Origin of the sequence: Anaerovorax odorimutans DSM 5092 (assembly GCF_000426305.1) — a bacterium.
Classification (GTDB): domain Bacteria; phylum Bacillota; class Clostridia; order Peptostreptococcales; family Anaerovoracaceae; genus Anaerovorax; species Anaerovorax odorimutans.
Window position 1 is genome coordinate 1 of record NZ_AUFC01000022.1, and the last position, 52,934, is coordinate 52,934.

Here is a 52,934-nt window from a genome sequence, read left to right on the forward strand (position 1 = left end):
CGATGATTTTCTTAACGTGCGATGCCCTTTCGGGTTCGATTCCCAAATTAAAAAAACCTCTTTAAAAAGAGGTTCTCTGGAGCGGGTGAAGGGAATCGAACCCTCGTATCCAGCTTGGGAAGCTGGTGTTCTGCCATTGAACTACACCCGCATGTGATTTTTAATAGTGTACATTATTAATATTAAACTAATTTTTTTAATTAATCAAGGGATTTATTTATGTTCTTATTATTTTAAATGGAAATTTACATAAAAGTATCACCAACTACGGTATTAATGTAATTGGTGATATATTTTTAAATTATAGTTATAAAAATTATTCAGTCTCATTTTCATTAAAAGGTTGTTTGTAACACCAGTACCAATCTATACAGTCAAGTCCTATTTCCTCAGCATTATCTTCTCTTGTCAATAAATTGTTATATGTCATAGATGGTGGCACTAATACAGGTTGACCTGGTTCCCAGTCAGCTGGTGTAAGAACTTTATATTCATCTGTAGTTTGAATTGCTATTAATAATCTTAATATTTCTTGAATGTTTCGCCCATTTGTAGCAGGATAAATTAATATTGCTCTTATTGTTTGACGAGGATCAATTATATAAACATTTCTTATTGTTTCTTGAGTTGTAATATCCGGTGCAAACATACCGTATGCTCTGGCAATATCTCCGCTCCTGTCAGAGATAATGGGGAAAGGTACAGTTATACCGGTTTTTAAGTAAATATCATAAACCCATGCAAGATGTGATGGATTACTATCGATGCTATGTCCCAGTAATTGTGCATTTCTTTCTTCAAATTGCGGATAAGCATTGGAAAAAGCAATGAATTCAGTTGTACATACTGGAGTAAAATCTCCGGGATGTGAAAAAAATACTAGCCATTTACCCTTATAATCCGACATTCTGATTGGTCCCATGGTAGAACTTGCAACAAATTCAGGAACTTGCATACCAATATTCAATTGATTTATTTCCATTATAAAACCTCCATTTGTTTTTAATATTAATATATTCAAGTAGTATTAAAATGTTTAACACTAAGCTTAAAGATTAGTTATTTTAATTAACATGCTTTGTGGATAACATTGTTGTTAAAATGTCGAATAGAGAAAAGATATGTTGAATTTACAGGATTCTAGGCGGAATAAATATACACAGATACCAGTGGATAATTACGATTTAAATAGTATATAGAATAAAAAATATTGTAATAATCTTAGGGCAAATTTTATGTATACATAAGCATATTATTTAATAGTAATAGTAAAAAGAGCGGAGTAATAGCTTCATAAATATAAAAAAATTATATAAAAATGGGGTGCTGAATAATGAAAAAAAAATCACCGTGTTTAGGCTGTGAACAGAGAACGCCGGGCTGTCAGTGTAATTGCAAAAAGGGCATAGAATATTTTAATAAGTGCAAAGAAGAGAAAGAGAAAATAAAAGAAGAAAAAAGAAGAGAATACATAATAACTACTAATTATAAATATAAGAGGATATAGCCTTTATTTTAATATATTATAAAATTTTAGGACATTTTGAATTTATTTATCATATTATAGGAGAAGGGAAAGAAGGTGAAATATGCAGTTTCAATATAGACCTTGTGAAACAACAAGGATAACAAGCAGATACGCATATAGAATCGATCCTATAACTAAAAAAAAAGCAACATTCCATCCGGGTTTAGATATTTCTCCTATAGATAAGGTTAAGTTTTTTCAAGAACCTATTTTTGCTTGTCTTGGGGGAAAAGTTCTTCTTTCATCCTTTAATTCTGCAAGGGGAAATCAGGTTTTAATCGATCATGGCTCTAATATTATGACAAGAAGCCAGCATTTAGCTGATTGTAAAGTTAGTAAAGGTGACAATGTAGCGGCAGGTCAGATTATTGGTCATATGGGAAATACAGGCTACAGTACTGCTCAACATTTGCATTTTGAAGTTATTGCAGATGGAAAAACAGTAAATCCTGAACCTTATATTAAAGACTTACCAATTCCCAGTAAACATTCAAATAATTTTAAAAAAGTAAAAGAAAAGTATGGTTTTGAGGCTAATACAATGTCATATTTAGAAAACTATAAATATGCGGAATTTTTATTTGAGAGAATGTTGTTACCGGTAAAAGAACAGCATTTTCAACTTGGAACTATAAATTATATTTTAGGATATAAATATGGTAAAGAAATTTTCGAAAAATTGAATGTGTAAAAAAGTGTATTAAGGAAATATTTACTATTTATAAAAACTTCTTTCATTATTAGCGTACAGTTGTGATCTAAGAAAGGAGATTGACGATAAGTGAATAATATTAATTGGAAACTTAGGTTCAAAAATAAAGCAGTATTATTAGCATTAATAACTTGCAGCGTTTCATTTGTCTATCAGATATTAGGTATTTTAGGATTAACTTCACCTGTTTCTGAAGATATAATAATGCAGTTTGTAGCAGTAGGATTAAACATTTTAGTCGCTTTAGGCATTTTAATTGATCCTACTACTAAGGGAATTTGTGACAGTAACCAAGCAAAGGAATATACTGAACCTAAATAATTTTGATAAAGCAGGTCAACTTAGCATATTATAATGTTAAGTTGACCTTATTTTATATATATAAAGATGATTAGCAGTTATGGGCATAAGTCTTAGTTGCTCATTTATGTTAAAATGAAACTAGTAACGTAAAATAATTATAATATTTTACTTGAAAAATCAACTTTATGATGACATAATTAAAAATAAAATGTAAAATATTCTGAATAATTAGGAAAGGACATATAATGTTAAATTAAAAAGAGCTATAAAACAATTAAAATAGTGAGTTTTTCGCTATTATAATATCATTAGACTAAAATAATATAGAGATATGGGTACGAAAAATGAATATAAAAGAAATTGCAAGAAAAGCCGGAGTTTCAGTTGCTACGGTATCAAGGGTTTTAAATCATCCCGAGAATGTGGCCCCTAAGACAAAAGAGCACATTTTAAAAGTAATGGAAGAATCAGAATATATCCCCAACTGGTTTGCAAGGGGGCTAAATTTTAATAAGACGAATACAATTGGATTATTAATTCCAAATATTTTAAACCCGGGGTATATGGAAATTGCAAAAGGAGTAGAAGATGTAGCTCATCAAAAGGATTATACTACTTTATTATGCAACGGTGAAAATGAATTAGATAAAGAAAGAAAATATATAGATACATTAATAAAAAGGCGTATTGATGGTATTGTGCTGATTTCATCACTTTTAGAGCATGAAGATATTATGAATATAAAAAAGCAAGAGATACCAATAGTTTTAATAGGAGAAAATAAATACATGTCCGCAGATGTACCTCTGGTTAGAATTGACTGCCAAAATGGAGCTTATAAAGCAGTAAAACATTTAATAGAAAATAAATATAAAGATATTGCTATTATATATGGGGATACACCGGAACAAGAAAATAAAAGAAAGCTTATAGGATATAAGCAAGCTTTAGAAGAAGAAAAAATAATAGAAAATCCGGAATATATCATAGAAGTAGGAAACAATATAGAAGAAGGATATATTGCAGCAAAAAAATTAATTGATTTGAAAAAACCACCAAGGGCCATCTTTGCTTCATCAGATCTTTTGGCAATAGGTGCAATTGATGCTATGAAGGATTATGAAGTTAAAGTGCCTGAGCAAATTGCAGTAATTGGTTTTGATAATATTCAGATGGCAAATTTGATAGAGCCAAAGCTTACAACCATAGCAAAACCTATGCATAAAATGGGTGTAGTAGGAGCAAGATTATTATTTGATATAATGGATAGTAAGGATAATGGAGATCAAATTAAGCCCAGAGAAATTCTTTTACAGTCAAAGCTAAAAATAAGAAAATCTTGTGGGCATAAAGAGAGAATTGGAGAGATATTTTAATGAAAACAAATTTTTTAGGATTAAAGTTAAAAAACCCAATTATCGTAGCAGCAGGACCTTGGAACAGAGATGGAATAAATATAAGAAAAGGGATAGCAGCAGGTGCAGGTGCTGTAATTACTGAAACTATTGTAAGTGATGCACTTTTAGATGTTAGACCAAGAATTGCATATAATGGAACAGGAGCACAAAATATAAGATTATATAGTGATATACAAGTTGAAAGCTGGCAAAGAGAAATGGATATAGCAAAAAGTAAAGATAGTATTGTAATTGCAAGTGTATCTGCACATACACCTTCTGAGCTTGCCTATTTAGCTATGAAAATGGAAAAATTCGGTGCCGATGCCATAGAGCTTAGTATATCATCACCAATGGGTGAGTCTTTAGAAGTAGTAGCATCAAATGCTGACAGAGTTTATCAAATGACAAAAGAAGTAGTTGAAAACATTAAAATACCTGTTATGGTAAAACTCTCACAAAATGCAACAAATATATCCAAAGTGGCAAAGACAGTAAAAAAGGCAGGAGGTTCAGGTGTTTCGGCAATTAATACTATTAGATGTATACTGGGTGTTGATATTGAAACGATGAAACCAATGCTACCAACTTACGGAGGCTATTCAGGAGTACCCATACGTCCACTGGGGCTTGCCAGTGTTGCAACAATTGCTCAGACCGTTGATATTCCGTTATGTGGAATAGGTGGAATTGAAAATTATAAAAATGCTCTTGAATATATTTCACTTGGTGCATCCGCAGTACAAATAGGAACTTCCGTTATGTTAAATGGATTTGATGTAATTACGAAGATTGTAAATGATTTGGAAAAATGGTTTGATGAAAACGATATTAAAGATATAAAAGAGATTAGAGGACAAGCTTTAAAGCATTTGAAATCTTTTGAAGAAATAAAAATTGAACCTATTACTTGTCATAGTGACGATAAAGAATGTGCTGAAAATTGTCATCTTTGTATGAATTCATGTATATATGGGGCTATTACAAGGGAAGAAGGCATAATTAAAATTGACAAAGAAAAATGTACAGGCTGTGGTCTGTGTAATTTTATCTGCCCTGTTAAAAAATTAAGATTAGACTGGTAATTTTAATTATTCTGAAAATAAAGTGTTGCATTATTCAGAAAGTATAGTATAATGAAAAGTATGAAACTGGTTTCATGCTTTTTATAATTTCAGGGCTAAATAAATAATTGAAAAATACATGAAAAATTATTTATTTAAAGAGAAAATTAATGAATTAGCTTCATAGTAAACAACTTTTAAATCATTATCCACAAATATTTTACTTAGCTGAATTTTTAATTAAGAAAATGAACAAGCTAGAATATAATTACTAATTTTTTTGAAACTGTTCAAAAGATCTGAATTATAAAAGGAAAATGGTGATTCAATAGTATGAACAACTCTCATATGGATCACATTGAGCGCTATATTCCTGTGTATTTAACTTATTTAATCTGAAGTAGCATAGGATTTAAAAATTCTATACATTAAGCAGGAAAACATGCGTTTTAAAAGTTTGTATTAATTTAATTAAGTAGGTGTTTAGAAAGCCGAAAGGAGTTGAAAAATTTGAGTAAAGTAAGAAAAGATAATTACACTTCTGAAGCTGCATCTGGTTTTACTCCTAGAACAGCTATGGAAGAAGCAGCGAGATGTTTACTATGTCATGATGCTCCATGTAGCCAAGGATGTCCTGCTGGAACTGATCCTGGTAAATTTATAAGATCTATTAGATTTAGAAATGTGAAAGGTGCAGCAGAAACAATCAGAGAAAATAATATTCTTGGAGGTACATGTGCCAGAGTCTGTCCATATGATAGACTTTGTGAAGAAGCTTGTAGCAGATGCGGTATTGATAAACCAATAGAAATCGGAAGGCTTCAAAGATTTGCCATAGAGCAAGAAGAAGCTTTCAAAATGCAGATATTAAATACTCCTGAAAATAAAAAGAATGAAAAAGTTGCATGTATTGGATCCGGTCCTGCATCACTTGCTTGTGCAGCTAAACTTGCTACATCAGGTTATCTAGTAACAATTTTTGAATCAGAAGAAAAAGCAGGAGGTGTTTTAACATATGGAATTACACCAGCAAGACTTCCTCAAAATGTTGTTGATCAGGATATTCAAAAAGTAAAAGACTTAGGCGTTGAATTTGTATTTAATACAAAAGTTGGTGAAGATCTTACTATAGATGATATAAAGGATAAGGGTTTTGAAGCTATTTTTGTAGGTACTGGTTTATGGGCTGCAAAGATTCCTGATATTCCTGGTAAAAATTTAGATGGTGTAACTACTGCAGTTGATTTCTTAAAGAATGCAAGAGAGTCAAAGGGTACTTTAGATGTTGGAAGCAGTGTAGTTGTAATCGGCGGCGGAGATGTTGCTATGGATTGTGCAGTTTCTGCAAAATTGTTGGGAGCTGAAAAAGTTGCTATTTACTATAGAAGAACATTAGAGGAAGCTCCTGCAAATATGGAAGAAATTCAATATGCAATTTCCTTAGGAGTTACTATTACTACAAATTTTGCCCCTGCTGAAATCACTGGAGACGGCAAAGTTGAGTTTATAACCTTTGATGGAAGAGATAAAAAGTCTAGTGCAAAAGTTGCCGCTGATACAGTAGTTTTTGCTATTGGTCAGGCACCAGAAGATATGAAAAAGCTGGCACCAATTGAAGTTACTGAAAAGGGAACTATTGAAGCGGATGAAGATGGTAAAACAAATATCGACTATATATTTGCAGCAGGTGATATTGTAAATGGTGGAAACACCGTTGTTGAGGCAGTTGCACAAGGTAAGAAGGCGGCTGAAGAAATTATGAACTATTTCGAAAAGAAAGGAGTGAAATAAAATGGCAATAAAGAAAGATTTATCAATTGATTTTTTAGGTGTTAAATGTGAAAATCCTTTTTTCCTTTCGTCATCACCTGTTGGAAGCAATTATGAAATGGTTGCAAAATCATTTGAAGAAGGCTGGGGAGGAGTTTTTTATAAAACTGTAGGAATTTTTGTTGCTGATGAATGCTCTCCAAGATTTGATAATGTGAATAAAGAGGGACTTCCATGGGTTGGTTTTAAAAATATGGAACAAATTTCTGACAAACCTACGGAAGTAAACTTTGAAAATATGTATAAGCTGAAAAGAGATTATCCCGATAAAATTATGGTAGCCTCAATTATGGGAAGCAATGACGAGGAATGGAGAAAGCTTGCGAAGATGTGTGATGAAGCAGGAGTGGATCTTATTGAAGGGAACTTCTCTTGTCCTCAAATGACAAGCCATGCCATGGGTTCAGATGTTGGTTCTTCCCCTGATTTAGTAAGAGCATACTCAAAAGCTGTTTCAGAGACAACAAAAATTCCTTTTATTGCAAAAATGACTCCAAATATTACCTCTATGGAAGTACCTGCTATTGCTGCTATTGAGGGTGGAGCTAAGGGTATTGCTGCTATTAATACAATTAAATCCATTACCAATATAGACCTTGAAAATATGACGGCTATGCCGGTTGTAAATGGGAAATCCTCAATTTCAGGATATTCTGGTGCTGCTTGTAAGCCTATAGCTTTAAGATTTATTGCTCAGATGCTTCAAAATGAAAAATTAAAAGATATTCCTATTTCCGGTATTGGTGGAATTGAAACATGGAGAGATGGATTGGAATTTTTGCTATTAGGATGTAGAAATTTACAAGTTACCACAGCTATCATGCAATATGGTTACAGAATAGTAGAAGATATGAAAAACGGCTTGATGCATTGGATGGATGAAAGAGGCTATAATAAGTTAGATGACTTTATTGGAAAGGCTCTTGGAAATATTGTTCCAGCAGAAGATTTAAACAGAGATTTTAAAATTTATCCTCAATTTGATGATGAAAAATGTATAGGTTGCGGAAGATGTTATGTATCTTGCTATGATGGAGCTCATCAGGCAATTGATTGGGATGCTGAAAGAAGAAGACCTGTTCTTAATGATAATTGTGTAGGATGTCATCTTTGCCTAAATGTTTGTCCGGTTGCTAATTGTATAACACCTGGAGAAATTAAATGGAAAGATGGCAGAGAACAAATTGATATTGCTATGAAGCATAATTATGAATAAATTATAATTAATATAAAAAATGATAAAAGTTAAAGAGATAAATAAAATTTTTTAATTTTATTTGTCTCTTTTTTTAATCAAATATTTAAATGGTTGTTTTTTTTATAACTTTCAATATATAATAATGATTATTAGGAGGGACTGCTATGAAAAAAATATTAGTTATAGAAGATGAACCGAATATTAGAGAATTAGTTTTATATAATTTAACACAGAATTCATATGAAGGTATTTTTGCGGAAGATGGAGAAACAGGACTTGCTTTAGCTCGTATGGAAAAACCTGATTTGATTTTACTTGATATTATGCTGCCTGAAAAAAATGGATATGATATTTGCAAAGAACTCAGAGCAGAAGGAAACAAAACTCCTATTATTATGTTAACTGCAAAGAATGAAGAAATAGATAAAGTATTAGGGCTTGAATTTGGTGCTGATGATTATATTTCGAAACCATTTGGTGTTCGTGAGCTTATGGCAAGAATAAAAGCGGTACTTAGAAGATATGAATCTCAAAATATGACTAAAGCTGATGAAAAGGCTAAAAATAAAGAAAATAGGGTATTACAAATAGACGATTTGACGATTGATGTAGAAAGACATGAGGTTAGCCTAGGAGGCAAAAAAGTAGATTTGACTTTAAAAGAATTTGACCTCTTAAAAACCTTAGCGGAAAATCGTGGAATAGTAATGAGCAGAAATCAGCTTTTAGATAAAGTGTGGGGATTTGAGTATATCGGTGAAACAAGAACTGTAGATGTACATGTAAGATATATTAGAAAGAAGCTTGGTGATGAAGATAACGATGGTAAATATATTCAAACTGTAAGAGGAGTAGGATATAAAATACCGTAGGTTATTATAAAATGAAATGGGAGAAAAAGTAATTAAATGAAAAGGAAAGTTGTACAATTTTCAGTAGCATTAATTATTATTAGTGTAGTTATTACAACAGTGCTATCGATAAAAAGTAATATAAAAAGTTTTGTTGAAGAAAAAGACAGTGAATTGTTGAATTACTGCAAATTAATAAATAACACTATAGAGGAAGATTATGATCAAAATATAACTCCTGATTTAAGTTATTATGCAAAGATTTTCTCTGAGTCTACCGGACAAAGAATTACTTTTATTGATCCAAAAGGAGTTGTTCTTGGTGATTCAATGGCTGGTGACGATTATAAAAATCTTTCAAATCATTTAGAGCGAAAAGAAGTTCAGGAGTCTCTTAAAACAGGTGAAGGAATGAGTAACCGTCAAAGTAAAAGTTTTAAGGAGAGTTTTTTATATGTTGCAGCAGCATTAAATCAAAATGATGAAACAGTATTAATTACAAGAGTAGCTATGGAGATTAATAGTTTACAGATTATAAGGAATTTTATTATAAAAAGTACATTACTGTATGCGGCGGTTGGTACTATAGTGGCTGTGCTGATTGGTATGTTCTATGCGGGAAAATTGATGAAGCCTGTATATGAAATGGAAAAACAGCTGGAAATTACTATGGAGGAGAATCGAAAAGCAGAAAATATTAGAAAAGAATTTGTTGCAAATGTGACCCATGAGCTGAAAACTCCGTTAACATCAATATCAGGTTTTGTCGAAACTCTTCAAGATGGAGCGGCAGAAGACCCTGAAGTGAGAACAAAGTTTTTAGATATCATTGCAATTGAAGCGGCCAGATTAAAAAGATTAATAGAAGATATTTTAATTATTTCAGACATTGAAAATAAAAGAGAGGTAAATACAAATAGTGACATAAATGTAAGAGAAGCCATAGAAGAGACTATAACAACAATAATGCCTATTGTAGATGCAAAGGGTGTAACTGTTAAAACTGATTTTGCATATGAAATATATATTGGCGGTAATTATGACAGATTTAAACAACTTATGATGAACCTAATAGAAAACGCTGTAAAATACTCTTATGATGGAGGAGTAGTTACAGTTACAGCATGTAAAATAGATGGAAAAGTTCGTGTAAGTGTAAAAGATGAAGGTATAGGAATAGCAGAGGAAAATATACCAAGATTATTTGAAAGGTTTTACAGAGTTGATAAATCCAGATCTCACAAGGTTGGAGGGACTGGCTTGGGACTAGCTATTGTAAAACATATTGCAGCACTGTTTGAAGCAGAAATCAAGGTAGAAAGCAAACTAGGTCAAGGATCAACATTCACAGTTATATTTAAAAATTAATTAAAGAACAAATAGCAATACTTCCCCTTAGGGCAGACAGCAGAAAAAACTGTTTGTCATAAGGAGAAGTATTTTTTTGTGTGCAGTATCTTTCGATATTACAATAATTTAAAAATTAAATAAACACTTGCAGAAACCGAGTCTGTTTAATTGACAATATTGCTAATTATGTAAATTGCTTATTTTGTTGATGTATATAAAAATATTGAGATTTATGAAACATACTTAACATGAATTTAACAATTGCTTTATACATGTTTAACATTTTTTAATTATTATTTAAAAAGTAAAAGAAAATTAATAAAGAAAGAAGGATTAAATTTGAAGAAAATATTGGTAATCTGTTTAATTTGTATATTTACTTTTACTATCATGTCAGGATGTGATAATTCGAAAAATACTCAAAATGATATTGAAAAAAATGTTGTAATTGTAGGTTCTACATCAGTACAGCCGTTGTCAGAATCTTTAGCTGAAGCCTTTATGAAAAAAAACAGGAATATATCTATAGTAATAAAGGGAGGCGGATCGGCTCAGGGCGTTAAAGCAATCCAGCAAAAAAATGCAGATTTAGGAGCTTTATCAAGAGAAGTAAAAGATGAGGAAAGTTCTTATATTACAGAAGAGTTTATTATTGCAAGTGATGGTGTTGCAGTTATAACTCATTCTTCAAATAATGTAGATAATATGTCAATTGATCAAATTAAAAAAATTTATACAGGAGAAATTAAAAATTGGAAAGAAGTAGGAGGAAATGATGCTCCTATTATAGTTGTAACAAGAGAAATGGGCTCGGGAACAAGAGCTTCTTTTTCAGAAATAACAGGCATACTTACAAAAAACAATTCAGGAGAAGAAGTTGACGAAACTACTAAAAGTGCACTTATTCAAAATTCAACTGAAGCTGTAAAAAAGGCGGTTGCAGAAACACCTAATTCCATTGGATATATATCTTTAGGGTCTTTGGGTGATAGCGTAAAGGCACTTCGCATTGAAGGAAAAGAGCCAAGTAGAGAAAATGTAATAGATGGAGAATATAAAATTTCAAGACCGTTTATTTATATAGCAGGTAATGAAATAAGTTCCGAATCACAAAAATTTATACAATATATTTTAAGTGAAGATGGACAACATTTAGTTGAAGAGATGGGATTTATTCCGGTAATATAAAAATCTTAAGTATATAAATTTGCAGCTTAGTATTTAATTTGTAAATTAGAAAATAGGGGAATTCATGAAAAAATATGAAAAAGTAATAGAAAAATTAATATTAATCTCAGCAATGATAGCGACAATTTCTGTTGCTTTAATTACTGTTTTTATATTTCAATCTGGTATTTCAGTAATAGCTGATTATGGTGTAATTAATTTTATATTTGGAACAGAATGGTCACCTGGAAGCGGTATATATGGTATATTTCCGCTAATTGCAGGTACTTTATCCGTAACTCTTGGATCTTTAATAATAGGAATCCCGACGGGAATTGCATGTGCAATTTTCTTGTCAGAAATTTTACCTAAGAAGTTCTCAAAATATTTTAAATCAGCAATAGAATTGCTTGCAGGAATTCCATCTGTGGTGTATGGATTCTTTGGATTGGTCGTGCTTGTTCCAGCTATCAGAACTTATATAGTACCGATTTTTCAAAAATTTAATCCTAATGTAGCTCCTACAGGTTTCAGTATTTTAGCAGGTGCAATAATTTTAGCAATTATGATTCTTCCTACTATTGTAAGTATATCAGAAAATGCTATTGCTGCCGTTCCCATAGAATATAAAGAAGCTTCACTAGCCCTTGGAGCTAATAAGAGGGAAACTATATTAAAGATCATAATACCCGCTGCCAAATCAGGGATCATATCTTCGATTATATTAGGGATGGGAAGGGCCATAGGTGAAACCATGGCGGTACTTCTTATTACTGGCAACATGGCGAAAGTACCATCAAGCATATTAGATCCTGTAGCAACTCTTACAGGAACAATAGCAATGGAGATGAGCTATGCACCTCCGTCTCATCAAAAGGCATTATTTGCAGTAGGTATAGTATTATTTGTTATAATTATGCTACTTAATGTTATTGCCCAATTAAGTGTAAAAGGTTTAGGAGGAAAAAGAAATTAAATGAAAATAAAGAATATAATTTTTTATGCAATATTGGGTATTTTGGCATTACTCACACTTGCAACACTGATTTTAATTGTTGGATATTTATTAATAAATGGATTGCCTCATATTAATATGGAATTTTTGACACAAGATCCTAAAATGATGGGAAAAGAAGGCGGAATTTTTACTATTATAGTCGGAACTATATATGTTACCTTGGTAGCAATTATAATTTCTACGCCAATAGGAATTGCAGCAGCTGTATACTATACCGAATATGCAAAAGAAGGAATAATTGTCCAAATTATTCGGTTTTTCACAGAAATACTTGCAGGTATTCCTTCGGTTATATTCGGTTTATTCGGATTTGCATTTTTCGTAGTATTTCTTGGTATGGGTTGGTCGGTTATTTCGGGAGGTCTTACATTAGCAATTATGATTTTACCTACTCTTATAAGAGCTACAGAGGAGTCTTTAAAGACTGTTCCCATGTCATATAGAGAAGGAAGTTTATCCCTTGGAGCAACTAAATGGCAGACTATTGTAAAAGTAATTATACCATGCTGTAAGAATGGCATTTTAACCGGCATGATTTTGGGAATTGGAAGAGCTATAGGGGAAACAGCAGCTGTTATGCTTACTGTAGGCGGTGCATTAAAATTACCTACCTCATTATTTGATTCAACGAGAACCATGTCAGTACATTTATATATGTTGTCTTCAGAAGGATTATCTCAAGAGAAGACTTTTGCTACAGGTGCATTGCTAATTATAATTGTATTAATTATTAACACTACGGCAAACTTTATTAGTAGCAGGCTAGGAGGAAACAATGGAAACTAAATTTAAAATTAAAAATTTAAATCTATATTATGGAAACTTTCAGGCATTGATGAATATAGATATGGAGATTTATGAAAATAAAATAACTGCATTGATCGGTCCTTCGGGCTGCGGAAAATCTACGTTCCTAAGAACATTAAATAGAATGAATGATTTAATACCTAATGTAAGTATTGAAGGGACAATAAAGCTTGATAATAAGGATATATACAATAAGGACTATGATTTAATTGAACTTAGAAAACGTGTAGGTATGGTATTTCAAAAACCTAATCCATTCCCTAAAACTATTTATGATAATATTGTGTATGGACCTAAAATACATGGAGTTAAAGATAAAGAAAAACTTGACTATATAGTAGAAAGAACATTAAAGGAAGTAGCCCTCTGGGATGAAACTAAAGATAGACTTCATAAATCTGCACTTGGGCTTTCAGGAGGACAGCAGCAAAGGCTGTGTATAGCAAGATGTCTTGCAGTGGAACCTGAAGTTATACTTATGGATGAACCCACATCAGCCCTTGATCCTGTGTCAACTTCAAAAATAGAAGGTCTTTTAGAAGAACTTACAGAAAAATATACAATTGTAATTGTTACCCATAATATGCAGCAAGCAGGAAGAGTTTCAGATTATACTTCATTTTTCTTAAATGGTAAAGTTATTGAAAACGATAAAACAGAAGTAATTTTTTCAAACCCAAAAGATAAGAAAACAGAGGATTATATAACAGGAAGGTTTGGTTAAGGAGGTTAATATGACGGCGAGACCACAAATGGATTACGAAATATCTGTAATTACAGATGAACTTTTAGATATGACACAATTGGTTAAAGAATCAATTATTAATGCTTCTAAATCCTTAGAAGAGAAAGATTCTCAGTTAGCTAGAAGCATAATTGACAATGATGAACAAATTGATGACATTGAAGATGCTATTAATGATAAATGTCTTAAATTTTTAGCTACACAACAACCTTTGGCAGGTGATTTAAGGTACTGCATTTCAATTATGAAAATGGTAAGGGATTTAGAAAGAATAGGGGATCATTGTGAAGATATTGCAAAATATACCCTTAGATTTGAGAATGAAGAATATATGAAAGAATTGATTGATATACCAAGGATGGCAGATATGGCGGCCAAAATGGTAAAAAATGCAATTGATGCTTTTGTAAATAAAGATCTGAGACTTGCCAGAAAAGTTTGGAAAGCAGATGAAGAGGTTGATGAAATGTTCAGAAATATTTATGATGAACTTTTAGATATAGCAGATAATGATTCTACAAAGACAAAACAAAGTATTATGTTCTTATTTATTGCAGCTCATTTGGAAAGAATTGCGGATTATGGTACAAACATTTGCGAAGAAACAGTATTTGTTATGGAAGGCAATTATGAAATGGAAAAACAAATATAAATAAATGATAGGATATAAAAAATATACACCAAGAAATTAAAACTCTTGGTGTATATTTATATTATTTTGTTATATATAATTATAATTTACTAAGGAAACATGAATAAAAGCATTAAGATTTAAGATTAATAAAATTATCAGTGACATAAATAGCGATTTTTAATTAAAAATTTGATAAAAATAAATATATATTATTTGTTATTAAAAGAGATAATTTAACAAAAAATATGAAGTGAAAAACTATTCTTTTATTTAGGTTTAAAATATATAAAAAATATTTAAAATATGAAATAAAAATTTAAAAAAGCCTTGAATATAAACCTAATGTAATGTATATTCATACAATGAATGGTTTTAAATTATAAACTTGAAATACCAAAAAATGTAAAGAAGAAATTCTTAAAGAAAGAAGGAAAGAGAAATGAAAAATAAAAAAATATTGGTATTATTATTAGTACTTGCAATGGTATTTTCCTTTGCGGCATGTGGTGAGTCAGCTGATAATGGTGATGCAGATAAAGATAATGGAGCTGCAGATAAAAATACAGAAATCCCTACGTATATTGCGGCAACTGAACCTACATTCCCGCCATTTGATACAACAGATGAAGACGGAAATATTGTTGGGTTTGATATGGATTTAATGAATGCTATTGGAGAAGATCAAGGATTTAAAGTTAAATATAAAGCGTTTGAATTTGATGCTTTAATTCCTACTGTACAAGCAGGTAATGCCGAAATAATCACAGCAGGTATGAATGCAGAAGATCCGGAACGTCAGGCAAAAGTTGATTTTTCAAATACTTACTATGATTCAGGTCTTGTGGTTATTGTAAAAGAAGATAATAATACTATTAAAGGTATTGATGATTTGACAAAAGATATGAAAGTGGCAAGTCAAATTGGTACAACAGGTGCTGATAAGGTAAATGAATTACATGATGATGGTAAAATAAAAGAGGCTGTTATTTTAAACGGATTTGATACTTGTATGCTTCAGCTTATAAACGGAGATGTTTCAGCAGTTATAATTGACCAGCCTGTAGGTAAAACATATCTGAAAAAACAACCTGGTAAATGTAAGATTGTAGGAGATGTTTTAAATGCAGAATCTTATGGATTTGCTGTTAAGAAAGGTAATAAAGAACTACTTGATAAAATCAACACAGGATTGCAGAATATGATAGATAACGGTACGTACGATGAACTGTTTACTAAATGGTTTGAAGGCGAAGAATAATTAATGGATTACAATAGTTAGATTGGAGTAGCTAATTTGGAAATTTTGGAACTTTACTTAAAAGGAATAACGGTTGCATTAAAAGGTATACCTATTACTATTGGTGTCAGTTTGGTGGCAGTGTTTATAGGAGTATTGTTAGGCTTGATTATAGCTTTGCAAAAGATGTCCAAGTTTAAGATTGTAAGATGGCCGGCTAATGTATATGTTGAAGTTTTCAGAGGAACGCCTCTTATTGTACAGGCATTAATTTTAGCTTATGGAGTGCCACAGCTCTTACAGTCTAACGATATTCCTTTTAAATGGCCATATCTAATTATTCCGGCTATTATAGTATGTGGTCTCAATAGCGCGGCATATGTGGCTGAAGTTATTAGAAGCGGACTTCAAGCAGTAGATAAAGGGCAAATGGAGGCAGCCAGATCATTAGGAATGAGTAAAGGCATGGCTATGAAATTGATTATCATTCCTCAGGCATTTAGAATTATTTTACCTGCTTTGGGAAATGAGTTGATTACTTTAATAAAAGAAACAGCAGTATTATCTTATGTTGGAGTTGTGGAAATTTTAAGAAGAGGAACTTTATGGAATGCATCTTCGTTTGAAACGTTTCCTGCATATGTAGGTGTTGCTATTGTCTATTTATTGTTGACTATTCCTCTATCTAGAATAGTTGCTTACGCAGAAGGGAGGATGGCACAAAGTGATAGAAGTTAAAGGATTAAAAAAAAGCTTTGGAAATCTTCATGTTCTAAAAGGAATTGACGAAGTTATTTCAGATAAAGAAGTGGTTTGCGTCATTGGTCCTTCTGGTTCAGGGAAAAGTACCTTTTTAAGGTGTATAAATCTTTTAGAAGTACCTACTGAAGGAAGTATTAAGATAGACGGAAAATTAGTTGAATTAAATGGAATTAATGAAACTAGAAAGAAAATGGGAATGGTTTTTCAAAACTTTAACCTGTTTCCCCATATGAATACATTAGATAATGTGGCAATTGGACCGATAAAGGTTAACAATGTTCCAAAAGCAAAAGCATATGAGGAAGCTATGGAACTTTTAAAAATGGTTGGTCTTTCAGATAAAGCAAAAGTATATCCATCATCTCTTTCGGGAGGACAAAAACAGAGAGTTGCAATAGCAAGAGCCCTTGCTATGAAACCGGAAATTATGCTATTTGATGAACCCACCTCAGCACTTGATCCTGAAATGGTAGGAGAAGTATTAGAGGTTATGCGTAATTTAGCGCATAATGGTATGACAATGATAATTGTAACTCACGAAATGGGGTTTGCAAGAGAAGTTTCAAACAGAGTTTTGTTTATGGATGAAGGCATAATTGTTGAGAAGGGTAGTCCAGACCAAATTTTTGGAGATCCACAAAATGAAAGAACGAAAAGTTTTTTAAGCAAGGTTTTATAACCTTGCTTTTTTATGGTATAATGATTTCTATGATTGAAACAGCGTTGCTGCAAGGTGAAAATCATTGAAACATGCTTGATAATTTGTGTCATGTTATAATGATTCCAAAGATTGAGCCAGCGTTGCTGAGAGGAAGGAATCATTGAAACATGCTTGATAATTTGTGTCATGTTATAATGGTTCCAAAGATTGAGCCAGCGTTGCTGTAAGGAAGGAACCATTGAAACATGCTTGATAACTTGTGTCATGTTATAATGATTTCTATGATTGAGACAGCGTTGCTGCAATGAGTGAATTGTTGAATCATAAAATATTTATACTAAATGATATAGTAATTTTGCAAATTAATTAAGAAAATAAAAGGAGGTACTATGAATATTAAGTTTTGTGGTGCAGCGTCTTCAGTTACAGGTTCATGTCATTTAATTACCACCGATAAATATAAAATTTTACTAGATTGCGGACAATTTCAAGGTGGAAAAGCTATGGATGCAATGAATTGGGAAGACTTTGGTTTTGATCCTGCTGATATAGATTTAGTTCTTTTAAGCCATGCACATATTGATCATTGTGGAAGAATACCTTTGCTGGTAAAAAAGGGGTTCAAGGGTAAGATATATTGTACAGATGCTACAGCAGATTTAGTGGAAGTCATGTTAAAAGACAGTGGATATATTCACGAAAAGGAAGCAGAATGGAAAAACAGGAAAGCAGAGCGTGCCGGTAGGAAATTGACAGAACCTCTTTATACATTCAATGATTCGGTAAATTCATTACAATATATTGTGCCTGTTTTATATGATCAATTAATAGAGTTAAATGATGAAATGAAAGTAGTTTTTAATGATGCAGGACATATATTAGGTTCCGCTATGATAGAACTATGGGTTACAGAAAATGAGAATACATCTAAGATTGTTTTTTCGGGAGATATAGGAGTTAGGAATCGACCAATTTTACGCGACCCTACTATAATTAAAAAAGCTGATTATGTTATTATGGAGACAACTTACGGTAATAGACTTCATGCACCAAATACAAGTAGCATAGAAGACCTCATTAATATAGTTTTGAAAACTGTAAGAAGAGGGGGAACTGTTGTTATTCCGTCTTTCGCTGTAGGAAGAACACAGGAATTAATTTATGAATTTAATAGATTTTATGAAGATAACTCTAAATATAAAGATGAGTTGGACAAATTATTTGTTTATATAGACAGTCCTATGGCAACTACGGCTACAGAAGTGTTTAGAAAAAATGCGCAGGTATTTGATGAAGAAACGAGAGAATATATTTTAAACGGAGATAATCCGTTAGATTTTAAGAATTTAAAATTTACAAGAACAAGTGATGAATCGAGAGCTTTGAATTTTGATACTTCTCCAAAAATTATTATTTCTGCTAGTGGTATGTGCGAAGCCGGAAGAATAAGGCATCATTTAAAACATAACTTATGGAATCCTAAATCCAGTATAGTATTTGTTGGATATCAAGCAGAAGGTACTTTGGGAAGACTTATTGTTGAAGGAGCAAAGGATGTTACCCTTTTCGGAGAAAGTGTCCATATAAATGCTGAAATTCATAATTTAGAAGGGTTTTCAGGACATGCCGACAGAGATGGGCTTTTGTATTGGCTTGGCGGATTTGAAAAAAAACCTCATGATATATTTTTAGTACATGGAGAAAATGAATCTAAACATGACTTTGCATCATTTGTTAAAGAAAAACTTGGCTGGGATTGTGTAGTAGTAGAAGGCGTTTCTGAATTTTCATTAGAAAAAGAAACTGTTTTAACAAAGCAAGAAGCTATGTCAAGCATTATGGATCAAGAGCAAATGCTGAAAGTAAAGACAAAAATTGCTGATATACATGATGAATTAGAAAAAATTCTATACAATACACAGTTAGCTGTAGATAGCGAGGTAACACCTGAGCGTATTGCGGAAATTAATAATATTGTTTTAGCTTTAGAGAAAAATACTATGAATTTGGGATCTGTAGTAACATCGGAGGACAATTCATAAAGTGAAAATAAAAATTGCGATTTTTATTTGATATTTTATAAAAAAGATATTATAATAAGATTCGTTGGAAAAAGTTTAATAAATGAGACAGCGTAAATCAACTTATGCTGTCTGTTTAACTATTACAGTAAAATCAGAATTTTTAGTTTTATTAAAAATAAGATTTTTTTGTCTCAAAAATGTTTTTATACTATGTTAATTTTGCTATAATAATATATACAAGATACAAATGAAAATATTTAATTGAAATTTTTTTATTAAGTTACATAGTTACAGGAGGATAAAATGTCTTTATTGCAGGATATTGCATCAAGTGTACAGCAAGTAGCTGAAGCAATAGCAATAGCTATTGGCGTAGAGGTTGAAATTGTCGATAATAAGCTTACTGTTATCGGAGGTACAGCTGTTTATTTTGATCAAATCGGACAAAAGGAAGAATTTGGTCAAGTAGATGGAAATTTACTCTATGCTAGAGTTCTCAGAAGTGGTATGACAGAATATATTGCAGATGCAAGAAATTATAAATTTTATGGCACGTCTTTTGCAGAACATGATTATAGTGAATTAGCAGAAATTTGTACTCCGATTAAAATAAAAAATGAGACAATAGGAATTATAGGTTTAGTTGCATTAGATGAAGAACAAAGAGCTATATTACTTGATAAAAAGCGCAGTATGGTAACTTTTGTAGAGAAAATGGCCGATTTGCTTGCAGCTAAAGCAATAGAAAAAAAAGCATTAGATAACATCTCTAATAGTATGAATGAATTGGCAACCGTATTGGAGACTACGCATGAAGGTATTTTTGCCTTGGATGGAACAGGGCATATAAAACATTGTAATAATATGGCAGAGAAATTATTTAATACTACCAGAAAAGATATTTTATCAAGCCATATAAGCAAATATATGATAGGCACCCCGGCTCTTGACGTATTACGTTCAGGTATTGGTTATACAGAGAATGAAGAATTATATTCTAATGACAGAGGATCATTTCATTTTATTGTTACAGCAAAACCATATTTTTCAGATAATAAAGTTGCCGGTGTTGTAATATCTTTTAGAGATATAGAAGAAGCACAAAAATTAGTGTATAATATAAATACAAGAGCTTTGAAATGTACTGTTGATGATATAATGGGTCAAAGTGAATCAATAAAAAAAGCTAAAAATTTATCTTTACTTACAGCTCGCGGAAATTCTACAGTGTTAATTACAGGAGAAAGCGGCACAGGTAAAGAAATGTTTTCAAAAGCAATTCATTACTCAAGCTCAAGATCAAAAGGACCTTTTGTTACAGTGAATTGTGGAGCTATACCGGAAAATCTTTTGGAAAGTGAACTCTTTGGATATGAAAAAGGTGCTTTTACCGGAGCTAATGATAAAGGAAAGATTGGCAAATTCGAAATGGCTAATGGCGGTACTATCTTTCTTGATGAAATTGGTGATATGCCGTTACATTTACAGGTTAAAATACTTCACGTTCTTCAGAATATGAGATTTGAAAGAGTGGGAGGTAATAAGACAATAATTGTAGACGTAAGAGTAATAGCAGCTACAAACAAAGACTTAGAAGATATGATAAAAGAAGGAACCTTCCGAGAAGACCTATACTATAGATTAAGTGTTATACCGTTAATGGTACCTCCACTAAGGGAAAGAAAAGGTGATATTAAACTTTTAATATATCATTTTTTAAAAAAATATAATACCTTTATGGGGAAAAAAATCAAGGGATTTACAAAAGAAGTGGAAGAACTTTATGAATCTTATGATTGGCCAGGGAATGTAAGAGAGCTTGAGAATGCAATTGAATATGGTACTAATATGGCTTTTGGGGAGTTAATAGGCTTAGATGCAGTACCATCTAGATTGTTTAAAAATCAAACCAATACCATTCAGATAGGATGTAGTGATTTACCCCTTGGGGAACAAGTAAAACTATATGAAAAGGAAATTATTACGAGAAAACTGATGGAGTATGGAGAAGGCAGCAATGCAAAGGACAAGGTAGCGCAGGAACTTGGATTAAGCCGAGCAACCCTTTATCGCAAATTGTCCGAGCTGGATATATAATTAATAAAAAACAGGAGGGAAAAAAATGTTAAGAGAAGCATTACCTAAAATCGTTACACCATTACCAGGACCTAAGGCTAAGGCTATTATCGACAGAAGAGAAGCGGCTATGCCTGGAGCAATTAAGTGTGGATACCCATGTGTTATTGCTCGTGGTGAAGGCGCTATGTTTGAAGACGTAGATGGAAACATCTTCCTTGATTGGATTGGTGGAGTAGGTGTATTAAATATTGGATACAGCCACCCAGAATTAATTGATGCTGTTAAAAAACAGTCAGAAAAATATTTCCATGCTATGATGAATATTACAACTCATGAAGGATATATTTCACTTGCAGAAAAAATGAATGAAATCGTACCAGTAAAAGGCGATAAGAAAAAGACAATGTTCGTAAACAGTGGTGCTGAAGCTGATGAAAATGCTGTAAAAATTGCTAAGAGCTATACAGGCAGACCTAATATCATCGTATTTTCAGGAGCTTTCCACGGAAGAACAATGCTTACTATGACTATGACAGCTAAGAAAGCTTATGCAATCGGTATGGGACCTTTCCCTGATGGTGTTTATAGAGCTGAATTCCCTAACTTTTACAGAAAGCCAGAAGGAATGTCAGAAGCAGATGCAGTTAAATACTATATTGAAAAATTAGAACAAGTATTTGTTGAAGCAACTCCAGCTAATGATGTAGCAGCTATTATCTTCGAACCTGTACAAGGTGAAGGTGGTTTTATTCCTGCTCCAATCGAATGGGTTAAAGCTGTTAGAAAAATTTGTGATGATAACGGAATCTTAATGGTTACTGATGAAGTTCAGAGTGGTTGGGCACGTTCAGGAAGAATGTTTGCATCACAATACTTTGCAGAAGCAGGTTGTGCTCCTGATATCATGACAACTGCTAAATCAATTGCAGGTGGTCTTCCACTATCTGCTGTAACTGCTAGTGCGGAAATTATGGATAAAGTAACTGGAGGAACAATTGGTGGTACATACTGCGGTAATCCTCTAGCTTGTGCATCAGCATTAAAAGTTGTTGAAGTAATGCAAAGAGACGATTATCCAGGAAAAGCTCTTAAGATTGCTGATAAATGCATGGCTAAGTTCAATGAATGGAAAGATAAGTATGAAGTTGTCGGCGATGTAAGAGGAACTGGTTCTATGATGGGTATCGAGTTTGTAAAAACTAAGGCTGGAAAAGAACCAAATGCTGATCTTGTAAATGCTATCGTTCAAGAAGCAGTACAGAATGGTCTATTACTTGAAAGTGCTGGAACATATGGAAATGTTATCAGATTCCTTTGCCCACTTTGCGTAACTGACGCTCAGATTGAAGCTGGTTTAGAAATCTTTGAAAAAGCTATCGTAAAATGCATGAAATAGTTTAAGATCTAAATTAATTAATTTTTATATGGGGATAATAAAGGTTGCTTCTTAAGAAGCAGCCTTTATTCGTAATTTTAAAATTCTGTGAGTTACCATTTATTCAATTGCAATACCCTTTTGGGTCAAAGCATTAATTATATGCTGGAATATGGATTCATCTTTACACCCAATTCTATGAAAATGTGTTCCATCGGTTAAATCGCACAGTTGTTTTGCGTTACAATCTTTTATTTTTTCAGAAAAAATACCTGCCTCATATCTAGAACATATATTTAATTTACCAGATATTTGTCCATAAATTGGATGCTCTATAGTAACATCAAGAAGGCATCCGCCGAAATCAACAATTGTATATAATTCATCTATAAGTTGTTCTTCTGAATGTTTGCAAGCAATCATTCCAATAAAACCATATCCCTCTGAATCACTATCATCGGGTATATAAACATATCCCTTGGATGTTGCTGAAATATTTAACCCAGATGCTCTAAGAAGTGCAATATCACCTACTATAATTTGTCTACTGACACCAAACATTGAAGCCATTATCGTAGCACTTAATGGCTTATCAGCCTCAGCTAATAAATCTAAAATTTTTTCTCTACGCTGGTTTGAAGTTAATTTTTGAAGATTTTCAATTTCATTTATTTTATCATTTATCATAATATTTTTTCCTTTATTGTGTATAGTAAACATTATAATTATTATAGTATCATAACATATGTGTTTTTAATAGGTCAACCAAAATGAGCAATTACATGTCTTGACACATGTAAACATACATGCTAAAATATTCAGGGAATATATGGCCTATATAAATAAATTATATAGGCGCTTTCTAAAAGGAGAAGTTAAATGAACAATTTAAAGGAATTCTTGAAGCGAAAAGATATAGAATTTTCTGCTAAGAGATATTTGAATGATGCACTGTCAGCAATGGCTTTAGGTTTGTTCGCATCATTACTTATTGGTCTAATAATAAAGACCTTAGGAGAACAAACTGCAATATTGTTTGGTGAAAACACAATTTCTGCGTTTTTCGTACAAACAGGAGGCTTTGCTATGAAGATGATGGGGCCAGCTATAGGGGCGGCTGTAGCTAATGGTTTAAAATCACCACCTCTTGTCTTATTTGCAAGTATTATATCAGGTTATGTAGGTGCTGAAATGGGAGGTCCTGCAGGAGCTTTTATTGCTGTTGCTATTGGTGCTGAATTTGGTAAAGCGGTTTCTAAAGAAACAAAAGTAGATATAATAGTAACTCCTGCTGTTAGTATAATCATGGGAGTTTTAGCAGCAAAATTGTTCGGACCTGCAGTGGCTGCTTTAATGACAGGATTGGGAAAAATAATTATGAATGCCACAGAATTACAGCCATTCTTAATGGGTATTATAGTTTCCGTAATTGTAGGACTTGTTCTAACTGCGCCTATCTCTAGTGCGGCGTTATGTATAATGCTTGATTTAGGAGGTATTGCAGCAGGGGCAGCAACTGTTGGTTGTTGTGCGCAGATGGTTGGATTTGCGGTAATAAGTTTTAAAGAAAACGGAGTTGGAGGGTTAATTGCACAAGGAATCGGAACCTCTATGTTGCAGGTTTCAAATATAATAAAAAATCCATGGATTTTAGTTCCGCCAACTTTGGCAGCTGCAATTATTGGTCCTATTTCAACAGTTATATTCAAAATGACAAATATAGCTGCAGGTGCAGGAATGGGAACTTGTGGATTTGTGGGACAAATTGGAACATTTACTTCTATGGGATTTAGTATAAAAGTGCTATTATTTATATTATTATTACATTTTATTTTACCTGCTATAGCAGCATTGATTATAGATTATGGTATGAAAAAAATAGGAATGATCAAAGTAGGAGACTATAAGTTGGATTTATAGTTCTTATAATTTACTGTTCATTAATTTAGTAAATAAAAAATGCTTGGCTTTATAACCAAGCATTTAATATTTTTAATAAGTATTTATTAAGTTATTAGAATTTTTCTTTTCCAACATGAATTGCAATCTCAGCTTTACATGATTGCTTAATATCCCATGCCCTTCTGTTTGCACCTGTAAATGAAGCGATACATCCAGGATCAAGTCCAATTTCTAAACCTTCTTCGCTTAGCTTTGCAATTTTAGCTGCATAATATTCTACTTCCATTAGTAGGTCATTTGTCCTGTCAGCAGCATAAATTTTGTCAGCTTCCTCTTTTGAAAGAGATGTAAATTTACTTGCTGGTGCACCACATTTTGGACATTTTTCTGGTGCAGAATCTCCTTCATAAATAAGACCGCATACTGTACATTTCCATAACATAATAGTAGTCCTCCTTAAGTATTTTTAAATTTTCATATAAAATAAATAATCTTATTTTAATATACCCTGTTTATTTATTGCTTAAACACTTAAAGGATAACAAAAAATCTATGGTTGTTTTGCAAAGTAAATTATGATATTATAAGTAAGCACGATTATCAGCAAAGTTTTATGAATGTAAATTTTTTACTATATGTTAAAACTAAAGCGAATAGGGAATAATAATATGGAAATAGAAATGAAATACGGCATTGGGGATAAAGATATTGCCGAAAACATTTGGGAAGACCCTGAACTTACAGCTATTGTAGATGAAGAGTCTAGAGAAAAGATCTATATGAAAGCAGCTTATTTCGATACTGACGATAATATACTTTCGAAACATGATATTGCTTTTCGTGTAAGAATGGAAGGAAACCGAGTTGTAGCTTCATTAAAATGGAATGGTGAAGCAGATGACGGACTTCATGCTAGGGAAGAGATAAATGTTCCTGTAAACGATGAAGCATGTTTTATAAATCCTAATCCTGAAATTTTTAAAGAAAGTGAATCAGGTCAAGCCATGTTAGAATTAATTGCTGATAAGAAGCTCCATAGCTTACTTGAAACACGATTTATAAGAAGCAGATTTAGAATTGATACAGGAAGCAGTCTTTGTGAAGTAGCAATAGATGTTGGAGATATTGTGACAGACTTCGGCAGCTTGCCAATTTGCGAGCTTGAAATTGAGTTGTTTTCTGGAGAACAAGAAGATATGATAAAAATAGGAAACAAACTAAAAGAAAAGTATGGTTTGGTTTGTGAAAACAGAAGTAAATATGCAAGAGGTTTAGAACTTTTAGAAAAAAATCAATATATAGATTAACAACAATTTTTATTAAAAACTTTAAAATTTATAATATTTTATTTTGGTTGTTAATTTATTTATAATTTAGGAGGAAATATATTAATGAAATCAACATTTTTATCAAGAGAAAAAAACGAGGTAAAATTTACAATTGAATTTACGGCAGAGGAATTTGAACAGGCGGTAATAAAAGCTTATCAAAATACAAAGCATAAATATGCAATAGATGGATTCAGAAAGGGAAAAGCCCCAAGAAAATTAATTGAAACACATTATGGAGAGGATATTTTCTTTGAAGATGCTATCAATGATATGTTTTCACAAGGATATCCTGAAGCATTGCAGACACTTGAGCTTGATACTGTAGATCAGCCAAGAGCAGATTTTGACAAAATTAAAAAAGGTGAAGGTGTTAACGTTACCCTTACTGTTACTGTTAAACCTGAAGTAGAAGTAAAAGATTATAAAGGTGTTAAAGTAAATAAAATTGTTCATGAAGTAATAGATAAAGATATTGATAAAGAATTAGAAAATTTACAGAACAGAAATGCAAGAATGGTACTTGTAGAAAGACCTGCGGAAAACGGTGATACTGTACTAATTGACTATGCTGGATTTGTAGGTGACCACCAATTTGAAGGAGGTACTGCTGAAAGACAGCCTTTGGAATTAGGTTCAGGTTCATTTATTCCTGGATTTGAAGAACAATTAGTAGGTGCTGTGGCAGGAGAGGAAAGAGATGTTAAAGTAACTTTCCCTACTGAATATCATTCAGATGATTTAGCAGGTAAAGATGCGGTCTTTAAATGTGTTGTTCATGAAATAAAAGCAAAAGAATTACCTGAATTAAATGATGAATTTGCAAAGGATATAAGTGAATTTGATACACTTGAAGAGTTAAAGAAAGAAACAAGAGAGAAACTTGAAAAAGCAGCTGTTTCAAGAGCTGAGTTAGAGACTAAAAATGCAATACTTGAAAAAGTCTATGATGCAAATGATGTAGATATTCCTGATGCAATGGTTGAATCTCAGATTGATGAAATGATGCAGGAATTTGCTCAGCAGCTTCAATATCAGGGATTAGATCTTGAAAAATACTTTGAATATCTGCAAAAGGATCCTAAAGAATTCAGAGAAGAACTTAGAGAAGATGCATATAAGAAAACTAAAACCAGACTTCTGGTTGAAGCCGTAGCAGATGCAGAAAAATTTGAAGTGACGGAAGAAGAAATGGACAAAGAGCTGATGGCAATGGCTGATCAATATAAAATGGAATTGAATAAATTAAAGGAAGCTATGGGAAGTGAAAACTTCGGTTTCTTGGAAAAAGACATTAAAATGAGAAAAGCTGTTGAATTTATGTTTGAAAATGCAGTAATTGAGTAATATATATAAGGAGGCATTAAATTTAATGCCTCCTAAATAAATCTAAGGGGGTGACGTTCATGGCGTTAATACCAATGGTAATAGAACAAACAAGTAGGGGCGAACGTTCTTACGATATTTATTCAAGATTATTAAAAGATAGAATTATTTTTTTAGGTGAACAAGTAGATGAGCATACATCTAGTTTGATTGTTGCACAACTATTGTTCTTAGAATCAGAAGATCCGGATAAAGACATTAGTTTTTATATAAATAGTCCTGGAGGATCCATTACGGCAGGTATGGCAATTTATGATACTATGAGATACATTAAACCTGATGTATCCACAATTTGTATTGGTATGGCTGCAAGTATGGGAGCATTTTTACTTTCTTGCGGGGCAAAGGGCAAAAGATTTGCTCTTCCTAATTCTGAAATCATGATACATCAGCCATTAGGTGGCGTTAATGGTCAGGCAGAAGATATTAGAATACATGCTGACAGAATTATTAAAACGAGAGAAAAATTAAATAAGATTTTAAGTGAAAATACAGGTCAAGATTTGGCACGTATAGAAAAAGATACAGATCGTGATAATTTTTTAGATGCAGAAGATGCAGTTAAATATGGGATTATTGATAAAGTAATTTATTCTAGATAATAAGGGGGTGTTTATATGAGTGGAAAATATACAGATACAAAGCAATTAAAATGTTCGTTTTGCGGAAAACCACAGGATCAAGTAAGAAGATTAGTTGCAGGGCCAAATGTATATATTTGTGATGAATGTATTGAACTTTGTCAGGATATTATAAATGAAGAATTGGCAGCTATGTCAGAATCAACTGACAATAACGAAAACACTAATTTTGAATTACCTAAGCCAAAAGAAATAAACAAGATATTATCAGAATATGTAATTGATCAAGACGATGCAAAGAAAGCACTTGCAGTAGCAGTTTACAATCATTATAAAAGAGTAAATGCTAGTGAAAAGCTTGCGGATGATGATGTGGAAATACAAAAAAGTAATATCATTATGATTGGACCTACAGGTTCAGGTAAAACTCTTTTTGCTCAAACCTTAGCTAAAATTTTAAATGTACCTTTTGCAATAGCAGATGCAACAGCATTAACAGAAGCAGGTTATGTGGGTGAAGATGTAGAAAATATTTTATTAAAATTAATTCAAGCTGCAGATTATGATATAGAAAAAGCACAAAAAGGCATTATATATGTTGATGAAATAGATAAAATAACAAGAAAGTCAGAAAACCCTTCTATTACTCGAGATGTGAGCGGAGAGGGAGTGCAGCAGGCGCTGTTGAAAATTTTAGAAGGTACTGTTGCAAGTGTTCCGCCTCAAGGAGGAAGAAAACACCCTCATCAAGATTTTATACAGTTTGATACAACAAATGTTTTGTTTATATGTGGTGGGGCATTTGATGGATTGGATAGTATTATTCAAAAAAGAATAGGTGAAAAGACAATTGGTTTTAACTCTGACATGAAAAAATCAACTATGGCAGCTTCAGAAACTTTAAAGCTATTACAAGTAGAAGATTTATTAAAATACGGATTGATACCGGAATTTGTGGGAAGACTACCTGTAATGGTGACGTTAGAAGAACTAAATAAAGAAGCTTTAGTAAGAATTATAAAAGAACCTAAGAATGCCATATTAAAACAATATAAAAAATTATTTTTAATTGATGGTGTTGAGCTTGAAATTGAAGATGAAGCCATTGCAAGAGTTGCTGAAAAAGCAATAGAGAGAAAAACTGGAGCGAGAGGATTAAGAAGTATATTAGAAAATGTTATGACAGACATTATGTATGAGATTCCTTCCAGAGAGGATATTACAAAATGCATTATAACAAAAGGAACAATTGATTATAATACGGGACCGGCTTTGGTGCTTGTAGAGGCTAAGCAAAACAAGAAAAACGAAGAAGAGACTGCATCATAAAACAGACGGCCTAAGGCCGCCTGTTTTTGATTAAAAATACACTGCAGAAAGGCGGATGAGGATAAGTGACAGAGGAAAAGGATAAAAAAGCAAAAGAAGAACAAGAAAACGAAAAATATGAAAATATAGATAGTGAATTAGAAGAGGAAATAAAGGCAGAAATAGAGGCTGCTCTTACAAAGGAAGAAAAGGAAATGGATAATACTATGCCAATGATTCCTCTTAGAGGGCTTTCTATTTTTCCTTATATGGTACTTCATTTTGATATAGGAAGAGAAAAATCAATAAGTGCTTTAGAAAAGGCAATGATGTTGAATCAGAAGATTTTTTTAGTATCACAAATTGATGCTGAAACAGACCTTCCTACAAGCGATGATTTTTATAAGGTAGGTACTATTGCAAAAATTAAGCAAATGCTGAAACTTCCAGGGGATTCTATTAGGGTTTTAGTAGAAGGAATTGGAAGAGGAGAAATAGAAGATATAATTTTTGAAGTACCTTATTTTAAATGTGCCATTAAAGAAATAGAAGAAATACAATATGAAGAAATTCCAACTAAAATTCTAGCGCTTATGCGTTCTGTTTTAGATAGCTTTGAACAATACTTATCATTAAGTCAAAAAATTTCAATAGAAATATTTCCCGCAGTTGCAGGTATTGAGCAGCCAAGTAGATTAGCTGATATTATTACTTCTCATTTAGATGTTAAAACAGACATAAAGCAGAAAATATTGGAAGCTATAGATCCAGAAGAGAGACTTGAAATATTAATTGAAATATTAAACAGTGAAGTAGAAATCCTTAAAATAGAAAACGACATTAACTCAAAGGTAAAAACACAAATTAATAAATCACAAAAAGAATATTACCTTAGAGAACAAATGAAGATAATACAAGAAGAATTAGGTCAGGATGCAGATATTGAAGATGAAGTTGATGATTGGTTAACACAGTTGAAAAAGCTCAAGCTTCCGGCTAAGACTTCAGAAAAAATAGAAAAAGAAATTAAGAGATTGAAAAAAATACAACCCGGCTCAGCAGAAGGCGGAGTAATTAGAACCTATATTGAATGGATCTTTGCATTACCATGGAATAAAATGTCAAAAAGCAATGTAGATTTAAAAAAAGCAGAGAAAATTTTAAATGAAGATCATTACGGATTAGATAAGGTAAAAGAGAGAATTATAGAATACCTTGCAGTAATGCATCTTTCCAAAACCCTTAAAGGCCCTATCCTTTGTCTTGTAGGACCTCCGGGAGTTGGTAAAACCTCTGTGGCTAAATCTATTGCAAGAGCAGTAAACAGAGAGTTTGTAAGAATGTCTCTTGGCGGTGTCAGAGATGAAGCGGAAATTAGAGGACACAGAAGAACTTATATTGGTGCAATTCCCGGTAGAGTAATATCTGCTATGAAGGATGCAGGTACGAAAAATCCTGTATTTCTACTTGATGAAATTGATAAGATAGGTTCTGATTTTAAGGGAGACCCTGCTTCAGCATTGTTGGAAGTATTAGACCCTGAGCAAAATAAGGATTTTAATGATCATTATCTTGAAATTTCATTTGACTTATCAAAAGTTATGTTTATAACAACTGCAAATACTATAGACACAATTCCTCGTCCTTTGTTAGACAGAATGGAAGTTATAAGCGTAACAGGATATACTGAAGAAGAAAAAGTTGAAATTGCAAAGCAATATTTAATTCCAAAGAAAGTAAAAGAGCATGGACTTAAAGATGAGAATTTAACTATCTCAGAACCTGTAATCAGAAATATTATAAATTATTATACGAGAGAATCAGGAGTAAGAAATCTTGAAAGAGAAATTGCAAATATTTGCAGAAAAGCTGCTCGTAAGATAGTTGAATATAACGCAAAAAGAATTCGTTTAACAACGGGAAATCTAGAAAATTATTTAGGTAAAAAACGATTTAGATATGATATCATAGAAGGAGTAAATGAAGTAGGTGTTACAACTGGACTTGCTTGGACAATTGTTGGAGGAGATACTTTATTTATTGAAACTACCATGGTTCCTGGTACCGGTAAACTTGTTTTGACAGGTCAACTTGGAGAAGTTATGCAAGAGTCAGCAAAAGCGGGTATAAGCTATATTCGTTCTAAGACAAAGGAACTTGGAATTGATGAAAAGTTCTATAAAGAAAATGATTTGCATATTCATATTCCAGAAGGTGCAACACCAAAGGATGGCCCTTCTGCTGGAGTGACTATGTGTACTGCAATCATATCTACTCTGACTAATACTCCTGTAAGAAAAGAAGTAGCTATGACAGGAGAAATAACTTTAAGAGGAAAAGTTCTTCCGGTAGGTGGCATAAGAGAAAAAGTTTTGGCAGCACATAGAGCCGGAATTAAGAAGATTTTACTGCCTGTTGATAATGAAGTAGATATTGAAGAAATTCCTGCAAATGTACGTAAGAAATTAGAGTTTGTTCTTATTAACAGTGTGGATGAAGCATTAGAACATGCTCTTGTTAGGTAAATTTTGCATTAGATTGAAAAGAGGAACAGATGATAATAAAAAAAGCAGATTTAGAAGCGGTGGCCGTAAAAAAAATGCAGTATCCAGACGAAGGTTTAAAGGAAATTGCCTTTGCAGGGCGATCTAATGTTGGAAAATCATCCCTTTTAAACTTAATTGTAAACAGAAAAAAGCTTGCGAGAGTCAGCGGAAGTCCTGGTAAGACAAGAACTATTAACTTTTATATAATTAATGATGAATTTAGAATAGTTGATTTGCCTGGATATGGATATGCTAAAATATCTAAATCAATTTCTGAAAATTGGGGAGATATGATAGAAACATATTTATCCACAAGGCAAAACCTTATAAAAGTTGTTCAGCTTGTGGATATCAGGCATGCACCGTCTAATCAGGATATTCAAATGTATGAATGGTTAAAGCATTATGGGTTAGACGGCATTGTGGTTGCTACAAAAGCAGATAAAATATCCAGAAATGAAATGTTTAAAAATATTAGTATTATTAAAAAAACTCTTGGTCTTAAATCAACTGATAAGGTTATTCCTGTTTCATCTTTGAAGAGAACCGGGTATGATGATCTTATGAATGAATTAGAAAGGCTTTTGGAGGGCTGATTTATGCAGTTTATTTTTTTTCAAGTATTATTTAAAAGAATAAAAGCTATTAAATTTTTTTTAAAGGATAAAGAAGTTCCAAAACGAAAAAAAATAATTATAGTGCTTGGCATTATATATCTGGTTTTACCTGTAGATTTAATTCCTCCTGTCTTGTTTCCTATTGCATGGATGGATGATGCGGTATTATGGATATTTATTATCTGGTACTTGAAAGATGAACTTGATAAATATTGGCTGGGCGAAGAGCCTGTTGATCCTAAGAAAAAATATCATGGTAAAAAAATTATAGATGATGTTAACTTCGATATAGAAAAAGAAAAGGAGCATTCGTGATATGGAAGAAAATTATACATTTGGTGAAGTGATGATTACAGAAGAGCAGATAAAAAAAAGAGCTAAAGAAATCGGCGCTGAAATTTCAAATGACTTTAAAGGTGAAAAAATCTTAGCAGTTGGTATTTTAAAAGGTGCTGTTCTATGGATGAGTGACCTCATTAGAGAGATAACAGTTGATACTCAAATAGATTTTATGGCTGTAAGTAGTTATGGGGCCTCTACTAAAAGTTCAGGTGTAGTTCAGATTATAAAAGACCTTGATACAGGTATTGAGGATTTAAATGTTATTATTGTTGAGGACATTATAGATTCAGGTATTACACTTCATTATTTGAGAGATTATTTATTAGGAAGGAAACCAAAATCATTAAAAATTTGTACATTATTAGACAAGCCTGATCGCAGAGAAGCAGATATTAAAGTAGATTATACTGGCTTTGTGATAGAAAATAAGTTTATTGTAGGGTATGGATTAGATTACAATCAGCTTTATAGAAACATACCTTATATTACTTGTTTAGAAGAGGTTAAAACTGTGTAATCATATTTTTTTGATCCTATAGTAATAACTAATCGATAGTTTTGATTATATTTGATGGAACATAAATAATAAAATGGAAGACACCGATGTTAATGGGTGTCTTCCATTTTGGCAAAAATACTGTATATTTTATGTACACAGCCATGACTTGTTTATTTAAGTAAAAAGGCATTTTAAATTTGGCAAGTTTAGTTTTTGATTATTATAGTTTATTTTACTACGCTTCAAAAGCTCTTTTAAAAATTTGTAAAAATTCTGCTTCCCCAACAGATCGAGGATTACTTCCAACAGATACGTTTACGGAAGCTCTCTTAGCAAGTTCCTCTATATCTTCTATCTTTGCATCAATTTCATTAATCGTCGGAATCATTAAGTCTTTATTTAATTTTTTTAATGCTGCAACTGATTGATAAGCAGCATCTCTAACAGACATTCCATCAATGTTTTCACCAAGAGCTTTTGCAATTTCTGCAAATTTATCAATATCAGATACAAAGTTATATTCTACTACAAACGGTAGTAATATGGCATTAGCAATACCGTGAGGTGTATCATAAAGACCTCCTAATGCTTCCGCCATACAATGGACTCCTGCAATATCAGAATTTCCAAAACAAATGCCAGCAATTAAACTTCCAAGTAACATTTTTGCTTTAGCATCTACGGAATCTGTATAAACAGCATCTCTGATATTTTCTGCCAGCATTTTTATGGCAAAAATTCCACAAGCATCGGTTATAGGTTCTGATAGTGTACATGTATATCCTTCAATTGCATGAGTTAAAGCATCCATTCCCGTTGAAGCTACTATTTTTGAAGGAAGACTTTCAACAAGCAAAGGATCTACAAGAGCAGTCTTAGGTGCTATCAAAGGACTTCCAATACTCATTTTATAATGTCTATTTGTATCTGTAATTACAGACCAGAATGTAACTTCACTTCCTGTCCCTACTGTTGTAGGAATGGCGATTAAATTATCAATCGATTTTGTAATTTTATTTAAACCTTCATAGTCATTAATTATTCCACCATGTGTCATAAGCACTCCTACAGCTTTAGCTGTATCCATAGAGCTACCTCCTCCAATTGCAATCAAACAATCAACTGAATATCTTTTAGCTTCCTCATAAGCCTTTTGGACAGTTATATCTTTAGGATTAGGTTCTATAGAATCGAAAATTACATATTCTTTTATTCCTTCTTCTTCTAATTTTTTTGTTATTTTATCCACAACTCCGGCTGAAATCAAACCTTTATCGGTAATAATTATTGGTTTCGATCTGCCTAATTCTTTTACTTCCTTTCCAATTTCCTTATAAATTTCATAGCCAAATCGGATTTTCGTTGGAAGTATAAAATCAAAATTCTTCATATTTGTTTTCATAACTTTACCTCTCTGTTTCATTTTTGTTGGCATTTTGTTTTTCTTTATAAAATCGTAAGCTTTTGTGTAACACAAAAGTCAATAGGTTTTTACTAAAAATTTTATTTGAATAATTTACCATATTATAATTATTTGATTTTTTAAAAAATTCCCTTGACCTTTGTGCCACACAAAGGTTTATCGTAAGATTGAAATTAATATTTTACCGCTCAAGAGCGAAAAGGAGGAACTTATGTCAAAATATGAAACAAATTTTCCGTCAGACAGAAAGTATGAAGATGTAGATGTACATCTTCATTATGCAGGAATTTCTACTTTTGGAGGATATCCAAATACGAGAGAACTAAAGGATGTTGATATTGCCATTATGGGAATTCCATTTGACTGCGGAGTAACAAATAGACCTGGTGCCAGATTAGGTCCGCGTGGAATTAGAAATATGTCTAAACTCGCATGTATTTTTAACTATATGTGGGAAATGGACTTGGATGAAGTTTGTCCTAATATTATAGATTATGGTGATGTAGGGCATTATATGGGTCCGAGAACCACACAATATATGTTAGAAAAAAGTTACGAACATGCGAAGAAGATTCTTGATTCAGGGGCTAAGCTTTTAACTTTAGGAGGAGATCATACTATTCCTTATGGTCCTGTACGTGCAGCCAGTGAAAAGTATGGTAAAATTTCTCTTATTCATTTTGACAGTCATCAGGATTCTATCCCAAGTGAAGGTGAGTATTCACATGCAAATTTTGCATATGATTTACAGGCAGAAGGATATGTTGATTCTGAGAAATCAGTACAGGCATGTATTAGAACCGATATGCCTTTATGTGGTTATAATATTATTTATGCAAATGAAGTAATAGAAATGGGACCAAAGGCTTTGGCTCAAAAAATAAAGAGTATAGTTGGGAATAACCCAGTATACATAACTTTTGATATTGATGCTTTAGATCCTGCTTATGCACCTGGTACAGGTACTCCAGTATGCGGAGGTCCTACAACAAATGATGTACGTACAACTTTAAGAAATTTAGAAGGAATTAATTTAGTTGCGGCAGATATTGTTGAAGTATTACCTGCCTATGACTTTGGAGAAATAACTGCTTTAGCAGCGGCGTCTATAGCAAAAGATTTAATGTGTTTAATGGCATCTAATAAATAAGAGCTTTTGTATTATTAGCCATATATGCAAATTTTAATATTGCATATATGGCTGAAAAAAGGAGATATGAAAATGGGTAGTGTAGAAGAAATAAGGAACGAACTTAAGGGAAAAACCGGAATGGAAGAATCCGTTGAAAATGATTTGTTTGATAGTATTGCGGAGATTGAGAAGAAAGATGGAGTTATTGCACCTTTACCAAAAAAAGATTATTTATTAGCAATAGCTTGCGGGATTTTATTCGGAGTTACTATTGTAGTATTTCAAGCGTTTTTATATTTATAAAAGCCTATAAATTAATATTTAAGAATAATTTATTATAGGTTGCCTTTGAAATAAGAAGAATTATATATGAGGTGTGAAATGACAATACAGAAAGAATTTGATGCTAATAGAGAAGCTCAGTTTGATGTTTTACCTGTACTTGGTAAGGACAGAATTTACGGATTTCTTAATTATACTTATGTAATAACTGGGTTTGCTCTTGCAACATGGTGTTTTATGATTGGAGGGTCCCTATCTCTGTTTGTAGGATTTAAAACAGCAATTTTGGCTTCAATTTCCGGGAATATGATTGCTGTTTTATTAATGATTACAACTACTATGATCCCTTCTTCAAAATATGGAATTGATAATTATACAGTAGGAGGAAGTTTTCTGGGTCATAACGGAACGAAAGCATTAATGATTTTATTGGCAATTATACAAGCTTGCTGGATTATAGTATTTTCTTCTATGGTGGGGCGTGCTGTGATTCAAATTTTTATAAATCTTACGGGTGTTGAAGTAAAAGGCAAGGTTCCTTTATTAATACTTTCATTGCTTGCTGCCTTTGCAGTATGGGGTATTACATTGAAAGGTCCTAAGCTTATGGGTAAATTAAATACTATTTTTGCTCCTGTTGTTGTACTTATAATTATAGGTTCTATCTTAATTATGGGTAAAAAATTTGGATTTGATATGATATTTAATGCACAGCCTTTAGCACCATTTGAAAGCAAGTGGTTAAATTTTTTAATAGCTTTTGAATTAAGCTTAGGTGCAGGATTTTCATGGTGGCCTAATATGGGTGGCCTGGGCAGATTATGTAAAAACAGCAGGGCAGCTTATTGGCCTAATATTTTAGGTTTGGTTTTTGCAGCAACTTTAGGAACTGCTGCAGGAGTTGCGGCAGCACTACTTATAGGGACAACAGATCCATCTACTTGGATGATTCCAATAGGAGGAATTTTATTAGGAATTATAGCGCTTATTTCATTGAGTATGGCTAATTTAACTGCTTGTTCTATTATTACTTATAATATTTGTTTAGGTTTTAAGCAGATTAAATTTTTCTATAAAAAAGAATGGATCACTGTGACCGGCATATTTATGATACCTGTTTTAATTGGGATGTTTTTTTCTACTGCATTATATGATAAGTTTTATATTATTTTAGGATTAGCCTGTACCATTTATAGCCCTATCATAGCTATTCAATTTGTGGATTATTTTATATTCAGAAAACAGGATTTAGATTTAAGAGCATTGTATAATAAGACGGAGGATTCTAAATATAGATTTTGGAAGGGATTCAATCTTGTAGCAATATTTGTGTTTATTACAGCTATACCTGTATATTATTTGTTTTTAGATCCTGTTACTTTAGAATACACTAATGCATTCCAATATATTACGGCTACAGGAGGTGCAACTTTATATTCTTTAATAGTTTATTATTTTTTGGGGAAATTAATATTGTTTAAGAAAAAGATTGGTGGATATCAATAATTCTTTAAGTTATAATTTAGAAAATATATATTTATTTTCATATTTTAATTTTTGGAGTGATATGTTATGAAAGATATTATTTCAATTACCGAAATGGCTAAATTGCGTAATGTAACTACTGAAACTTTAAGGTACTATGACAGAATAGATTTATTTAAACCTATTTATGTTGATCCAGAAACAAATTATAGATATTATTCTATTCTTCAATATGAAAAACTGGGTACGATCAGAGAGTTGTGCAATTTAGGTATGCCTCTTAAGGATATTAAGACTTATTTAGAAAATAGAACGGTTAGAGGTTCTTGCGAATTGCTAATGGAACAAAAAAATTTACTAGATTCTAAAATTGATTCTTTAGTTAAGTTAAAATCTGAAATAGAAGAAAAGTTAAATTTTATCCGAGAACTTGAAGATACCGGAATTACAAATGAAATAAAAATAAAGCAATTTTCAAAAAGAAAGTATGTAACATTTAATCGTGTTGTTTCTGACGAAGTTGAACTAAGCTACGATTCAGTTCAATTAGAGAGCATGCTTCCTGATAAAGACAAAGCAATGCCTATTTTTGCTACAAATAGATACGGAGGTATTATATCAAAATCAGATATAGATAAAGGTAAAACCCCTTTGCTTGCTAAGATGATTATTCTATGCGATGAGGAAAATAAAGAGGTTAGCGATGATAAAGTTATAGAAATCGAAGAAGGAAATTTTGCTTGTTTGTATTTTATAGGAAAGTTCTGGGACAGAAGAAAAAGTATTGAAAATTTAATGGATTTTATAAAAAGAGGAGGATATATGCTGGCAGGAGATATTTTGCAGATGCAATGGGTAGATTATTCTATTACTAATAATTTAGATGAGATATCTTATGAATTTCAGGCCCCAATTAAAAAACTTGTGTAAATTTTAAATGATTACAGTTATATAATTTAAATATAGCAATTGGTTCTTTTATGATATTTTTATATCAAAAAAGATAAAAAGGATAAGTGCAAAAACACATGTGATTAATATACCTTCAATAAGTGATTTAAACATTCCTTTTTTCCATTCTTTAGATATTTTTTTTACAGATTCAGCTTCATTTAAATTCTTTTCTATAGGGTTAAAAGGTAATTCTTGATGCATAAGTTTAAGTTCTTCTTTGCATAAGGGACACTCATTAATATGTTTTTCTATCATTTCTTTACTCTTTTGGCTGCAAACGCCATCCACATATAAAGGTAATAAATCTTTTATAATATCACAATCTATTTTCATTTCAATTCCTCCTGTAGTTGTTTTTTTGCACGATAAAAAATAAGTCTTGCCCAATTATCTGTTTTCTCAAATAATTCTCCAATTTGAGTGAATGGTAATTCTCCAAAAACTCTTAAAGTGAAAACTTCTTTATATGGTTCCTTCATATTATGTATAAGACAATGTAATCTCTTTATAGTCTCCTTATCAAGATAATTTTTCTCTAGATCAAATGGAGTATTAGAAAAATCAATACAAGTGTCAGATATCTTTTTTTGTTTCTGATATTGTGTAAAATAGGTATTTTTAGCAATTTGACAAAGCCACACATACAATTTACAGTTTCCTTTGAACTTCTTAATATTTTTTATTGCTTTGAAAAAAGTTTCTTGTGTAATTTCTTCTGCTGTTGATTCATCTTTGCAAAGAGTTAATACATATTTATATACATTTGTGAAATGCTGTTTATATATTTCTTCAAAATCTGTCACTTTTTCACCTCCTTATGTATAAGACTGTTGGTTTTTAATTTTGTTTCAAAAAAGATTATTGTTTTTAGATTTAAGAAACTTATCTGTTATTAATGTTTTAATTTTCGTATATACTTTTTTTATTGTCAAATACAAAGAATTTAAATTAAAAAGCTGTTTGCATATGCAAACAGCTTAATATAAAAAATATGTAATTTGTACCTATAACTGTAATAAATACATGATGTTTTTTTTAATTTAAGGTATAAAAGAATATGCATTTTGCATTATATCTTTTATTTATGCTTTTCCGTTACAACCAAGAACATTGACAATTTTACGCTTTACCATATCTCTGATAGCATCACGGGCAGGGGTTAAATATTGTCTTGGATCAAAGTCGGATGGATTATTAGCAAGATGTTCTCTAACTGCTGCAGTCATTGCAAGGCGAAGATCTGAGTCTATATTAATCTTACAAACAGAGCTTTTTGCAGCCTGACGAAGCATATCTTCAGGGATACCGATAGCATCTGGCATGGCACCGCCATATTTATTGACTTTTTCTACAAATTCCGGAATTACAGAAGATGCTCCATGAAGTACGATAGGAAATCCGGGAAGTCTTTTAGAAACTTCATCTAATATATCAAAACGAAGCATAGGTTTTTGACCTGGTTTGAATTTATATGCTCCATGGGATGTCCCAATTGCAATGGCAAGTGAATCAACGTTAGTTTTCTCTACAAATTCTTCTACTTGAGCTGGATCAGTATAAGAATGATTTTCAACGTTGACATCATCTTCGACGCCAGCAAGCTGACCTAATTCACCTTCTACTACGCATCCATGAGCATGAGCGTATTCTACTACTTTTTTTGTTAGTGCAATATTTTCTTCAAATGGCAAATGAGACCCATCAATCATAACAGAAGAAAAGCCTCCATCGATGCATGATTTACAAATTTCAAAATCTGCTCCGTGATCTAAATGAAGTGCTATTGGAAGATCTGTTTCTAAAATAGCTGCTTCCACTAGTTTAATTAAATAGTTATGTTTAGCATATTTTCTAGCACCTTTAGAAACCTGAAGAATAAGAGGAGCGTTTTCCTCTTTTGCAGCTTCTGTGATACCTTGTATAATTTCCATGTTGTTTACATTAAATGCCCCGATAGCATATCCACCTTCATAAGCCTTTTTAAACATTTCAGTTGTAGTTACAATAGCCATAATAATTAACCTCCAATTGAACTCAATAGTGTATTTTAAATTATTATATCCATTATACACCTGTATATAGGAAGTTGCATATCACAATTTATATTTTTATTGAGCTAATTTTCGCTATTATTAGTTAACATTGAAATAATAGGAGCCATTGTACTCATAATATTTTCTATATCTCCAAACTTTTTTACACCTGAAATTGTATTAGAAATATTGTCTATTTGATTGCTGGTTTTATTTTCAGATAAAAAACCACGTACAGCATCAAGAGAATCTTGAATTCTGTCCAAATAATTTGATTTGTTCATAGGTACTTGTCGTACTTGATTTAAATGATTAATTTTTTCAAGAGCATTAGTTATAGAATGCATACGATCAAGGAATAATTCCATTTTAAAAGTATCAAAATAAGTAGGCGGAGATGGAATTTTAAGATTCATGGCCTTTACCTTACCCTCAGAGATACTTTTATTAATACCCCCTTGATTACCAAAGATTAATATAATAATTAAAATAAGAATAGGATTCATATGTACCTCCCCAAGGAAAATAATATACCTAACTAAATTTGCAGAGCAAATTCAAAGTAGGAGCCCATTTACCACAGCTTTAGCTGTAATGGAAAATGGGACAGCGAAGCATAGCGTAGGTGCCATACAGAAAGTTCCCAATCTATGATTGGATTAACTTTTTCAGTTGAGCACCTAACTAAATTTGCAGAGCAAATTAAAAGTAGGTGCCATACAGAAAGTTCCCAATCTACGATTGGATTAACTTTTTCAGTTTTAATTATTAATTATTATATGTCAAGAAAGCTTTATGAGTGCATATAATTATATAGTAAGATATATTGAAATTAATAAAAATAAAATAAAAGGGAGGGATACATATGGATCTTAATAATAAAATGCTGAATGATTTAGCAAATCAATTAGGAATACAGGGTAACGATTCTAATTCAAAAAAAGCTGCCGGAATGGCAGAAAAATACAAAGGGAAAAGTGATGATGAATTAATTGGTGAAATTCTTAATTTAAAGAAAGCAATGAAATCAGATAAAGCACAGTTTGAAAAACAAATGATGGCAGTCAAAGCTTTAAGAGGTATGATGAATCAACAACAAAGAGCCCGACTAGATAAAATAATCAGACTCCTTGAAAATGATTAATATTATTTAGTTATAATTGCAACAATGTCTGCCGGTGTAGAATTTGAAGGAATTATAAAAGTTCCTGCTTTAAGCTTAGAATCTGCTCCGGCAGCTGCAATTGCATCATAAAATTCCTGTTTATCCTTTATTAGATTTACGCTCAGAAGAGTGTCAGCAATTTTTGAGTCTGTAGATCCAGGTTCAATATAAACAGAGTATTTTACAATATCATCCGACTTCTTTGTATTGTCAGATTCTGATGAAGTTTTTTCATTCCCTTTAGAATTGTCTATACTTTCATCTGTAGTAGTTGCAGCTTTATTGTCAGACTTATTATCTGATGTGGTGTGTTTACTTTCATTGCCTGCCTTTTCTATTGTCAAGCTTGAAGGATAAGACATTATAACGTTAATTCGATTAAATATAATCAGCCCTGCTATACAAATAATAACAAGAGCTATTAAAATATCATTTTTATCATATATAATATTTCTAAATGTTTGCATTTTAAGTACCTTTCTTTTCTTTCTAAATTATTGTATATTAATAGTAATTATTAGAATAATTGAGTAGCTAATTGTACATATTGCCATCTTGATAATTAAAATACTACCAATTATCAATGTGACTTTTCATATTTGTCAATATCATAGGACTTTATTTGTCCATATTAAAAGTGCAATCAGAATTTCAAAATATATTTAAAATTTCTTTTTGCACATGATGGCAGTTTTTTAACCTTATATTCTGCTAATGTGCCCTTTAAAACTACATAATATTACAAAAACATATTTTTTAATATAATTTTGTATAAATTTATATATACTATATTTTCAATTTATCACATATATAGAATAAGTACAAATGTTATTTTGTAATTATTTATTAAGTTTTGTTTACATGGTGTATTTATATAATAAACTGTTGTATAATTTATTTTAGCTTAAGGAATAAAAAAGAAATTTATGTTAATTATTTACTTAAAAATATTTTAATTTTTTAATTTTCTATCACAAAAAATTCTATAATTTTTCATAATTTAGGAGTAATATATTGATAAAACTGATAATTACTGAAAATGAGGACAACCAAAGACTGGACAGATTCCTAAAGAAATATTTCAAAAGTGCCCCTTTAAGTTATATTTATAAACTTATTCGTAAAGATGTAAAATTAAACGGAAAGAGGGCTAAGATTGAAAGCGTTTTGCAGCAGGAAGACGAATTAAAAATATATATATCAGATGAAGAAGCAAAAGCATATAGAGAAAAGAAATCTTTTGCAAAATCTAAGAGGCAATTTAATATTGCTTATGAAGATGAAAATATCCTTATAGTTGAGAAACCATATGGACTCTTAACTCATGGAGATAAGACAGAAAAGAAAAATCATCTGGCTAATCAAGTTGCAGGATATTTGGCAGATACGGGAGAATATGATCCTAGCAGAGAAAGAACCTTTATGCCTTCACCTGTAAATAGACTTGACCGTAATACAACGGGTCTTGTCATATTTGGTAAAAATAATAAAGCATTGCAAAGTCTAAATAAAATGATAAGAGAAAAAGATTATATAAGTAAATTTTATCTTACAATTGTTGTTGGAGAATTAAAAAAAGATTTAAAACTTATAGATAAAATGGAAAAAAATCTGACTAAAAATGTTGTTACAGTATCGCCCTTAGAATCCAGCGAAGGAAAGGTCATGGAAACTATAGCAAGACCTTTAAAATCAGCCAAAGGATATACTTTAACAGAAGTAGAACTTGTAACGGGCAGAACTCATCAAATCAGGGCACATTTGGCAAGTGCAGGTTTTCCGGTTATCGGAGATACAAAATATGGGAATAAATATACTAATGAAAAAATAGCTAAGCAGTTTGGTTTGAGAACACAATTTCTTCATGCTTATAAATTAAAAATTAAAAAAGGAATAGAGCCTTTAGATTATCTAAATGATTTAAATGTAATATCAGAGTTGCCATCTAATTTACAAATTATAAAAAACAATTTATTTGATTAGTAAGTATTAAGGAGACCGATATGACAGGATATGATGATAATAACAAATCTTTTAAAGAAAAATATAAAATATATATTTACCCTGTGATATTAGCTTGGATTATGACTATGTTTATAAGACCCATTGTTTCTGATGGTGAAGCTATGCTTCCTACTATAAAAGATAGGCAAGTGATTATTGTTTCTAAAGAAAACTATTCAAAAAATAGAGGAGTGCCAGAGTTTCAGCAAGTAGTAGCTTTTAAAAAAGATTTTATACAAGATGGCGATAAAGGAGATAATACTATTCGCAGAGTCATTGGATTGCCAGGAGATAAAATTCAAATAAAAGATGGAAAAGTATATAGGAATGGTAAAACTATAAAAGAAAATTACATTTCCGGAGAGATAAAAGGCGATTTTGGACCTATTATAGTAGGTGAAGAGGAAGTATTTGTATTAGGAGATAATCGAAGCAACAGTATAGACAGTAGAGATGAAAGAGTTGGAACTTTAGATATGAGCTTAATAAGGGGTTCCTGTAAATTAGTAATATGGCCTTTAAATGAATTTGGTAAAATAGAATAAATATATTTACAACATAGGAGAAATTAAATGAAAGAATGGATTAAGGATATTGTAATAGCAATAATTGTAGCGATTATTATAATACAGTTTGTAAAACCTACAATAGTTAAGGAAATGTCGATGCAGCCTACGTTATATGAAAATAATTATATATTTTTAAGTAAGCAGGCATATTTATTTAAAGAGCCTAAAGAGGGGGATATTATAGTATTTCATACTGATCTTAAAAGAGAAGACGGTAAAGAAAAATTACTTATTAAGAGAATTATTGGGTTGCCGGGAGATGTGATAAATATTGATGACGGCAAAGTATATGTTAACGACGAGCTTTTAGATGAACCGTATATATTAGAGCCATATACGTCTGGCCAAGTTGAAAATCAAAAAGTTCCTGAAGATAGTCTGTTTGTTATGGGAGACAATAGGCAATACAGTAAGGATAGCAGAGACCCTAGTGTGGGTTTTGTACAAATCGATAAGATAGTTGGTAAAGCAGTGTTTAGGTTATATCCATTTAATGAGATTGGAATAATTCACTAGATACTTTGAGGATAAAATTTTCAACAAATATTAATAATTTATTAAAAAATTAGGGGGTTAAAATGAAAAAAACCATATTTGAATTTGCTAAGACAATTATTCTTGCTTTAATAATAGCATTAGTAATTACAGCGTTTATTAAGCCGACTTTAGTTAAGGGATATTCCATGTATCCTACTATAGAGCCAAACAATTATTTGATCGTAAACAAAATTCCTTATCTTACAGGAGAACCAAAAAATGGCGACATAATTGTTTTTAAAGCACACATTTATACGGAAAATGGTGAGGAAAAGGATTTAATAAAAAGGGTTATGGGAGTTGCTGGTGATACTATAGAGATAAAAGAGGGAATTGTTTATAGAAACGGGAAAAAGCTTGATGAAGGTTATTTAGGTGAAGGCATTAGCTCAGGTGATATGGATGCTGTAACAATCGAAGACGGACACATCTTTGTAATGGGGGACAATAGACCAAACAGTCTAGACAGCAGAGATCCTGCAATTGGTATGGTAGCTGTATCTGATATACTTGGCAGAGCTGATTTAAGACTATATCCATTTAATGAAATAGGGTTTATAAACAAGGTGGAATAATGAAGAAAAAAAAGATTTTAGCCAATAATAAAAAAGCAAGGCATGATTATTTTATAGATGAAACATATGAAGCAGGTATGGTACTTACAGGTACTGAGATTAAATCAATGCGGCAGGGAAAGTTAAATTTAAAAGAAAGTTATGCTAAAATTGAAGGTGAAGAATTAATTATATATGGTATGCATGTAAGTCCTTTTGAACAAGGGAACAGGTATAATGTAGATCCCCTTAGACCAAGAAAATTGCTTTTGCATAAACAGGAGATCAGGAAATTGATAGGATATACTACATTAAAAGGTATGACTATTGTTCCGTTAAATGTATATCTAAATGAAAAAGGAATGGCAAAAATGGAGATTGCTGTAGCCAGAGGTAAAAAGGATTATGATAAACGTCAAGATATAGCTAAAAGAGATGCCGACAGGAAAATGCAGCAAGCTGTTAGGATAAATGATAAGAATTATTAAAATGTTAAAAGTACTTTATATAAGAAATTGTAATATAATGAAATATGTTGTTAAATTCCCTACTGGATAAAATCTGGAATTACCAAGATACTAAGTTATATAATAAATACAAAGGAGAAATAATAATGAGAAAAATTAAACTAATGCCAGATACTCCTTTTTCTACAAATTGTGATATCTCTGTTTATGATATAACAGACGGCAGTGAAAAGAAAAGATGTAAAATTAAAATAGAATATGCAGAATTTGATATAGATCAAATGAAAAAGAAAGGCGATACTAAAGAGGAAGTTTTACAGAACTATAAAAGTTTAATTTATGATACCGTAAAATATTATATTAAAGACGATTGGGAATGTGTAGATAATTACGACTCTATTCTTAAGATTATAGATGAGAAAATATGTAAATATTTTTAGTAATTTTTACTTGATGTAAATTTAATGTTGATTTTGTAAATTAATTGGGTATAATGAATACAAAGACATATTTTAGTGCATAATAATCGGTATAACTTTCATGGGTAATGAAGAAAGTTAAAAAAGAAAAGAGGTTGCTTATGAAAAATTTATTTGATTACACAGACCGATATATGAAAAAAGCTACTTGGAAAGATATGGCCTTATTAAAAATATGTTTAACCTCTATGGGAGTGGTTATAGGAACTTCAGTTTCTAATAAATCAAAAAAACCTGTAAAGCAAGGTGCAAAAATTTTATTTGCAGCAACATACATTCCATTAATGATTAAAGCAGTTTCCGTACTCTTTGAGAGAGAATCAGAAACTGATAATAATTAAATATGGGGGTGTAAAGGTTTCGACGGGGGTATGGAATCAGGATAAGCGAGCCGTAGTTGCCAAGTCTACGTAAAAAGTGGCACGTTTAAATATAAACGCTAAAAATAATAACAATTACGCTTTAGCTGCATAGTCAGCAACCGCTATATGCGGTGCGTCGTCAGCCCAAATTCACCTGTAGGTTTGGAATCTGACGTCAATATACAGGAAAACTCTGTGTGAGCTCCTAGTAGCACAGGGGAACAATAGGATAGTCAAGGTTATACCCTGCTAGTGGGGGATAACTGAGGCGAAATTTTAAATCATTAGCTGCGCTCGGAGAAATTCTTGCGGAAATGCTTTCGGACGTGAGTTCGACTCTCACCACCTTCACCATGAAACCCACGACCGTACAGTTTAGGCTGTACGGTTGTTTTTCTTTAGTAATGAAAGGAGAGGTCTTTATATAAATTTATTATAATAAACCAAATTTTTCTACAGAGTTATATAAAATATGATAGTATATAAAGGACAATCTATTAAGTTTAATTTTTTGTAAATTAGATGGTAATATATAAAAAATTGAGTAAAAAGATAATATTATAAGCATAAAATTATAAAACTAAAAAGAACTACTATATTATTATAAAGCTATTTTATTATAAAGGAGTTAAAGTATGCCAACTAATAAAAAGATAGTAATTGAAATTATGATTGAAGAAACAAGTAAATTTTTAATCTTTAAGAAAGAAAGTTCTACAAGTAACATCTTTAAAGATGAGTCTAATATAAGATTAGAAGCAATCCTTAATCAAGATGAACATTGTTATGATGCAAAGCGTATAGATAATATTGATATATATAGACAATCTACTGAAGATATAATTGAATTATTTATTGACAAATATAATCAATTAGGGGATATGAAAAGAGAGGCATTAGAATCAGGTGTAGAATATACAATAGAAGATAATCAGGAGGATGAAGAAGAGAAAGTTCCATATGATCCTAATTCAATTAGAATAACCCAAGGTAGATTTTCATTAAAAGAGATAGTTGAGATGATTACAGGGACAGATTATGATGAGGCTATTTTGGATTTATCTCCAGATTTTCAAAGGAATTTTGTATGGGATATTACAAGAAAATCAAGATTAATAGAATCAATTTTATTAAAAATTCCATTGCCAGTATTTTATTTAGCAAGAGATAATGATGGAAAATATCAAGTTGTTGATGGAGCTCAGAGATTAACTGTAATTAAAGATTTTTTTAATAATAAATTTAAATTAAGGAATTTAGAATATTTAGAGGATGAATATGATAATAAATATTTTCTGAAAAATGAAAAGAATTCGTTAATACCTAAATCGGTAAGGGCATTGAGGTCATATCAAATAGATTGTAATATTATTGAACCAGAAACACCTCATAAAGTTAAGCTAGACATATTCAAAAGGTTAAATACAGGAGGAAGAAGTTTAAATAGGCAAGAAATTAGAAACGCAATTTAAAAAAAAGAGTCTAGAAATTTAATTAAAGAACTCGCTGAATCAGCAGAATTCAAAATAGCAACTAATTATGGGGTTAAGCCGAAAAGAATGATGGATCAAGAATTAGTTTTACGATTTATTGGTTTTTATTTAATTTATAATCAACAATATTCTAATTTAAAGTATATTGGTAAAATGGATGAATTTTTGGATGATGTAGTAGAAATCTTAAATAATAATTTAAGAATACTGCCAATTAAGCAAATCAAGGAAGATTTTTATAAATCTATGAAAAGTGCTGTGATAATGTTTAATAGTTATGCTTTTAGAAAGATAGAAATAAATTATAAAGCAAATAATAAAAATATGATAAATAAATCATTATTCACATGTTTATCAGTTTTAATATGTAAATATGATTCTAAAGAGGTTATTAAAAAAGGATTAATATTAGATTCGTTTGCAAAAGCAATTAATACTGATAAATATCTTTATGATTCAATTTCTTATGCAACTAATGATGCAATGAGAATTGATACGGCATTCTTAAAAATAGAAAATTTTTTGAAAGGTATATACGAGTAATTATATGATAAAACAAATTAAGATACAAGGATTTAAAGGATTTAAGAACTGTTCCATAAATTTTAATAAAGCTAACTTACTTTTAGGAGCTAATTCTGGAGGGAAATCATCTTTAATACAGACTTTATTATTATCGGAAATGGTTTTACAATCAAATAAGATGGGGATTAAAAGTATAGATGTAACAAATAACAAGTATAAAATAAATTTATATGGATTTGATGAAATTTTATCTGATAAGGCAGAAGATGATAATTTTACGTTTCAATTGTTTGATACAGAAGAAAGAAATATTATAATAAGTTTTTTCCCAACTGAAGATCAAAATGTAATAACTACTTTAATTAACGAGTTTATAGAGGATTTTTTTCCAAAATTAATTTATTTAAGCGCAGAAAGAAGTATATCAATTAATCAAAGAGCAGGAAACATTGATAATATATACTTGGGATTGGAAAATGAATATTTGGGATATATAATTGAGAAAGGTAAGAAAAAATTAATAAAGCCATATCGAGATAGAAACTATTGGGGTAATATAGACAATTTATTTTTGGATATTCAAATTAATGATTGGTTAAATTATATATTACCAAATAATAAGGTGACCGTTAAAAATAGTGGATATGATAATCATTTTTCATTATTATTTGGTGATAAAAATAACTTGCATCAAACTAATATTGGGTATGGTGTTGCTTTTATATTACCAATAATTATTGCAGGATTGATTTCAGATAGAGGTAGTATTCTTATAGTTGAAAATCCAGAGTTACATTTACATCCTCAAGCACAATCTAAAATTGCAATATTTTTATCTGTTATTGCAAATTCAGGTGTACAAGTTTTTATTGAGACACATAGTGAACATATTGTAAATGGATTTAGAAAATCCGTTATAGATACAAATGCAGGGTTAAAATCTTCTGAATTAATAATCAATTATTTTAATGTGAATGATGGATGTAATGTTGAAGAAGTACCTTTAAATGAAAAAGCGGAGATAAAGTATTGGCCTGAAGGCTTTATGGACCAAGAACAAAATGACTTGTTTGAAATGAGAAAAATGAGGTTATTATATGAAAGACGCTCTAGTCATTAATAATATGACATTACTTAAAATACTTAAAGAAAATGATGTATCAATAGTAGAGGAATTTTCAATAATGGTTGATGTTTTGAGAAAGCTAGCATATAAAGTGATTTTATCAGATGAAAATTTTATAGAAGACATATATAATGAATTGCATAAAAATAAGAATAATGAAGATATAAAATCTATAAGTATGTCTTTTGAGAAAGTATTTACCTTTTTAAGGGAAATAGAACATAATGAAATTATAGATAATATTAAAGGAACTATTTCTAAGGAAGATAAAAAATTTCAAAGGGCTTTAGGCAATAATCAATTATTTAATAGAGGATTTACTGTTATAGGATATAAGCTGGATGATATAGAAGGAATTAGAAATATTTATAATTTAGATGCTTTTAAGCAGGTATTATTAATATTTTGTGATAAAGTAAATAATATAAATGAATTTGTGAATAAAATAAAAATAATTTTGTTTGACTTATGTTTTGACGAAAATATTGAAGAGTCAATTAATGATTTAAATTATGGGTTCAATAATAGGAGGAAAGAAATAATATATCATTTATATTGTATAGATAGAGAAGTCCCATATATTATAAAAAAATATAATGGTGGATACAGCAAAATTGGGGATATGATGTCTATTGAATGTTCACCTGAGAGAAATAGAAATATTGTTAGAAATAAACTTACAAAAACAATTAATGGTAATAGTTTTAATTGTGAATTACATACAAAGATGAAAAAAATAACAAATCAAGCTCCTGATAGAATTTATTTTTGTCCATCAATACCAAGTGGAATTTGTGAAAATACAGGTCAAATATATATATACAAAATAACTAAGCATATTTAATTAATATGCAATTTAATTAAATAATTTAAGAACCTACAAAGTAAATAAAAAATAGCTTTTGTAGGTTCTTTCTTTTTGTAATAAGATATAAAAAGGGGGATTAGTTTAAAGATGATAAAAATAGCTCATATAGAAGAAACAGAAAATCTTAGATTGTCAGATGAAGTGACAAAAGTAATTAAAGAGGAAGCAACCATTCTTGATAATGAATATGGCATTGATCGAGATGTAGATGGTAAGGATGGAGGATATATTCTAGTAATAGAATCCGAAGATGATTTTAAAAGACTAAAAGATATTGATATAAATATCGATACAGTTATAGTTGAGGATATTATTAAAATCAAAACAGAAAATGAAGAAGATTGGTTAAATTGTTTAATCCTTTTCAATAACGATTTTGGAATATCTTTAATAATGCCATTCAAAATAGCTCCCAATAACTTGATTAATGAAATTGTAAATTATTAAAATTGGTATAATTCATTCATTTCATTTATTGGTAAAGTTATAAATTATTAGACATAATTTTAATTGAAAATCTAATATATATTATTATTTAGTAAGTAGTTATCTAAAAAGGTAGCTGCTATTTTTATTTTTAAAGGAGACTGTAATGGAAATACAAAAGAATACTATGTTAACAACGGTTCATTATTCACAAGACAAGAAAGAACGATTTTTACTAGCTAAAGAGTGGGATAAGACTTTGCCTAAGGCAACTGTTATTATGCTAATGCCAGGAATATCAGATATAATACAGCAAGATGTTACTACTTGCTGTATTATAAATTGTACGTCTAAGCTAGGTTTTGGATGTGTAGATATTGTTAATCTATTTAGTAGTTTGGAAGGAAAGATAAGCAAGGATACTGATATAAAGAAAATGTCTAATCAAGATAATGATAAGATTATTTTAGATTCAGCTGCTAATTCTATTAAAGTAGTTCTTGCATGGGGTAAATGTGATGAAACTAATTTAAAAATTAAGAAGAGAGTTGAAGAGGTAGTGAAATTACTTAAGCCATATAAAGATAAGTTATATCTAATAGGAGATGGCAGCGGTAGAAGAGGATATAGTCCTATGTATCCTAAAATTAGAAATGGTTGGGAACTTGTAAAACTTTCACAGGAAAATATTATTATAGATAAAACAGAAAATAATAATGACAAGAGAACTAAGAAGGTAAATAAGTAACTTCTTAGTTTTTCTATATAAAAATTTAAAAAGGGAGGTGTAAAATCATATTAGAGTTATATCTAAATAAAAGGATAGAAAAAATATTGTCAGAAATGGAGATAATTAATTATGAAGTAAAAAAGATAAGAAAATTTAAGCGTAAGATATTTAAAAAGGCAGATTCACATACTAAAGATATACTATTAAAGTATGAAGAACTAGAAAGTAATGAAAGAGAAATAACCGTGAAAACAGTTTACCTTCAAGCAATAAAGAATGTATTAGATAAAGTAAAATGGCTACTTACTAAGAGTATTGATTAGATAATTATCATTTACCAGTAAGTAGCCATTTTACTTCTACTCTGAGAGCTGCAGCAATAGCAACTACTTCATAATCAGTAACAAGGCGTTCATTACGTTCTATTTTAGAAATGGCTGTTCTATCTAATGTAAGAGATTCTAATTGAAGTCTAGCAGCCAAATCTTCTTGAGTAATTTTGTTCTGCTTACGATAGGTCTTAAGGCGTTCGCCTATAATATTCTTTTTATCATTTGGAGTATTAATTTTCATATAATCACCTAAAATGTTTTATATTAGCACATTTTTATTGATTATAGACAAAAAATAAGGTAAAATAGTGCTAAAGAAGCACAAAAATAAAAAATGTAAATTAAAAGTAAAACAAAGGAGCGAAAAAATGATAATAGCTCATAATGTAAATATATCCAATGTAAATAATAATTTAAAAATTAATAACTCAACTTTCCCAGCTTAAAAAACTGGATGCACCTTGAAAAATAAATATGATTACGCACACAATTTTAGTTTTTGATTCCAAACTTGAGGAATTGACGAAAAAAAGGTACTCAAAATTTGCTCTGTCATCTCTTCTGAGATTAGAGAATACGCGGATAGAATTTCTTTAAGCGTTGAAATTATTAACTTTAATGATGTTGAAAGTCTAATGTCTGCTACCTCATCGCATACTTGAAAAAAGAATCCTCCTATAGTTCTTAAATCTATAGTACTTCTAGATTCATTTGCAAGCATAATATAGCGAAGAAAC

The 52,934-nt window shown here is 31.0% G+C and carries 59 protein-coding genes, 1 tRNA gene and 1 other RNA gene; 49 read left to right on the forward strand and 12 right to left on the reverse strand.

Annotation, left to right across the window (positions count from 1 at the left end; translation table 11 throughout):
- Positions 1-77 precede the first annotated feature (77 nt).
- Together K292_RS0108985 and K292_RS0108990 are read right to left on the reverse strand one after the other, a co-directional pair.
- Positions 78-151 (reverse strand) — tRNA-Gly (locus K292_RS0108985).
- 165 nt (positions 152-316) lie between these two features.
- Positions 317-982, reverse strand: coding sequence for a peroxiredoxin (locus tag K292_RS0108990; protein ID WP_027399556.1), 666 nt, complete (start codon positions 980-982; stop codon positions 317-319).
- Between the two features lie 351 nt (positions 983-1,333).
- Between K292_RS0108990 and K292_RS18615 the strand changes: the two genes are divergently transcribed.
- The 20 genes from K292_RS18615 (at position 1,334) to K292_RS0109090 (ending at position 22,763) form a co-directional block, all read left to right on the forward strand.
- Positions 1,334-1,507 (forward strand): hypothetical protein, encoded by a 174-nt coding sequence (locus K292_RS18615; protein WP_156900508.1) that lies wholly within the window; start codon positions 1,334-1,336, stop codon positions 1,505-1,507.
- 82 nt (positions 1,508-1,589) lie between these two features.
- Positions 1,590-2,219 (forward strand): M23 family metallopeptidase, encoded by a 630-nt coding sequence (locus K292_RS19295; RefSeq protein WP_027399557.1) that lies wholly within the window; start codon positions 1,590-1,592, stop codon positions 2,217-2,219.
- 90 nt (positions 2,220-2,309) lie between these two features.
- Entirely contained in the window at positions 2,310-2,561 is a 252-nt protein-coding gene (locus K292_RS0109005) for a phage holin (RefSeq protein WP_027399558.1), read from the forward strand.
- A gap of 326 nt (positions 2,562-2,887) precedes the next feature.
- Positions 2,888-3,919, forward strand: a complete 1,032-nt coding sequence (locus K292_RS0109010; protein WP_037372919.1) for a LacI family DNA-binding transcriptional regulator — start codon at positions 2,888-2,890, stop codon at positions 3,917-3,919.
- On the forward strand, positions 3,919-5,025 hold the full coding sequence (locus K292_RS0109015; RefSeq protein WP_037372921.1) for a 4Fe-4S binding protein: 1,107 nt from the start codon (positions 3,919-3,921) through the stop codon (positions 5,023-5,025). Before K292_RS0109010 ends, K292_RS0109015 begins: the two co-directional genes overlap by 1 nt.
- 489 nt (positions 5,026-5,514) lie before the next feature.
- Positions 5,515-6,795, forward strand: coding sequence for an NAD(P)-dependent oxidoreductase (locus K292_RS0109020; protein WP_027399561.1), 1,281 nt, complete (start codon positions 5,515-5,517; stop codon positions 6,793-6,795).
- A gap of 1 nt (position 6,796) precedes the next feature.
- Positions 6,797-8,050: an NAD-dependent dihydropyrimidine dehydrogenase subunit PreA gene (gene preA / locus K292_RS0109025; RefSeq protein ID WP_027399562.1), complete on the forward strand. Its 1,254-nt coding sequence runs from the start codon at positions 6,797-6,799 to the stop codon at positions 8,048-8,050.
- A gap of 146 nt (positions 8,051-8,196) precedes the next feature.
- Positions 8,197-8,904 carry a response regulator transcription factor gene (locus K292_RS0109030; RefSeq protein WP_027399563.1) on the forward strand — a complete coding sequence of 236 codons (708 nt, stop codon included), beginning with the start codon at positions 8,197-8,199 and terminating at the stop codon, positions 8,902-8,904.
- 36 nt (positions 8,905-8,940) lie between these two features.
- Complete coding sequence (locus K292_RS17880) at positions 8,941-10,251, forward strand: sensor histidine kinase (RefSeq protein WP_051280575.1); 1,311 nt, start codon at positions 8,941-8,943, stop codon at positions 10,249-10,251.
- A gap of 321 nt (positions 10,252-10,572) precedes the next feature.
- Positions 10,573-11,421 carry a phosphate ABC transporter substrate-binding protein gene (locus K292_RS0109040; protein WP_051280576.1) on the forward strand — a complete coding sequence of 283 codons (849 nt, stop codon included), beginning with the start codon at positions 10,573-10,575 and terminating at the stop codon, positions 11,419-11,421.
- Positions 11,422-11,485: 64 nt separating this feature from the next.
- The gene (pstC, locus tag K292_RS0109045) at positions 11,486-12,376 is read left to right on the forward strand and encodes a phosphate ABC transporter permease subunit PstC (RefSeq protein ID WP_027399566.1); all 891 of its coding nucleotides are present in this window, start codon (positions 11,486-11,488) and stop codon (positions 12,374-12,376) included.
- Positions 12,377-13,204 (forward strand): phosphate ABC transporter permease PstA, encoded by an 828-nt coding sequence (pstA, locus tag K292_RS0109050; RefSeq protein WP_027399567.1) that lies wholly within the window; start codon positions 12,377-12,379, stop codon positions 13,202-13,204.
- Positions 13,194-13,949: a phosphate ABC transporter ATP-binding protein PstB gene (gene pstB / locus K292_RS0109055; RefSeq protein ID WP_027399568.1), complete on the forward strand. Its 756-nt coding sequence runs from the start codon at positions 13,194-13,196 to the stop codon at positions 13,947-13,949. Before pstA ends, pstB begins: the two co-directional genes overlap by 11 nt.
- 10 nt (positions 13,950-13,959) lie before the next feature.
- Positions 13,960-14,622: a phosphate signaling complex protein PhoU gene (gene phoU / locus K292_RS0109060; RefSeq protein WP_027399569.1), complete on the forward strand. Its 663-nt coding sequence runs from the start codon at positions 13,960-13,962 to the stop codon at positions 14,620-14,622.
- Positions 14,623-15,043: 421 nt separating this feature from the next.
- The gene (locus tag K292_RS0109065) at positions 15,044-15,862 is read left to right on the forward strand and encodes a basic amino acid ABC transporter substrate-binding protein (protein ID WP_027399570.1); all 819 of its coding nucleotides are present in this window, start codon (positions 15,044-15,046) and stop codon (positions 15,860-15,862) included.
- Positions 15,863-15,898: 36 nt separating this feature from the next.
- Positions 15,899-16,579, forward strand: a complete 681-nt coding sequence (locus tag K292_RS0109070) for an amino acid ABC transporter permease (protein WP_037372923.1) — start codon at positions 15,899-15,901, stop codon at positions 16,577-16,579.
- A complete protein-coding gene (locus K292_RS0109075) occupies positions 16,566-17,282 on the forward strand; it encodes an amino acid ABC transporter ATP-binding protein (RefSeq protein ID WP_027399572.1) in 717 nt (238 codons plus the stop codon). The genes K292_RS0109070 and K292_RS0109075 overlap by 14 nt, the downstream gene beginning before the upstream one ends.
- A gap of 371 nt (positions 17,283-17,653) precedes the next feature.
- Complete coding sequence (locus K292_RS0109080; RefSeq protein WP_027399573.1) at positions 17,654-19,306, forward strand: MBL fold metallo-hydrolase RNA specificity domain-containing protein; 1,653 nt, start codon at positions 17,654-17,656, stop codon at positions 19,304-19,306.
- A gap of 285 nt (positions 19,307-19,591) precedes the next feature.
- Positions 19,592-21,385, forward strand: a complete 1,794-nt coding sequence (locus tag K292_RS0109085; RefSeq protein ID WP_027399574.1) for a sigma 54-interacting transcriptional regulator — start codon at positions 19,592-19,594, stop codon at positions 21,383-21,385.
- A gap of 25 nt (positions 21,386-21,410) precedes the next feature.
- Positions 21,411-22,763 (forward strand): aspartate aminotransferase family protein, encoded by a 1,353-nt coding sequence (locus K292_RS0109090; RefSeq protein ID WP_027399575.1) that lies wholly within the window; start codon positions 21,411-21,413, stop codon positions 22,761-22,763.
- Between the two features lie 99 nt (positions 22,764-22,862).
- Here the strand turns inward: K292_RS0109090 and K292_RS0109095 are convergent, their stop codons facing one another.
- Entirely contained in the window at positions 22,863-23,429 is a 567-nt protein-coding gene (locus tag K292_RS0109095) for a transcription repressor NadR (protein WP_051280578.1), read from the reverse strand.
- 192 nt (positions 23,430-23,621) lie between these two features.
- On the opposite strand from K292_RS0109095, the gene K292_RS0109100 reads away from it, so the two are divergent.
- Positions 23,622-24,662 carry a PTS transporter subunit IIC gene (locus tag K292_RS0109100; RefSeq protein ID WP_027399577.1) on the forward strand — a complete coding sequence of 347 codons (1,041 nt, stop codon included), beginning with the start codon at positions 23,622-23,624 and terminating at the stop codon, positions 24,660-24,662.
- Between the two features lie 94 nt (positions 24,663-24,756).
- Here the strand turns inward: K292_RS0109100 and K292_RS0109105 are convergent, their stop codons facing one another.
- A complete protein-coding gene (locus K292_RS0109105) occupies positions 24,757-25,086 on the reverse strand; it encodes a rubredoxin-like domain-containing protein (RefSeq protein ID WP_027399578.1) in 330 nt (109 codons plus the stop codon).
- A 226-nt stretch (positions 25,087-25,312) separates the two neighbouring features.
- Here K292_RS0109105 and K292_RS0109110 point away from each other — a divergent pair, with 226 nt between their 5' ends.
- The 8 genes from K292_RS0109110 (at position 25,313) to hpt (ending at position 33,269) form a co-directional block, all read left to right on the forward strand.
- Positions 25,313-25,951, forward strand: coding sequence for a CYTH domain-containing protein (locus K292_RS0109110; protein WP_027399579.1), 639 nt, complete (start codon positions 25,313-25,315; stop codon positions 25,949-25,951).
- Between the two features lie 84 nt (positions 25,952-26,035).
- Positions 26,036-27,319: a trigger factor gene (gene tig, locus K292_RS0109115; protein ID WP_027399580.1), complete on the forward strand. Its 1,284-nt coding sequence runs from the start codon at positions 26,036-26,038 to the stop codon at positions 27,317-27,319.
- Positions 27,320-27,378: 59 nt separating this feature from the next.
- On the forward strand, positions 27,379-27,960 hold the full coding sequence (gene clpP / locus K292_RS0109120; protein ID WP_027399581.1) for an ATP-dependent Clp endopeptidase proteolytic subunit ClpP: 582 nt from the start codon (positions 27,379-27,381) through the stop codon (positions 27,958-27,960).
- 15 nt (positions 27,961-27,975) lie between these two features.
- Positions 27,976-29,268 (forward strand): ATP-dependent Clp protease ATP-binding subunit ClpX, encoded by a 1,293-nt coding sequence (clpX, locus tag K292_RS0109125; RefSeq protein WP_027399582.1) that lies wholly within the window; start codon positions 27,976-27,978, stop codon positions 29,266-29,268.
- A gap of 194 nt (positions 29,269-29,462) precedes the next feature.
- Complete coding sequence (gene lon, locus K292_RS0109130; RefSeq protein ID WP_027399583.1) at positions 29,463-31,772, forward strand: endopeptidase La; 2,310 nt, start codon at positions 29,463-29,465, stop codon at positions 31,770-31,772.
- A 29-nt stretch (positions 31,773-31,801) separates the two neighbouring features.
- Positions 31,802-32,389 (forward strand): ribosome biogenesis GTP-binding protein YihA/YsxC, encoded by a 588-nt coding sequence (yihA, locus tag K292_RS0109135; RefSeq protein ID WP_027399584.1) that lies wholly within the window; start codon positions 31,802-31,804, stop codon positions 32,387-32,389.
- Between the two features lie 3 nt (positions 32,390-32,392).
- Positions 32,393-32,725 (forward strand): YkvA family protein, encoded by a 333-nt coding sequence (locus K292_RS0109140; RefSeq protein WP_027399585.1) that lies wholly within the window; start codon positions 32,393-32,395, stop codon positions 32,723-32,725.
- A 1-nt stretch (position 32,726) separates the two neighbouring features.
- Positions 32,727-33,269, forward strand: a complete 543-nt coding sequence (hpt, locus tag K292_RS0109145; RefSeq protein ID WP_027399586.1) for a hypoxanthine phosphoribosyltransferase — start codon at positions 32,727-32,729, stop codon at positions 33,267-33,269.
- Positions 33,270-33,486: 217 nt separating this feature from the next.
- On the opposite strand, the gene K292_RS0109150 is transcribed toward hpt, so the two are convergent.
- Positions 33,487-34,653, reverse strand: coding sequence for an iron-containing alcohol dehydrogenase (locus K292_RS0109150; protein WP_027399587.1), 1,167 nt, complete (start codon positions 34,651-34,653; stop codon positions 33,487-33,489).
- A gap of 232 nt (positions 34,654-34,885) precedes the next feature.
- Between K292_RS0109150 and speB the strand changes: the two genes are divergently transcribed.
- The 4 genes from speB to K292_RS0109170 all read left to right on the forward strand — a co-directional run bounded on the left by speB (position 34,886) and on the right by K292_RS0109170 (position 38,503).
- Positions 34,886-35,824, forward strand: coding sequence for an agmatinase (gene speB, locus K292_RS0109155; protein WP_027399588.1), 939 nt, complete (start codon positions 34,886-34,888; stop codon positions 35,822-35,824).
- A gap of 72 nt (positions 35,825-35,896) precedes the next feature.
- A complete protein-coding gene (locus K292_RS0109160) occupies positions 35,897-36,109 on the forward strand; it encodes a hypothetical protein (protein ID WP_027399589.1) in 213 nt (70 codons plus the stop codon).
- Between the two features lie 78 nt (positions 36,110-36,187).
- A complete protein-coding gene (locus K292_RS0109165) occupies positions 36,188-37,594 on the forward strand; it encodes a cytosine permease (RefSeq protein WP_169515450.1) in 1,407 nt (468 codons plus the stop codon).
- Positions 37,595-37,660: 66 nt separating this feature from the next.
- Positions 37,661-38,503, forward strand: a complete 843-nt coding sequence (locus K292_RS0109170; protein WP_027399591.1) for a MerR family transcriptional regulator — start codon at positions 37,661-37,663, stop codon at positions 38,501-38,503.
- A 48-nt stretch (positions 38,504-38,551) separates the two neighbouring features.
- Here K292_RS0109170 and K292_RS0109175 read toward each other — a convergent pair whose 3' ends face one another.
- From K292_RS0109175 to K292_RS0109190, 4 genes are all read right to left on the reverse strand, one after another.
- The gene (locus K292_RS0109175) at positions 38,552-38,860 is read right to left on the reverse strand and encodes a zf-HC2 domain-containing protein (RefSeq protein WP_027399592.1); all 309 of its coding nucleotides are present in this window, start codon (positions 38,858-38,860) and stop codon (positions 38,552-38,554) included.
- On the reverse strand, positions 38,857-39,330 hold the full coding sequence (locus K292_RS0109180) for an RNA polymerase sigma factor (protein ID WP_027399593.1): 474 nt from the start codon (positions 39,328-39,330) through the stop codon (positions 38,857-38,859). Before K292_RS0109180 ends, K292_RS0109175 begins: the two co-directional genes overlap by 4 nt.
- A gap of 279 nt (positions 39,331-39,609) precedes the next feature.
- On the reverse strand, positions 39,610-40,539 hold the full coding sequence (fba, locus tag K292_RS0109185; protein WP_027399594.1) for a class II fructose-1,6-bisphosphate aldolase: 930 nt from the start codon (positions 40,537-40,539) through the stop codon (positions 39,610-39,612).
- 104 nt (positions 40,540-40,643) lie between these two features.
- Entirely contained in the window at positions 40,644-41,066 is a 423-nt protein-coding gene (locus K292_RS0109190) for a hypothetical protein (protein ID WP_027399595.1), read from the reverse strand.
- A gap of 359 nt (positions 41,067-41,425) precedes the next feature.
- Here K292_RS0109190 and K292_RS0109195 point away from each other — a divergent pair, with 359 nt between their 5' ends.
- Entirely contained in the window at positions 41,426-41,704 is a 279-nt protein-coding gene (locus K292_RS0109195) for a hypothetical protein (protein WP_027399596.1), read from the forward strand.
- Positions 41,705-41,706: 2 nt separating this feature from the next.
- Here the strand turns inward: K292_RS0109195 and K292_RS0109200 are convergent, their stop codons facing one another.
- Positions 41,707-42,192 (reverse strand): MltG/YceG/YrrL family protein, encoded by a 486-nt coding sequence (locus K292_RS0109200; protein WP_027399597.1) that lies wholly within the window; start codon positions 42,190-42,192, stop codon positions 41,707-41,709.
- A 547-nt stretch (positions 42,193-42,739) separates the two neighbouring features.
- On the opposite strand from K292_RS0109200, the gene K292_RS0109205 reads away from it, so the two are divergent.
- The 15 genes from K292_RS0109205 (at position 42,740) to K292_RS0109270 (ending at position 52,188) form a co-directional block, all read left to right on the forward strand.
- Positions 42,740-43,708, forward strand: a complete 969-nt coding sequence (locus K292_RS0109205) for an RluA family pseudouridine synthase (RefSeq protein ID WP_027399598.1) — start codon at positions 42,740-42,742, stop codon at positions 43,706-43,708.
- A 20-nt stretch (positions 43,709-43,728) separates the two neighbouring features.
- On the forward strand, positions 43,729-44,274 hold the full coding sequence (lepB, locus tag K292_RS0109210) for a signal peptidase I (protein ID WP_027399599.1): 546 nt from the start codon (positions 43,729-43,731) through the stop codon (positions 44,272-44,274).
- A 27-nt stretch (positions 44,275-44,301) separates the two neighbouring features.
- On the forward strand, positions 44,302-44,814 hold the full coding sequence (lepB, locus tag K292_RS0109215; protein WP_027399600.1) for a signal peptidase I: 513 nt from the start codon (positions 44,302-44,304) through the stop codon (positions 44,812-44,814).
- A 62-nt stretch (positions 44,815-44,876) separates the two neighbouring features.
- Positions 44,877-45,410: a signal peptidase I gene (lepB, locus tag K292_RS0109220; protein WP_027399601.1), complete on the forward strand. Its 534-nt coding sequence runs from the start codon at positions 44,877-44,879 to the stop codon at positions 45,408-45,410.
- On the forward strand, positions 45,410-45,877 hold the full coding sequence (smpB, locus tag K292_RS0109225; RefSeq protein ID WP_027399602.1) for an SsrA-binding protein SmpB: 468 nt from the start codon (positions 45,410-45,412) through the stop codon (positions 45,875-45,877). Before lepB (K292_RS0109220) ends, smpB begins: the two co-directional genes overlap by 1 nt.
- A 125-nt stretch (positions 45,878-46,002) precedes the next feature.
- A complete protein-coding gene (locus K292_RS0109230; RefSeq protein ID WP_027399603.1) occupies positions 46,003-46,296 on the forward strand; it encodes a hypothetical protein in 294 nt (97 codons plus the stop codon).
- A 140-nt stretch (positions 46,297-46,436) separates the two neighbouring features.
- A complete protein-coding gene (locus K292_RS0109235; protein WP_037372924.1) occupies positions 46,437-46,676 on the forward strand; it encodes a hypothetical protein in 240 nt (79 codons plus the stop codon).
- A 4-nt stretch (positions 46,677-46,680) separates the two neighbouring features.
- Positions 46,681-47,051, forward strand: a transfer-messenger RNA (tmRNA) gene (ssrA, locus tag K292_RS18275).
- 281 nt (positions 47,052-47,332) lie between these two features.
- Positions 47,333-48,169: a DUF262 domain-containing protein gene (locus tag K292_RS0109240; RefSeq protein ID WP_027399605.1), complete on the forward strand. Its 837-nt coding sequence runs from the start codon at positions 47,333-47,335 to the stop codon at positions 48,167-48,169.
- A gap of 87 nt (positions 48,170-48,256) precedes the next feature.
- Positions 48,257-48,733, forward strand: coding sequence for a hypothetical protein (locus K292_RS0109245; protein WP_027399606.1), 477 nt, complete (start codon positions 48,257-48,259; stop codon positions 48,731-48,733).
- A gap of 4 nt (positions 48,734-48,737) precedes the next feature.
- Positions 48,738-49,835 carry an AAA family ATPase gene (locus tag K292_RS17885; protein ID WP_027399607.1) on the forward strand — a complete coding sequence of 366 codons (1,098 nt, stop codon included), beginning with the start codon at positions 48,738-48,740 and terminating at the stop codon, positions 49,833-49,835.
- Positions 49,813-50,685 (forward strand): DUF3201 domain-containing protein, encoded by an 873-nt coding sequence (locus K292_RS0109255; RefSeq protein ID WP_027399608.1) that lies wholly within the window; start codon positions 49,813-49,815, stop codon positions 50,683-50,685. Before K292_RS17885 ends, K292_RS0109255 begins: the two co-directional genes overlap by 23 nt.
- A gap of 111 nt (positions 50,686-50,796) precedes the next feature.
- Complete coding sequence (locus tag K292_RS0109260) at positions 50,797-51,156, forward strand: hypothetical protein (RefSeq protein ID WP_027399609.1); 360 nt, start codon at positions 50,797-50,799, stop codon at positions 51,154-51,156.
- A gap of 145 nt (positions 51,157-51,301) precedes the next feature.
- The gene (locus K292_RS16625) at positions 51,302-51,883 is read left to right on the forward strand and encodes a DUF1643 domain-containing protein (RefSeq protein WP_051280580.1); all 582 of its coding nucleotides are present in this window, start codon (positions 51,302-51,304) and stop codon (positions 51,881-51,883) included.
- 86 nt (positions 51,884-51,969) lie between these two features.
- Positions 51,970-52,188, forward strand: a complete 219-nt coding sequence (locus tag K292_RS0109270; RefSeq protein ID WP_027399610.1) for a hypothetical protein — start codon at positions 51,970-51,972, stop codon at positions 52,186-52,188.
- A gap of 7 nt (positions 52,189-52,195) precedes the next feature.
- Here the strand turns inward: K292_RS0109270 and K292_RS0109275 are convergent, their stop codons facing one another.
- Both K292_RS0109275 and K292_RS18840 read right to left on the reverse strand, forming a co-directional pair.
- Positions 52,196-52,438, reverse strand: coding sequence for a helix-turn-helix domain-containing protein (locus K292_RS0109275; RefSeq protein ID WP_027399611.1), 243 nt, complete (start codon positions 52,436-52,438; stop codon positions 52,196-52,198).
- Positions 52,439-52,675: 237 nt separating this feature from the next.
- The coding region (locus K292_RS18840; RefSeq protein WP_027399612.1) for a hypothetical protein at positions 52,676-52,934 on the reverse strand (259 nt) is incomplete at its 5' end.

Coding starts and splice junctions, on each gene's coding strand:
- K292_RS0108990 (WP_027399556.1), bottom strand. CDS start 982: ATGGAAATAAATCAATTGAATATTGGTATGCAAGTTCCTGAATTTGTT.
- K292_RS18615 (WP_156900508.1), top strand. CDS start 1,334: ATGAAAAAAAAATCACCGTGTTTAGGCTGTGAACAGAGAACGCCGGGC.
- K292_RS19295 (WP_027399557.1), top strand. CDS start 1,590: ATGCAGTTTCAATATAGACCTTGTGAAACAACAAGGATAACAAGCAGA.
- K292_RS0109010 (WP_037372919.1), top strand. CDS start 2,888: ATGAATATAAAAGAAATTGCAAGAAAAGCCGGAGTTTCAGTTGCTACG.
- K292_RS0109015 (WP_037372921.1), top strand. CDS start 3,919: ATGAAAACAAATTTTTTAGGATTAAAGTTAAAAAACCCAATTATCGTA.
- preA (WP_027399562.1), top strand. CDS start 6,797: ATGGCAATAAAGAAAGATTTATCAATTGATTTTTTAGGTGTTAAATGT.
- K292_RS0109030 (WP_027399563.1), top strand. CDS start 8,197: ATGAAAAAAATATTAGTTATAGAAGATGAACCGAATATTAGAGAATTA.
- K292_RS17880 (WP_051280575.1), top strand. CDS start 8,941: ATGAAAAGGAAAGTTGTACAATTTTCAGTAGCATTAATTATTATTAGT.
- pstC (WP_027399566.1), top strand. CDS start 11,486: ATGAAAAAATATGAAAAAGTAATAGAAAAATTAATATTAATCTCAGCA.
- pstA (WP_027399567.1), top strand. CDS start 12,377: ATGAAAATAAAGAATATAATTTTTTATGCAATATTGGGTATTTTGGCA.
- pstB (WP_027399568.1), top strand. CDS start 13,194: ATGGAAACTAAATTTAAAATTAAAAATTTAAATCTATATTATGGAAAC.
- phoU (WP_027399569.1), top strand. CDS start 13,960: ATGACGGCGAGACCACAAATGGATTACGAAATATCTGTAATTACAGAT.
- K292_RS0109065 (WP_027399570.1), top strand. CDS start 15,044: ATGAAAAATAAAAAAATATTGGTATTATTATTAGTACTTGCAATGGTA.
- K292_RS0109080 (WP_027399573.1), top strand. CDS start 17,654: ATGAATATTAAGTTTTGTGGTGCAGCGTCTTCAGTTACAGGTTCATGT.
- K292_RS0109085 (WP_027399574.1), top strand. CDS start 19,592: ATGTCTTTATTGCAGGATATTGCATCAAGTGTACAGCAAGTAGCTGAA.
- K292_RS0109090 (WP_027399575.1), top strand. CDS start 21,411: ATGTTAAGAGAAGCATTACCTAAAATCGTTACACCATTACCAGGACCT.
- K292_RS0109095 (WP_051280578.1), bottom strand. CDS start 23,429: ATGATAAATGATAAAATAAATGAAATTGAAAATCTTCAAAAATTAACT.
- K292_RS0109100 (WP_027399577.1), top strand. CDS start 23,622: ATGAACAATTTAAAGGAATTCTTGAAGCGAAAAGATATAGAATTTTCT.
- K292_RS0109105 (WP_027399578.1), bottom strand. CDS start 25,086: ATGTTATGGAAATGTACAGTATGCGGTCTTATTTATGAAGGAGATTCT.
- K292_RS0109110 (WP_027399579.1), top strand. CDS start 25,313: ATGGAAATAGAAATGAAATACGGCATTGGGGATAAAGATATTGCCGAA.
- tig (WP_027399580.1), top strand. CDS start 26,036: ATGAAATCAACATTTTTATCAAGAGAAAAAAACGAGGTAAAATTTACA.
- clpP (WP_027399581.1), top strand. CDS start 27,379: ATGGCGTTAATACCAATGGTAATAGAACAAACAAGTAGGGGCGAACGT.
- clpX (WP_027399582.1), top strand. CDS start 27,976: ATGAGTGGAAAATATACAGATACAAAGCAATTAAAATGTTCGTTTTGC.
- lon (WP_027399583.1), top strand. CDS start 29,463: ATGGATAATACTATGCCAATGATTCCTCTTAGAGGGCTTTCTATTTTT.
- yihA (WP_027399584.1), top strand. CDS start 31,802: ATGATAATAAAAAAAGCAGATTTAGAAGCGGTGGCCGTAAAAAAAATG.
- K292_RS0109140 (WP_027399585.1), top strand. CDS start 32,393: ATGCAGTTTATTTTTTTTCAAGTATTATTTAAAAGAATAAAAGCTATT.
- hpt (WP_027399586.1), top strand. CDS start 32,727: ATGGAAGAAAATTATACATTTGGTGAAGTGATGATTACAGAAGAGCAG.
- K292_RS0109150 (WP_027399587.1), bottom strand. CDS start 34,653: ATGAAAACAAATATGAAGAATTTTGATTTTATACTTCCAACGAAAATC.
- speB (WP_027399588.1), top strand. CDS start 34,886: ATGTCAAAATATGAAACAAATTTTCCGTCAGACAGAAAGTATGAAGAT.
- K292_RS0109160 (WP_027399589.1), top strand. CDS start 35,897: ATGGGTAGTGTAGAAGAAATAAGGAACGAACTTAAGGGAAAAACCGGA.
- K292_RS0109165 (WP_169515450.1), top strand. CDS start 36,188: ATGACAATACAGAAAGAATTTGATGCTAATAGAGAAGCTCAGTTTGAT.
- K292_RS0109170 (WP_027399591.1), top strand. CDS start 37,661: ATGAAAGATATTATTTCAATTACCGAAATGGCTAAATTGCGTAATGTA.
- K292_RS0109175 (WP_027399592.1), bottom strand. CDS start 38,860: ATGAAAATAGATTGTGATATTATAAAAGATTTATTACCTTTATATGTG.
- fba (WP_027399594.1), bottom strand. CDS start 40,539: ATGGCTATTGTAACTACAACTGAAATGTTTAAAAAGGCTTATGAAGGT.
- K292_RS0109190 (WP_027399595.1), bottom strand. CDS start 41,066: ATGAATCCTATTCTTATTTTAATTATTATATTAATCTTTGGTAATCAA.
- K292_RS0109195 (WP_027399596.1), top strand. CDS start 41,426: ATGGATCTTAATAATAAAATGCTGAATGATTTAGCAAATCAATTAGGA.
- K292_RS0109200 (WP_027399597.1), bottom strand. CDS start 42,192: ATGCAAACATTTAGAAATATTATATATGATAAAAATGATATTTTAATA.
- lepB (WP_027399599.1), top strand. CDS start 43,729: ATGACAGGATATGATGATAATAACAAATCTTTTAAAGAAAAATATAAA.
- lepB (WP_027399600.1), top strand. CDS start 44,302: ATGAAAGAATGGATTAAGGATATTGTAATAGCAATAATTGTAGCGATT.
- lepB (WP_027399601.1), top strand. CDS start 44,877: ATGAAAAAAACCATATTTGAATTTGCTAAGACAATTATTCTTGCTTTA.
- smpB (WP_027399602.1), top strand. CDS start 45,410: ATGAAGAAAAAAAAGATTTTAGCCAATAATAAAAAAGCAAGGCATGAT.
- K292_RS0109230 (WP_027399603.1), top strand. CDS start 46,003: ATGAGAAAAATTAAACTAATGCCAGATACTCCTTTTTCTACAAATTGT.
- K292_RS0109235 (WP_037372924.1), top strand. CDS start 46,437: ATGAAAAATTTATTTGATTACACAGACCGATATATGAAAAAAGCTACT.
- K292_RS0109240 (WP_027399605.1), top strand. CDS start 47,333: ATGCCAACTAATAAAAAGATAGTAATTGAAATTATGATTGAAGAAACA.
- K292_RS0109245 (WP_027399606.1), top strand. CDS start 48,257: ATGATGGATCAAGAATTAGTTTTACGATTTATTGGTTTTTATTTAATT.
- K292_RS17885 (WP_027399607.1), top strand. CDS start 48,738: ATGATAAAACAAATTAAGATACAAGGATTTAAAGGATTTAAGAACTGT.
- K292_RS0109255 (WP_027399608.1), top strand. CDS start 49,813: ATGAAAGACGCTCTAGTCATTAATAATATGACATTACTTAAAATACTT.
- K292_RS0109260 (WP_027399609.1), top strand. CDS start 50,797: ATGATAAAAATAGCTCATATAGAAGAAACAGAAAATCTTAGATTGTCA.
- K292_RS16625 (WP_051280580.1), top strand. CDS start 51,302: ATGGAAATACAAAAGAATACTATGTTAACAACGGTTCATTATTCACAA.
- K292_RS0109275 (WP_027399611.1), bottom strand. CDS start 52,438: ATGAAAATTAATACTCCAAATGATAAAAAGAATATTATAGGCGAACGC.